Below are 56,490 nucleotides of genomic sequence, written 5' to 3'. Positions count from 1 at the left end.
CCTCGTGACGGGCCGGATGAAGGCCGATCAGCTCGGCGGGCCGATCCGCGTGGCGCAGGCTTCCGGCCAGATGGCGACGCTGGGTGTTGCCGCATTGCTGCAACTTGCCGCGGTCCTGTCTGTTTCCATTGGACTTTTGAACCTGATGCCGGTTCCGGTACTTGATGGCGGGCACTTGATGTTCTATGCGGTGGAAGCTGTCCGAGGCAGGCCTGTCGGCCCCGGGGCGCAGGAGATCGCATTCCGCATCGGCATGGCGCTGGTGCTCATGCTGATGGTCTTTGCGACCTGGAACGACATATCCATGCTTCTCGGCTGAAATGGGCCGGCAAGCCGGCAGGAATTGGAAAAGGGGAGCCGCAGTCACGAGCCAGTTGCGCTAACGCTTTGTTTACCGTGATGAAAAACAGGTAGTGGCCTAAGGGCCACGGTTTGAATTGAAGTAAACAGAAATTAACGCATGACCTTGCTTGTATGGCAAAAGCGGTTAAAACGGCAATCGTGTCCGGAATCGGGCATGCCTGCCGGGCGATAAAACGAAGGTAAGTTGTGAAGATGAAAGCTGGTTCAAACTTCTTGAACGCCGTGTCTGCCGTTGCATTGTCGGCGAGTATGGTTGTCACGGGCGGCTCTTTTGCCACGCTTGTCTCCGCCACCCGCGCCGAGGCTGCGGTCGTCAACCGCATCCAGGTGAGCGGCGCCGATCGCGTCAGCGCCGAGACGGTGAAGGCGAATATCTCCATCCAGCCCGGCAAGACCTTCTCGAATGCCGATATCGACGAGTCGGTGCGCCGCCTCTACGCGACGGGCTATTTCTCCGACGTGAAGGTTTCGGTCTCCGGCGGCACGCTCGTCGTCGTCGTCAACGAGAACCAGCTCATCAATGCCGTCGTCATCAACGGCAACCGCAAGATCAAGGACGACAAGCTCGAGGCGGTTATCCGCTCGCGTGCCCAGGGTCCGTTCAGCGAGACGACCATCGAGGCCGACAAGCAGGCGATCCGCGATGCCTATGCCGCGATCGGCCGCAGCGACGCCACCGTCACCACCCAGACCTATCCGCTCGGCAACGGCCGCGTGAACCTCGCCTTCGTCGTGGACGAGGGTGACCGCACGAAGATCTCGCAGATCAACTTCGTCGGTAACGAGGCATTCAGCAACAGCCGTCTGCGCTCCGTCATCCTGACCAAGAAGTCGAACTTCCTCTCGTTCCTGACCCGCAAGGACGTCTACAGCGAGGACAAGCTGCGCGCCGACGAAGAGGCGCTGCGCCAGTTCTACTTCAACAACGGGTTTGCCGACTTCCGCATCATCTCCGCGGAAGCCGTCCTCGACGAAGCATCGAACGAATATGTCGTGACCTTCACGGTCGAAGAAGGCCAGCGCTACAACTTCGGTGACGTGAATGTCGAATCGACGGTTGAGGGCCTCGACTCCGAGGAACTGAAGGGCCTCATCGAATCGCGTCCGGGCAAGGTTTACCGGGCGAAGGACGTTCAGGAAACGATGTCCGAGATTTCCCAGCGCGTCGCGGCAAAGGGCTATCCCTTCGCCCGCGTAACGCCGCGCGGCAACCGCGACCTCGGCAACGGCACCATCGCCGTGGATTACCTGGTAGACCAGGGCGAGCGCGCCTATGTCGAACGCATCGAGATTCGCGGCAACACCCGCACGCGCGACTTCGTCATCCGCCGTGAGTTCGATATCGGTGAAGGCGACGCCTTCAACCAGGAAGTCATCACGCGCGCCAAGCGCCGCCTCGAAGCCCTCGGCTTCTTCTCGTCGGTCAACATCACGACCGCGCCGGGCAGCCAGTCCGACCGCGTCGTCCTTGTCGTCGACGTTCAGGACCAGTCGACCGGTTCGTTCGGCATCGGTGCCGGCTACGAGACCGGCAGCAATGGCGGCGTCAAGCTGGAAGCCTCCATCGAGGAAAAGAACTTCCTCGGTCGCGGCCAGTACATCCGCATCGCCGCAGGCGGCGGCAAGAACTCGCGCGACTACAGCCTGTCCTTTACGGAGCCGTATTTCCTCGGCTACCGCCTTGCGGCCGGCTTCGATCTCTTCAAGAACGAAGATACGAGCGAGGACTACTACAACGTCGATACGCAGGGCTTCAGCCTGCGGGTGACGGCGCCGATCACGGAAGATCTGTCGACCACGCTCCGCTACAACTATACGGAGCTGGACTACAGCGCGCCGACCACCAATGAACCCTACATCTCCACGCCGTACTGGACGGTCGTCGGGCAAAGCCCGCTGGTCCGCTCGTCCATCTCGCATACCGTGACGTTCGACACGATCGACGACAAGACGCTGCCGCGCGACGGTATCTTCGCGCAGGTCACGCAGGAATTCGCAGGTCTTGGCGGTGATTCCGACTTCTACAAGGTTTCGGGCAAGGCGCGTTACTTCCATATGCTGCTCGAAGATGCCGACGTGATCGGCTCCATCTCTGTTGCCGGCGGCCACATCTGGGGTACGGGCGACGAGACCAAGGTCTACGACCAGTTCAAGCTCTCTGCTGCTGACGTTCGCGGCTTCGAATCCGGCGGCATCGGACCGCGGGCGAAGAAGGGCACGATGGCGGATTACGACTCCATCGGCGGTACGACCTACTTCACCGTATCTGCCGAAGCGTCCTTCCCGCTGCCGCTCGTTCCGCGTGACTCGGGCTTCCGTGGTGCGGTCTTCGCCGATGCGGGCACGCTTTACGGTAATGACGCGTTTACCGGCAGCGACTCGGTAGTCGGCACCAGCTCGAGCCTGCGTGCTTCGGTCGGCGCATCCATCATCTGGGCTTCGCCGTTCGGTCCGCTGCGCTTCGACTATGCCATTCCGCTCAAGAAGGAAGACTTCGACGAAGTCCAGCGCTTCAAGTTCGGCATCGCGACCCAGTTCTGAGTCTGTTGATCCAGAACTACAGGAACACGAGCGTTCTGGAGCACGCCGATGGAGCATAACCGGTTCTTTCCGCCCCATGCCGGGGTTCGCCTGGGTGACCTGGCAGCAAGGCTTGGGGCGGAACTCGTAGACGCTGCACATGCCGATCGTATCGTGCGCAGCGTTTCGCCCGTCGCCCGGGCGAAAGATGGCGATCTCTGCTATATTCTCTCTCGCAAGATGCGCGCCGAGCTGGAAACCAGCGAGGCGACAGCCATCCTGTGCGACCGCGCGCTGGCATCGCTGGTGCCGGCGTCCATCGCCGTACTGATTTCCCCGCGCGCCCATACTGCTTTCGCGCTTGCAGGCGAGTTGCTGCATCCGTCCGCCATGCGGCCGGAAGCGATGACCTCGACCTCTGGCGGGATTGCTCCCGGCGCCTACATCGACCCGACGGCCCGGCTTGAGCCGGATGTGACGGTCGAGCCTATGGCAGTGATCGGCAAGGATGTGGAGATCGGTGAGGGCAGCCATATCGGCCCCGGCGCGGTTATCGGCGCGGGCGTGCGTATCGGCCGCAACTGTACGATTGCCGCCGGCGCCACCGTGCAATGCGCGCTTATCGGCAACAATGTCATCATCCATCCGGGTACCCGTATCGGCCAGGACGGATTCGGTTATGCGCCGGGCCTGAAGCCGGGCATGATCAAGATCGTTCAGATCGGCCGCGTCATCATCCAGGACCATGTCGAGATCGGCGCGAACACGACCATCGACCGCGGCACCATGGATGACACGGTGATCGGCGAGGGCACCAAGATCGATAACCTCGTGCAGATTGGCCACAATGTTCGCATCGGCCGGCATTGCGGCATCGTCAGCAAGGTCGGCATCGCCGGCAGCACGCGTATCGGCGACGGCGTGATGATCGGCGGCGCTTCCGCCATCAACGGTCATATCAGCATCGGCGACGGCGTGATGATCGCCGCGATGAGCGGCGTCGTGGGCGATATTCCCCCCGGGGAGAAATATGGCGGTATCCCCGCACGTCCCATGCGTGATTTCCTGCGTGACGTGGCGGAGATCGCCATGCGCGCCAGTGCTCGTGAGAAGAAAAAGGGTGGCAAGGATGAGTGAAGAGACCAAAGCAACGCTTGGCACTGCCGATCTGCGTGAAATCCTGACGCTTCTTCCCCATCGCTATCCGTTCTTGCTGGTCGACAAGATCATCGAGATCGATAGCGACAACTCCGCGATCGGCATCAAGAACGTGACGGTCAACGAGCCGCATTTCACGGGGCATTTCCCCGACAACCCGATCATGCCGGGCGTCCTGCTCATCGAGGGCATGGCGCAGACGGCCGGCGCGATCTGCGCGCGCAAGTCGGGCGTCGGCTCGAACCTCGTCTATTTCATGACGATCGACAATGCCCGCTTCCGCAAGCCGGTCGTGCCTGGCGACCGCGTGGAGTTCCACGTCACGAAGCAGAAGCAGCGCGGCAATATCTGGAAGTTTCATTGCGATGCAAAAGTTGATGGGCAACTTGTCGCCGAAGCTGATATCGGCGCGATGATCGTCAACAAGGAAGATGCCTGACAATGATTGCCGCCAGTGCGAAGATCCATCCGCTCGCCGTCGTCGAGGACGGGGCGGTCATCGGCGAGAACGTCGTTATCGGCCCGTTTTGTCATGTCGGGCCGAAGGTCGTTCTGCATGAGGAAGTGGAGCTTCTGCCGCATGCGGTCGTGACGGGGCGCACGGTCATCGGCCGCGGCTGCCGCATCTTCCCCAATGCCGTTATCGGCGGCGATCCCCAGAGCCTGCACCACGACGGCGTAGAGACGACCCTGACGGTCGGCGAGATGTGCACGTTCCGCGAAGGCGTGACGGTCAATACCGGCACGACGGGCGGCGGCGGCAAGACCGTCATCGGCAACAACAACCTCTTCCTCGCCAATTCGCACGTCGCGCATGACTGCATTCTGGGCGACCATATCGTGATGTCGAACAGCGTGATGCTTGCCGGCCACGTGATCGTCGAGGACCGCGTCATCATCGGTGGCGGCTCGGCCGTGCATCAGTTCACGCGTATCGGCCGGCAGGCCTTCGTCGGCGGCCTTTCGGGTGCGGCCTATGACGTCATTCCCTACGGCATGCTGAACGGCATTCCCGGCGCCCTCGGCGGCCTCAATGTGGTCGGCATGAGCCGTGCGGGCATGGACAAGGCGACGATCCATCGGGTTCGCCGCGCCTACAAGCAGATTTTCGAGAGCGAGGGTTCGATCCGCGGCAATGCGGCGGCGATCCGCGACGAATATGCCGATTGCGTTCCGGTCATCGAGATTCTCGATTTCATCGCCGCCGACAGCGACCGCGCGCTCTCCTCTCCCAACCGGGGCAAGGGCTGACGGGCATGGCGGAGAGCCGGCCCGAGGTGCGTGACCGGCTGGCCATCATCGCCGGCGGCGGCATGCTGCCGCGCTATGTTGCCGATGCCGCCCGCGCGCGGGGCGAAAATCCCTATATCCTCTCGCTGCGCGACGAATCCGGCGAGGACTGGTCGGGATACGACCACGAAACAGCCTCCATCGGCAATTATTCCGTCATCGCCGAGACCTTCCGCAGGCATGGCGTCGGCCGCGTCGTGCTGTCCGGCTGGGTGCGCCGCCGGCCGGAATGGCGTGATATCCATGCGCCGTTGAGAACGCTCCGAATCATTCCCTCGGTCGTGCGGACGCTGCTGACGGGCGGCGACGACGCCGTGCTGAAAATGGTTATCCGGCTGATCGAGGCGGAGGGAATGCGGGTCGTCGGCGTTCATGAGATCGTGCCAGACCTGCTTGGCAGCAAGGGCCCGCTCGGCAGGATAGCGCCCGATGCTGCCGCCGAGGCCGATATAGCAGCGGCCGCTGCCGCGGCGCTCGCACTCGGCCGACTGGACGTGGGGCAGGGCGCCGTCGCCGTCGGCGGCCGCGTGGTGGCGCTGGAAGGCGCGGAAGGTACGGACGGCATGCTGGAGCGCGTGGCGGCGCTGAGAGCCGCCGGCCGTATTTCGCAGCGCCGCAAGGGCGTTCTGGTGAAACTCTGCAAGCCGGGGCAGGATCTGCGTGCGGACCTGCCGTCCATCGGGCTTCAAACCCTGCAGCGGGCGAAGGCTGCCGGGCTTTCCGGCATCGCGGTCGAGTCAGGCCGCTCGCTGGTTCTCGAGCGCGCGGCGCTGGTCCAGGAGGCGGACGCGCAAGGCCTTTTCGTGACGGGGATCCTGCCGGACAGAACGGAGGCGGCGCGATGACGCAAGAAACGCTCAAGATCGGTGTTATTGCCGGTGAGGTTTCCGGCGACCTGCTCGGGGGCGATCTGATCGCGGCGCTGCGGGTGGCTTATCCGGGGAATATCGAGCTTGTCGGCGTTGGCGGCGAGGCGCTGGAACGGCAGGGGCTGAAATCCCTGTTCGATTTCTCCGAGCTTTCCATCATGGGGCTTTCGCAGGTGCTGAAGCGCCTGCCTTTGCTGCTGCGCCGTATCCGCCAGACGGCGGAGGCGATGATCGCTGCGCGGCCGGATGTGCTTCTCATCATCGACAGCCCCGACTTCACCCATCGGGTGGCCAGGCGCGTGCGCAAGGCTCTGCCGGACCTGCCGGTGGTCAATTATGTCTGCCCCAGCGTCTGGGCCTGGAAAGAGGAGCGCGCGCCGCGTATGCGCGCCTATGTCGACCGGGTCCTTGCCCTCCTGCCGTTCGAGCCGGCGGCCATGGAGCGGCTCGACGGTCCGCAGACCACCTATGTCGGCCATCGCCTGATCGGCGATCCGGATATCCGGCGTATCCGCGCGGCGCGGCTCGTCCGCCCGGATCGGGCACCCGATGATCGTCTCTGCCTGCTGCTGCCCGGCTCGCGCAGCACGGAGATCAGCCGGCTGCTGCCGGTCTTCGCGCAAATGGCGCAGGATCTTGCCGCGCGCAATCCCGGCATTCGCTTCCTGCTGCCCACCGTGCCGCGGCAGGAAGCGCTGGTGCGGCGGCTGACCGCGGACTGGCCGGTCAAGCCGCAGGTCACCACAACGGCCGAGGGAAAATGGCAGGCCTTCGCCGAGGCCGACGCGGCGATTGCCGCCTCCGGCACGATCATCCTCGAGCTGGCGCTTGCCCGCGTGCCGGTGGTTTCCACCTACCGGTTCGACTGGCTGGCCAACACCTTCCTGCTGAAGAAGGTGAAGGTATGGTCGGCAGCCATCCCCAACATCATCGCGGACTATATCGTGGTGCCGGAATTCCTCAACGAGCAGGTGCGACCCGGGACGCTGGTCCGCTGCTTCGAGCGGCTTGCCGTCGATACGGCCGAACGCCGCGCCATGCTGGAGGGCTACGACCTCGTGCATGAACGCATGCAGACCCCGCGCCCCCCGGGCGAGGCCGGTGCGGCGGTGATCCTCGATCTGCTGGCAACAAAAAAGGCCGGGGCGAAAACGCACCGACCTTCCTCATCATCACCTTCTCACTAGTGCCAGTACATCCGTGGTCAAGAGCATCCAGTGATGGTCGGCGATTGCGAGCGGCAGAAACTTTCCAGCGCTCATCAGCAATGCCGATGACGGTGATATAGGGGGCCATTGTGTCCCAAACAAGGGCACTGGTGCACAAGAAGCAATTTCGGCGACAATTGCCCGTTTGACCTGTGACAACGCGTGTTTCGCCGGCCTTGGATAGAGATGATGGCTTATGAAACGGCAGAAGCAAAGGGACCGCCATGTATGATCACATTCTCGTTTCCAGCGACGGATCGGAATTCGCCCGGGCAGGCGTGGAGCATGGCCTGGAGCTCGCGTGTAAACATGGAAGCAAGGTCACGGCGGTGACGGTCACCGAGGCGCTCGGCGGACAGTTCGCCTATGCCTTCGATCTCTGGTCGCCCGGCGAGGCCGAGGTCGAGGCCTTCGACAAGGCGCAGGGGCTAATCGCAGAGAAAATCCTGGAGCCGATCAGGGCAAGGGCGGAGGAACTCGGCGTTCCGATCGAAACGATTCACGTTCCGCGCAAGCTGGTCGCCGGCGCGATCCTGAAGGTCGCCGAGGAGAAGGGCTGCACCCTGATCGTCATGGCATCCCATGGGCGGACCGGAATGTCCCGCGTGATGCTGGGCAGCCAGACCGCCGAGGTTGCGGAGAACGCCAAGGTTCCCGTTCTCATCGTTCGATAGGAAGGCTCCGCAGCCCGCTGCAATCGGCGGGCTGTTGCGTGGTGCGGAGCACGTTGACGTGGCAATCAAAGCTGTTAAAAAGCCAGCCGTCGAGTGATTGGGTAGCAAAGCGGTAGCAAACTCCGTTTTCCAGAAATCAACTGAAAGTGGATTTCTCTACCAAATCAATCGGATGGAAGAGTGGCCGAGCGGTTTAAGGCACCGGTCTTGAAAACCGGCGTAGGCGAGAGTCTACCGTGGGTTCGAATCCCACCTCTTCCGCCACTTCAGTCCCTGAGTGGGCACTGAGTTTACGCCGCTTCCCGCCACAAGCGTGTGTAGCAGCCGGGACTTCGATCCCATGATGCGAACCTCGCCCTCGGCGACCTCGACACGCTGGGCGAGCGCGCGCAGGTGGTCGCGGCGATAGCCGCCGCCTTCCAGCCGGATACGCTCGCGGGCGGTTGCGGCGAACTTGCGCAGCATCTGCGGCGTTACCGCCTTCTGTCCTGTGTTCTGGAGCATGGCCTGCGCCCGGTCGGCGTCGGCCTTGGCCTGATCGCGGATGGCCTTGAGGCCGTCGATGCGGTCTTTCAGCGCCGGGTCGTCCAGATCGGCAATGCCCGCCTCGATAGCGTCATAGAGCCGCTTGAGGCGCAGTTCCGATTCTGTGGCGCGCTTGTTCAACTCGGCGATATGTTCGCGGCGGCGCTCAGCGTGTTCCTCCCTGCGGTCGAGCGCGGCGGCAAGGACGGTTTCCAGCCGCTCGGGCTGGAGTAGTTGCTGCTCAAGGTGGTCGGCAACCAGATCGTCCAGCTTCTCCATCGGCACGGCCATGCCCTCGCAGGCGGTCGGTCCCTGCCGTGCCTTCATGGAGCAGGAATAGTAGCGGTAGCGCCCGCCCTTGCCGGTGCGGATGGTCATGGCTCCACCGCACTTGGCGCAATGGATCAGGCCGGTCAGCATGGTTGGGCCGCTGATGACGCGGGCGGGCATGACCTTGGGATTACGAGCCTTGAGCAGCTTCTGAACCGCGTCGAAGGTTTCGCTGTCGATGATCGGCGGGACCGGAACCGTCACGATCTCACTGACCGGCTTCAATTCCTTGGTCTTGCTGCGCTTGTTGAACTCATGCTCGCCCATATAGGTGCGGCGGGTCAGGATACGGTGAACCTGCCCGATGCCCCAGCGCCCGCCGTCTCGGGTGAAGATGCGGCGGCTGTTGAGATAGGAGACGATATTCTTGACGCCCATCTGGCCGGTGGTGCCGTCGCCTTCCAAGGCGAGACGATAGATCAGCCGCACCGTGTCGGCGTGGAGCGGGTCGATCTCCAGCTTTTTCTTGGTCTTCGCGCCGCGCTGCTCGGCGGCGACGGTGCGATAGCCGATAGGAGGAAGCGAGCCGTTCCAGAAGCCTTGCCGCGCGTTCTCCTTCAAGGCCCGCATGACGTGCTTGGCGTTTTCCTTTGACTGATATTCATCGAACAGCGCCATGATCTGCCGCATCATGACGTGCATGGGGTCATCCCCCATTTCCTGTGTGATCGAAACCAGCTTCACACCATTCTTCGCCAGCTTACGGACGTAGAACTCAAGCTCGAAGTGATCGCGGAAGAAGCGGCTGAACGAATGGACCACGACCACATCGAAGGGCGCGGGCTTGCTGGTCCCGGCCTCGATCATGCGCTGGAACTCGGGGCGGCGGTCGTTGGTGGCCGATGCGCCGGGTTCGATGAAGGTTTCGACCAGTTGCAGGTTGCGGGACTCGCAATAGGCTTCGCCCTGCCGCTTCTGATCGGGAATGGAAACGTCATGCTCGGCCTGCCGCGCCGTCGAGACGCGCAGGTAAAGGGCAGCGCGCAGCGGCACGGTCATGGCAATGTCTCCTTCTCAAACCTTGACTCGGCCCAAACTGGTGGACCGCTGGCCGCGCTCAGGCGGCGTTCTGTAACGGGCGCGCGCGCTCAACCCGCTCGCGCTCCTTGGGCGTGTTCATCACCTCCCAAAGATCGCTGCGCCGCTGCACGTTGAGCCAGAAGTCCGGGCTGGTGCCGAACACGCGGGCGAGGATCAGCGCCGTCGCCGCCGTCACGTTCCTGCGGTTGCCGCATAGTTCGTTGACGTGCTTGCGCTGGACGCCCATCGCCTCGGCGAGCGCGCCCTGTGTCAGCCCCATCGGCTGCATGAATTCTTCGGTCAGTATCTCGCCGACAGTCGCCGGCTTGCGCTTGGTGGTCAGCATGGTTGCCTCGCTTTCATCGGTAGCTGTGATCGTCCAGATAAATCCCGTCCGCCTCGCCGCGTTCACCATCCCAGCGGAAGATCAACCGCCATTGCTGGTTGACGCGGATCGAATGGAAACCTGCGAGATTGCCGCGCAGCTTCTCGAAGTGATTGCTAGGCGGCACGCGCAAGTCCTGATCGGTCACGGCGTCGTCAATCATCTGGAGCTTGCGGAACAAGCGGGCTTCAAGATCGGATGGGATGTTGCGGGAACGAACATCATCCACAAAGAAAGCCCGAAGCCAGCCGTCCCGAAAGCCTACGATCACAAGTTTACTCCGATATTGGGCATATGTACCACCCTATAACCCATATTGCAATGGGGAAATGGCTCAGGAGCCGGAGCCAAACAATTCATCGAACAGGTCGCCGAACCATCGCTCGAACACCTCGATTTCAGCTTCCGTGACCGGAACGGGATCGGGCCAGTCGTCGGTGACGGTCCATGTGCTGAGGTCGTGCTTGGGCGGCCTGCCAGGGAATGGCCACGGATAACCCAGCAATTCCTCAAGCTGCTCCGACGCCGTGGGCGGTCGTTTGGCGTGCCGGGTTGTCTCCGGCTTGTCGTCGTCCCTGCGGTCAATAGTCATCGAGGAAGTCGAACTCGTTACGCGAGCGTTGCCGCCACCCGGCGGGATCGGCAATCCAGCGGTTGATGTCGGATTCTCGCCATCCAGCGCCGTTGGTGCTGATCTTCAGTTGGGCCGGGAACGTGCCTTCGGCGATCTTGCGATAGATGGTGGACCGCGACAGACCCGTGCGAGCGCGGACGGTGTTAAAGCGGATGATACGGTCTGGTTGACGCATGATTGCGCTGCCTCCTGCTGGCTGTTTTTGACGATTGCAGAGACCAGACAGAGCAACGAATTGTCATTGCGCAACAGATATTTACCGTTCGTAGTGCTGTAGCGTAGAAACGGCGGTAAAAAGGAAAACCATACAGGCTGAAACCTCGGCCTCTGCCCAGGTCAATGCCGCGTGTGACGGAGAGTCTGCGGCCAAGACTACGGCCTGATTCGAGACTGATGCCGAGTTCGCACCTACGCGGTCTTTGCAGCTTTGCGCCCAGCAGATACTGGCGCTGTATATGGATGAGTGAGGCGCGTAAAGCAGAGGGCGAGCGGCGCGATGACAACATTATCGGACGATGCGCTGCAAACGATTCAGCGTGAAGTACAGAGATTGCTGGGTCGATGCTTGCTGCGACTGCAACAGTACGAACGCCTTATCAAGGCAATCGTGGCACATCACGAAATCTCGGGACCGCCTCACGCGCTGGAGGCGATTCGAGCGGCGCGCGTAACGGAGACCGCGCGCAAAACACTCGGCACACTGATCGGCGATCTCCTCGGATCGTATGTTGTCGTCAACGGCGATCAGACCGCACCCAAGGACACGATCGATTCATCTGAGGATACGGCTTCGTTCAGTTTTCGGATGCAGTTGGGCCTATCCGACATAGATTTCGCCCGGACAGAAACTGAACTTAGAGAATTGGTGCTGCTGCGGAACAGCTTGGTTCACCACTTCATCGAAGAGCACGACCTCTGGAGCTTGGAGGGATGCCGTGGCGCTCACGGGGCGTTGCTCGCTGCCTACAGCCGCATCGACCAACACTTTGAACAGCTTCGCGGGTGGGCAGAACATATGGAACAAAGTCGGCGTCTGGCCGATGCCTTTGTCCGTTCGACTGAGTTTCGGGATTTGGTCATCAATGGCATTGCTCCGGACGGGAAGGTGGATTGGTTTGCCGCAGGCATCGTGCGCGCCTTGCGTGAAGCTGCTAAGGAATTGGCTGTCGATGGGTGGGCATCTATCACGGAGGCTGGCAAGTGGATTGCCGAGCGGTTCCCAGAACAGCTACCTGCAAAATATGGATGCGGCAGTTGGCGTCAGGTCGTGCATGAATCGCGTGCCTTCGAGATTCGTTACCTTGATATGAATGGTAAGCGCGCTGCGCGGTATCGGGAAAAAGAGAAGCCTGCGACCTCGCGCTGAAATACGTTGGCGCTGCGCGCGAAGGGGACAAGACTGGCAATCGCGCCCTCAGTGTCGAGTGGCACTATTCTTGGCGCACTCTACAATCCGATGCCCCGCCCCCTGCCGAGACCGTGACTGAGGGCGAGTTGTCGGCTGAGCCTCATCCCTGAGTCGAAATCCATGCTGATGCCGAGTTGCTTCTTTCGGCCTTCGAGTAGGGATTCCATCTGCGGATCGCGTTCGAGGCTCATCGCCATGTTGCCCATCTCCGCGCGCGCCGACCTGTAGCCGGAATAGTCGCCCGCCGCATATCGGCGCTCGCCGGACTGTTTGAGTTCCTGAAAGCGTTCCACGAAACGATCCGCACGGCGTTCTGGGCTGGTCCGAATCTCGGTTTCGAGTTGCAGGGCGCGGATGGCGCGATTGACCTTGCCCGATCCCGCCTCATGGGCAAGGCTCTCATCCTTGGCATAGGCCGCTTCCGCGTCCTGCCAGCCATAGGGGCGCACCGCATCGAATGTCCTGCGGGAATCGACCAGTTCTTCCCATTTTGCGGGGCTTGCCTTGCTCCCGGCATCCTCGGCGTTGAAGACCTGGCCAACGGCATGGGCATGGCGAATGAGCGCCATCCTGCGGGCGTGGCGCAAGGCATCCTCCGAATCTATTCCGGCGTCCCGCGCCACCGCCTCGATCTCCTGCTTTATCCCCCTGCCGGTCGTCTCTCTTTCCGGCCCTTCTGCGCCGTCGCGGAGTTCGCGCACGCCGAAGATGATGTCGCCGATCCGGTCGATGGCGGCGCTCGGCGCGCGCGCCTGTTCAACCGAGACATCGCGCTCAGGCAATGTAATGCCGCGCCGTTCGGCGTAGCTCTGCGCGGGCTGATAGTCAGTCGCCATGTCCTTGGCGCGGTCGCGCGACAGGGTGTTGATGAGCTTGTCCTGGCTGGCAAAGTCGTCGCGGCCATAATGCAGGTCCATGCCGTCACGATGCCGCGACAGGGCGACATAGCTGCCGTGGGCATCCATGCCGGGTGTCGCCAGCACATGCGTCCGGTCCACCGTCATGCCCTGTGCCTTGTGGATGGTCGCCGCATAGCCGTGGTCGATGCGGTCATAGTCTTTCAGGTCGAACGCGATAGACCGGCCATCATCTGTCTGCACATTCATGGACTGCGCGCTGACCTGCTCGACGGTGCCGAGCGTGCCGTTCTTTACGCCAAGGCCGCGCTCGTTTTGTAGGAACATGACGCGATCCCCGGCGGCGAAGTTTCGTTCCCCGCGCTCGACCGTGACGCGCACGTCCTCGCCAAGATCGCCAGCTTCTCGCATCCGGTCGCGGGCGGCTTCGTTGAGTTCCCGCACCTCGGCATTGGTGTGGGTGAGGATGATGCGGCTGCTGTCGGGGGATGCCTGCCGATCGCGGTCCCAGCGGTCTATCAGATCGTCCCGCGCCTGCTCGCGGGTCAGCGCCTCATGCACCATGTCGTAACGGTCATAGGCGCTGATCGCATCGCCGGTCCTGCCGGTCGCCAGATCGCGGGTGGCGTCCCGCAGCCAGTCTTCGCGCTGGCGGCGCACTTCGTGGATTTCCACGCCGCCGTGACGGTCATGGATCGAACGGAACGCTGCGCCCGCCTCGATGGATTGCAACTGCTGCGGATCGCCGACCAGCACAACCTTTGCGCCAGCTTCCGCCGCGTGGGACAGGACGCGCTCCAACTGCCGCGTGCCGACCATGCCCGCCTCGTCTATGACAAGTACATCGCGGGAAGTCAGCATATCACGGCCGTTCTCCCAGCCATGTTCCATACTGGCTATGGTTCGGGATGCGATGCCCGATCCGCCTTCCAGATTTTCCGCCGCGATGCCGGACAGGGCAACGCCGCGAACCTCATAGCCCGCTGCCTCCCATGCCTCTCGCGCAACGCCGAGCATGGCGCTCTTTCCCGTTCCGGCATAGCCGACGACAATGCCAAGGTCGCGACCGTCCGTGACGTGCGCCAGCGCGTCGGCCTGTTCGCAGGACAGGACAAGGCCGCGCTGTTCCGCTCGTGCAAGTGCTGCCTCTCTATCCCTGTCGCTGACCTCGTGCAATTCCTTCTCGGCCATCAATTCCGCCGCGCGGTGCAACCGCTGTTCGGCCTCGATCATGTCGCGGGTCGTGAAGCGATCTTCGCCGCGTCCGTCCTGCCCGAGTTCGACCAGATCGGGCGAACCGCGCATCGCGCCCATGACCTCGTTGAACTGGTCGATCCCGTCGCTGTGCCGATGCGCGAACATCGCCATATCCCGGCGCGTGAAGGTCGATTGCTGGTGCGTGATCGCGTCCAGCGCGATGGAAGGATCGGCGATGATCCTGTCGCCATTGTTCCGCGCAATCTCGCAGTGCATGTCGGCGCGATCTGCCGCCTCGATCCCTTTGCCCTCGATGCGCTGCGCCGGTGCTCCGATCTGGCTTTGCGGCTCAAGCCCGATGCCCTGCGCCTCAAGGCTGCGATGGTCGATGCGGGCGTCTATGTCGAGTTCGGAAAGCCGCTCGTTGACATGCTCGGCCCAACGCTCGCGCCAGCGTTCGACCATCTCTGTCCGATTCCAGTCGCGGACCTTCTGCCCGAAACCGTTCTCGTCCACGCTGCGCATGGTGAGCATGACATGGGCATGAGGCTTCGGCATCCCGTCCTCGCCGATGTCCCAATGCACATTCAGATCGGCGATCATGCCCTGATCGACAAATTCGGCCTGCGCGAAGTCGCGGGCAAGCTCGATGCCCTGCGCCTGCGTCATCTCGCGCGGAATGGCGAACTCCACCTCGCGGGCAAGCTGCGCGTCCTTGCGCACCTCGAACGCCTCGACATCGTTCCAGAGCCGTTCGCGGTCGGACCATTGCTCCGGCGCGTTCTCCGGCAACAGCACTTCGGAATGGACAACGCCGCGCTTGTTGGAGAAGTCCTGCACACGGTTGATGCGCTCGTCGCGCATCCGCGAGGCCGAGCGATAGGCGGCGGATGCCACCGCGCTCGACCCAGCCTTGCGGCCAATGACCTTGACGTGAAGATGATAGATCGCCATCGCGATCAAGAATTGGCACGGCCAAGCGCACGTCGGAACGACGTATAAGCGCGCCCTCCCTCGAAAAAATCTCGGGCGGGACCGGGCCGTGCCAGACCGTCCCGGCAACAATACTGCGTTCTGTCGTCCGCGCAACTATCCTTACCGCATCAACCACTTGCGACCGGGAAAGGATACGATCATGCGCAAACTACGGGACTATGACGCGGAGCTGAAGGCGCTGGAAGACAAGGCGCGGGAACTGAAAGCCCGCAAGGTGGAGCAGCTTGGCGAATTGGTGATCGCCACCGGAGCGGACAGCCTCACCGCCGACGAACTGGCCGGGGCGTTGGTCGCGCTGGTGGAAACCACCGATACCGGAAAGCGGGAGACATGGGCCAAGCGTGGCGCGGCGTTCTTTCGCAGCAAATCGCGGCGAACTGCATCAGCGCCTGACCGCGACACTGGCGGCGCTCAAGCGCAATCGGGCGGCGCGCAACCGGCATCAGGCGCAACGGGCGCGGCATGACATGCGAAGCTGGCAGATCGAGCGCCGGAAGCGCACGCGGCACCTGATCGAACTCGGCGGCCTCGTCGTTAAAGCGGGTATCGTGGACCTGACCAGCGACGACCGCGCCATGATCTACGGCGCGATGATCTGGATGGCGAAAAAGCTCAACAGCGAGGACGGCGAACGTGCGCGCGGTACATGGACGAAACTCGGAAAGATGGCCTTCGAGATGGAGCGTCCGGCAAACCCGAACGACAGAGTGCAGCCGCAGCCGGATCGGGCGTGACCGATGGCGGGCGGCGCGGAGACCCCACATATCGCAGCGCCGCCCGCCATCGCGCGGCAACGCCGCGCAAATCCTCTATCGGTAGCCGTAGCCACTATTGGAAGTGGGCACACAATAGCCCGTAGCCATCATTCCCAATCGGCCGATTTCAGGCCAAGGCTGCGGGCGTTCTCCGAAACCGCGCGCCTCACGCCATCGCCGGCCCCGTCGGGAAACTCGGCCGAGATTTCCACCACAAGGCGGACGGTTGCGTTCGGGTCGGATGTCAACACTGACACGATTTCCTCGGCAATCTGCACAAGACGCATCTTTGCGGTAGCGGGCGGAACCTCGGCCGAACCGTAGAAGGTTTTCGGCTTCGCAGCGGCCGGTGTAGGCGCGGTCGTCACTGGCCCCGGCGACATGCCCTCGCCATTGGGAACATAGACACTCGGCCCCTCGGCTACGCCGCTCGCGGTCGGGGTCGTGGCGGCAGCCTGAGCAGCGGGAGACGGTGCTGACCGGTTTGCATCCTCATAGGCTTGAGCTGATTGAGGCTCGATCAGAAGCAAGGTGTCGTCGAAGACGACATTGCCGCCACCAAAGGAGAAGCCCTCGAACTTGCCATCGACCTCGCCGTAGGCTGTGCCGAAAAAGTCCTTGCTGGCAGCGCCAGCACGGATCGCCTGCGCCAGAACATCCTGCGTTTTGAGGCGCGGCAGGTAAAGATAGCGCAGGGTGTCTTCGAAAAAGCCCGCTGCGCTCGCAGCGTTCTGTCCGCCCTTCCAATAAAGCTCCTTGAGCTTGGCCCGGAGGTGGATTGGCGACCAGGTGGTGATGACCAGCTCGTTGTCGGTGCAAACCCGCTCGATCTCGCCGCCGATAGAGCCGCCGGTCGTGTTCAGGGCGAACGCCTCGATGCCGGGCTTCGGATCGGCCGGCGCGTCCTGCATCGGGCAGAGCAGCCATTTGTAGCACTCGCGGACCACGCGCGGCAGCGCGTCCTCGGCGCTCTTCAGCTCCTTCTCGGCCTGATTTTTCTGCAACAGGTCGATGTTCAGGCGACCTTCCTTCACGTCCTCGACAATCGAACCCCATGCGAGCGCGACGCGCGTTGCGTCGTTGAGACGGGAAAGCGCGCCGTGATCGGGAGCAAGGAAGAGCAGTCGGTTGCTGCGATAGCGCGGCTTCGAGCCATTCTTGCCAATGATCTCCAGCACCGCTTCAAAGGCGAGTCGATTTTCCTCGCGGGCATACCAAGTCTCCGGCGGCAGAACGAGCAAGCGCAGGGCGGTATCGTCGGGTACATCGCCATGCGGCGTGAAGATATGTACGCCGTCGAAGGACGTGGCATTGCCGACCGTCTTCTTCAACGCCTCGGCAATCTTGCCGCGTACTTCCGTCCGGTCATCAAACCGGCGCTTCCGATCCTCCATCTCCCGCCGCAGATTGGCGCGGGTGTCGAACCAGAAGCGGGTTGCGTCCTGACTCTTGTCACCGGAAGAATTGAGGTAGTGCAGCCTGTCGGCGAGCCGGCCGAGCGCATCAGCATAGACGGATGCTGCCTGTCCGGGCTGGAGGCATCCGAGAACAATATGCGCGCGGTCGAGGCCGCGCGTAGCCACCTTGGACGCGACCGAAGACGGGGCGCTGCCGAGGAAGACCGTGCGAGCAATACGACGGGCCGCGCCCAACTGACCGAAGCGCGGCTCCTTGTTCTCCAAAGCGGTCGTCTCTGCGCGGTCGCCGTCGATGTCGCGCTCGATCACAGCATCCCAGCCTGCGGGCAGGTAGTAGGTCAGCTCGTTGCGGCTGCTTCCGTCATGGAGCGGCAGGCTGCCGGGCATGATGAGCAGGTCTTTGTTGTCGTCCTTCCATAGCCGGTAGATGACCTTCGCCATGAGTTTCAGGACGCCGCGCGTGCGCTGAAACCCGTCGATGGTCGTCCAGTCCTCATAGAGACGGTCGAACACCTCCGGGTGGATCGGATAGGCGTGCAACAGCCGCTCGTAGTAGCGCCGTTCCTGCGTGTCGGCCGGCAGCTTCACGCCCTCGGCGATATAGGCGTCGGCGAAGGCACGGCATACGGCCTCTCTGGCCTTCTCATCGCGCACTGGCTCGAACAGCCGGCGGCGTACGATCTCGAAGGCTTCCTCGGTCGCCACCGGCTTCCAAAGCGCCTGCACGCGCCCGAAGGTCTTTTCGAGGGCGCGCAACGCCGTGACGCCGCGCTGACTGCCCGCCTCAAGATCGGACTCCGGCAAGGACGCGAGCACGATGGCGCGCGGCACCAGCTTCACGGCTTCGGTGAGGGCCTGCACGAAGGACAGGTTGGAATCGTAGCTGCCGCCGCTGATAGCCTGCGACTCCGGGAATTGCCGTATATAGGCGACCAGCTCGTCGATCAGCACGACGCAAGGCGCATGGCGCTCCAGAAGCTCGCGCAGCACGTCCTTTCCGGGGGATGTGCCGGTCGCATCCGCCTCGGCGACGAGCGCAAAGGCGTCAGCACCGCCGAACTGCCATGCGATCTCGCCCCAAAGGGTCTTGACCGTCTGGCTCCCCCGCTTCCACGGCTGGCCCGGCGCGTGCGCGGTGCCGTCCAGCACCGCGACGCGGGCCTGCGGCACGTCCATCAAGCCCGCCCGATCGACAAGCGCGGGGATGCCGGCGAGGTCGGACAGGGCGCATTTGCGGGTGGCAAGGTGATAAACGGCGAGCATGGTATGCGTCTTGCCGCCACCGAAGGCGGTCTGAAGCTGCACGACCGGCTCACCGCCCCGACCAGCGAGGCGCTGCGCAACCTGCGTCAGCAGGAGCGCCATTCCTTCCGTGATGAAGGTACGGTCGAAGAACGCGCCGGCATCCTGATATTCGCGGCTGGCCTTGCCGGTGTTGACCGCTGTGATGTCGGCCGCAAACTCCGATTGCTGGAACGTGCCTTCAAGCACGTCCTGATGGGGTACAGCCACTTCTCTCCAAGGTTTCATCGCTGGCTCCCCCTTCAGCCAAACAGCTCGCCTTGATGCGCCTTCGGTGCCGCTGCGGCGGCGGACTCGATGGCGCTCCAGCTCGTTATGATCTCGTTATAGGCGCGGGCATCCTCCGCCCAGCCCGCCCGCTCGCAAAGCGTATAGAGGCGATAGGAAAGCTGCCGCGTCGCCTCGGCTTTAGCCGCGACGGCCGCAAGCACCTTGCCCGCGCCGCTCTCACCTTCGGCTTTGAAGATGCGGATCAGGTGATGCAGGGCCTCCCATACCGGCAGGCGCTCGTCGCCGAGCGGATTCCAGTCGGTCGGGTATTCCGCCCATTTCAGCAGCCGGACAACGCCGCCGGCAGCAAAGAGAACGCCCGACTGCTTCACACCGTCAACGCTCGTCCCCTTGGCGCGGGCAAGGGTGTCGGCCTCGCCGAAGCGGCCTTCCTTCCAGCCGTACTGCTCAAACCAGTGCAGGCAGAATTGGGAGTCGTGATCGAAATCATCCTCGGCGAGGAAGCGGTTGATAAGCCGCAACGCGGTTTGCACCGTCATTGGCGTGCCGTCCGCCTCCAGCACGGCGGCGTATTTCGAGAATACCGCCATGCCGGGGCCGATGATGGCCTGTGAAAGATCAACGGGCGCGACGGGTGAACGGTCGTCGCCGGAGCCGCGCGTCATCTCGTCAAGCGCCTCTGGCAGCACCTGATTCAGTTCGCGCAGGAAAGCTCGGCGGGAAACGGTTTCCGCTGCTGCCGGGCGCGCACGACAAACCAAGACAATGCTGGATGCAAGGGCATTTGTTCCCGATCCAATCATCCGATTCTCAAGCTCTGTTCGCATAGGCCATGTGCCGGTGAGGGCAAAGCCGGACCGGATTACGGCATCCAAGAAGGTTTCCCATCCGGTGCTGGAAGTGCCTTCGGCGGTTTCCGTCTCAGATTGTTTGAAAGCATAATAGATGGTGACAGGTGATGAAGGATGCGCCTGCTCGCAAAGCTGCTGCATCGCTTGCGTCATGCCGTTGAGGAAAAACGTCTCAGCCCGCTCTTTGCTGCCATGCCGGTAGGGAGTAGCTACAAGCTCTTCGGCCTTGGGGACCGCAAGCGTGGCAAAAAGTTCGGGGAAAACCTGCCGCAACGACCGACGAAGCCAAATATAGAAGAAATCCGAAAGATCGGCATAGCCAATGTTGTCGTAGTATGGCGGATCGGTGGATATAATCTTTCTCAGACTAATGCTCTGACGTTGGGCATCTGCCTGTGTCGCATGACCATCTGGTTTTGCAGGGAAATTTACTATTGCTTTTTGCGCCCATTCAATGCCGCTCGATACGTTTCCCGTTGAGTCTGAGAAGACGTTCGTTTCGACATAATCCCACGTTATAGGGATAGCTTGTCTGCCAAAGGTGTTGCGGATCAGCTCCTTGCTAGAATGCCATGTGCAGATCGTTGACCAATAGTCAGCAGATTTATCAATCGAGAAAGCCAAATAGACAGCTACGGACTCCGCGTAAGCACGCGCTCCTGCCCCCCCGACATCGAGTCCTACCCCGTCGTCATTCAATCCTGCAGCATGTGCATCCTCTATGATCTTGTTTCTGCTGGCGACAACGAGATCACCGAAGGTCGTCAGCGCGACAAGCTGGCGTGATGTGAAAAGTTCGCCGAAGGTACTAAGGCCATAATTCGGCGTCTTGAAATCGCGGGGGTTGTCGGGAAGAGGCATATCGGGCCTCCATTCCGGCTGAGCTTTTGCGGCCGCGATTTCGTGCTGAGGCGATGGGGAGAGATAGACGCGGCCTCGTGCGCCTTCGGCCACGATAGCCATCAAGCGCGTACCCATGCGACCCGCCTTACCTTCTGAGCGGATGTGGTTGTAGTCCACAGGGACACCGGACATCAGGCAGCGAAATGCTGCTCGTTTTCCAGCGGTGGTGCCTTCCTTTGCGCCGGCCGGCGGCCTACCGACCTTTACGGCAAAATGGTATTTGTCACCGTCAATGATCGGTTGAACGTAGGATTGTTTTCCTTCTTTGCTCGAAAGAACGAAAGTCGAAGCAAGTGGTACATCCACATGCCGGAAGGCGGGATTGGGACTCTTGACCGTTCGCGCCCATATCCACGCAATGACGGTAAGTTTCTGGCCAATCAGCGGCTTCAGGTCGGGTCGCTCCTTTGCCATATCCGATGTGATCTCGACCGGCGGATAGAGATGGCCGATGTGCTTCTGTGCTTGCTCGCGCATCCACTGACCGTAATAGCGCACGTCCTCCGCGAGACCCTGTGCGCCCTCCCATTGCTTGCTCCAAGCATCACGGCTGGCGCGTGCTTCCGGGTTCACCGGCGGCCGTCCGGCGAATTTCGGGGGAATCTCGATCATCGCCTTATTGATGAGGACGGCGACCGGATTGAGGTCGGAAGCATAGGATTCAAGCCCAAGGCGCTGCGCCTCAAGCGGCAGCGCCCCGCCACCTGCGAACGGATCGTGGAAGGCTGGCAGCTTTTCGGGGTCAAACAGCTCCGCCGCTTGCGGATGGGCCTTGTTGAGTTCGCAGGTCTCGCGCCAGGACTTGCGAATCTCCGCCCGCGCCTTTTGCAGCACGGCCTCGTTGGTGGTGTTCTCCCACTTCACCAAATCCTTGATGATGGCGAAGAGCCGATTCCGGCTCGCGGCCCAGCTCGCCTTAATGTTGTTCGGCGGAATCTCGCCCGGGTGCTCAAGCTCCCATTTCCACGACGGATCGTTGACCATCTGCGCGAAGATCACGGCGCGCGCCGCGGCAAGCGGCCGCCGCGCCCACCACAGATGCAGGGTACTCGGATGCCCGTGCCGGATCGACTTCTCGCGTGCGGCAGACTCGTTGATCGCATCCAACGGCAGCGCGACTTCGATCAGCTTCTTCGGGGGTTTCACGGTTACGGTCATTCTTATTGTCTTTCCGTCAGCACATGCCGGATGGCCGTGTAAAATGGCAGGTCATGGGCAGCCTGAAGCTCCTGCGCGAAATAGGCGCGAATATCAGCAGGCGTCAGGCCAGCATCGAAAGCGTCATTGGCGCTATCGACATAGCCAGAGACGGCGGCTTGGCGCATATTCCTCAAGCGGCCCCATTGGGGATTCAATGAAAAGACGCGCAACGTCTCTCGCGCCCGATGTTCGTCCTGCGCCGACAAGCCGTTCCGCACGCTGATCGTGCCGTCGGCCCGGAAGACGAAGAAGGCATCGGGGTCATCAAGGCAAGGGTCGATGAGGTCCACCACATTATAGGGGCCAGCGCCGCGATCCTTGAAATGGCCGCAGGAGTCCGTCTGGTCGCAGGACCAGAAGAGATTGTTCCAATCGAACGTCAGGGCTGGATGGAGACTCTTGCGACGGAAGTGCTCGATATGTTGGCCGAGGCTGTCGATGCTACCCTCGCAATATGCGCAACGACGGCCTTGCATAGCTTCAAGCTGCGTTCTGATTTCTCCCTTTTCGGCGGATGACACGTTGTCCCATTTGTGAACGCCGTGGGTGTAGCTGCCAAGGCAGGCCGGTGCCGGGCAGATCGCGCGATCAAGTTTCCTCATGTCAGGCTCCGTCCGTCCGGTTCTTGGCAAGCCGGAACCGCTGGAAGCGGAGGAGCCGGTCGGACTCCAATATCAACGGATGCGTCGCCCCAAAATGCGCGACCAGGCGTTCCCGCAGAGACGTTGCTTCCGGCGTGTCTGCCTTGCCGTCCTCAATGAGGGCGCGGTAGGCGTTCAAGTCGCTCGACTCTTCCGTCTGCGGGACCGGGTCCACGCCCATGACCGAGGCCAGCACATCGGCGCTCTCAACGCCCCGTGTCTGGATCAGGGGGGTTTCGATGCGCGTATCGTCGCCGTCGATATGGAAGACGCGGATCGACGACTTATCGACGGTCGAAAGGACATGCGGGCTGTGCGTGCTGACGATGATCTGTAGGGCCGGGAACGCGCTTTGCAGCAAGCCGAGCACCTGCTGCTGCCAGCGGGGATGCAGGTGCATGTCCACTTCATCGACGATGAGAACGCCGGGGGTCTTGATGGCGGCCCGATCACTCAGTTGCGGATTGAGGCTGGCGCAGCGACGCGCAACATCGGCGACAAGCGCAAGCATGGTGCGCACGCCGTCGCTCAGCATGGACAGCGGCAGCTCGCCCCGCGTCTCGTGCTTGGCGGTCAGCGTATGAAGCTCGTCATCCCAGCGGAGACTTGACCAGCCGGTCGGCTGAAGAACCGTGTCTGTGGCAGTCTTCACGCCTTCGATCATCGCGAGATTGGCTTGCAGACTCTCCCGGAATGACGGCGATGCCGTCTGCCTGAAACGGTGCTCGAACCATGCCGAAATGCCCTTGAAGGACGAAGACGACGTGAGGCAATCGGCATAGCCAGCGACGCGCTCTCCGACATTGGTGACGGAGGAACGGCGATATTCGGTCTGCCGTTGCTCGTTCCAGAGGCGACCCGTTCCGTAATAGGCAATGAGCGGAAGAACAGCCGTATCGGATAGGAATGGCTGCGCAGCCGCTTTCATTGGGCCAAGGTGCCGGAAGCCAGGACGCACTTTGTCACCGTAGGTTCTAACGGCGCTCTTCCATGTCACGGCCGTACCCTGAACGGTTGCCTGCGCTTCGTATTCGGTCGGAAGGCATGGGGACATCCTGCGCTCCTGACCGGGGATCAGGCGCACGTCGCTCCGCTCGATTCGCCGCAGCTTTTCCGGCGAATAGATCGCGTTGACGAATACCGACAGCGCAGCTCCGGCGGCGTCGAGCACGGCAGTTTTACCGCTGCCGTTCTCCGCGACCAGAACAGTCAGGTTGGGGTGGAACGCGACCTCGCAATGGGCGAAGCAGCGGAAATTCGTCAGCGATAGCGTGTCGAGACGTAGCGCGGTCATCGAGCCTCTGCTTTGGCGAGCAGATCGCCCAAACTGAAATTGATGGACGCGACGCCCCAGCCGGGTTCCCGGTCGAACGGGCTGGGAATATAGTGCGGGCCGTCGATGGCATCGTCCTCGCCGACGATGGCGACCGCCAACACGAACTTGTCACCCTGATTGAAGGCGTAGAGCATTTCGTTGCGGGTGATCGTGATGGTGCTCGCGCCCTTCACCCGGCCCTTCACCTCTATGTGCTTGGGATCGGGCTGCCTGCCGTCCACGGCTGGCGGGTATGAAGTCAAATCCCAGCCGCATTTTGCGGCGGAAACATCGACGACGCGGCAACCGCGCGCTTCCTCGGCCTGCCGGACGGCCGACATGGCAAGATGCTCGATGCGCGAGCGGGCCGCCGCGTCGGCCGCGAAGGTCGCCGCCACCGGGTCGGCCGGCTCGTCGCCGCGCAGCTTGTTCATCAAGCCTGCCGGCACGATCAGCGCCGCGCCCAGCACGACCGGCGTGCCGTTCACGACATGGCGCATGGCCTGAAGCTCTTTCTTCCGATTGTCCAAACGGCCCTGAAGGTCGCCAAGCGTGCGCTCGACATTCTGAAGGTTGAGCCGCACGTCCTTTCCGACTTCGGCGTCGTCCTTCAGTTTCATCCAACGATCCTGCCAGAAGGCGATTTCCTTGCTCAGCCGCTCATGGACGGCGTTCAGGGTCTTTTCCACATGGTCGATGCGCCGCTGCGCGACCTCGCCATAGTGCTCCGGCACCAGCGTCGTCGCGGCAAGGGACAAGGCACGCGCCTCCTGACCGGAGGACAGCCAAGGCGCGTCGAGCACGTCCTTGAGCAAGGGGCGCTCGGCCTCCGGCAAAGGCTCAAGGTCGAGATGAGGCGCCCATCCGGCGAAGCTCGCCTGCCCATCCGGGGCAACCCGCACGAATTGCAGGCGCTTGGATAGCACGGTGTTGTCGCCGGACTTGATCTCATGCGTCAGCAGGATCAGCAGCGCCGGGTCGAGTCCTTCATCGGACGGGTCAACAAGGATCGAACCCTGCCGGAGAAGGTTGGTGTGCTGCTCCAGGATCATATCCGACATGGCGAGCATGAGCGGATGGCCGGGGTGCATGAGAACGGCGCGCTCCAGTCCCGCCTTGTCGAGCGGTTGGATGGCCTGACGTTCAAAGCAAATGCGGCTGTAGCGCCGCAAGACCGGCTCATGGTCGCGGCGGTTCCGGCCGGTCAGGCGGCGGTCACGCTCGCGGATCACCGAAGGAACATGGCTGATCTCATAACGGCCGGCCTCGCGCGGATGCGCTGTGCCGCCGAGCGCGTCGAGGGCCTTGGAGAAGAAGGCACGGACGAAGTAGGGCTGAAGCCGTCGGGCCTCCGCCTTCTCCATTTCCTCCTTCACGGCGAACAGTCGATCCGCGCTCATCGTCTCCTGGGCGAGCGCGTTGCGATTCAAGAGGGATTTTAGGTGATCGTGGTCGAGCGCCTTGTCGATCTTCTGCGTCAGGCGGGCGCGGACTTCGGGCCGGTCGCCGTAGCGGATCGCCTCGACCAGCAAATCCTTTAGGCTGGTCTCCTCGAAGACCTCGCCAAGAATGTCGAATACGCGCCCGTGCAGGGCTTGGCTCTCGACCTCCAGCTTCAGAAGCAGGCGGTGATAGACATCGCCTTCGCGGGTCTCCTTGGCGACCAGATTCCACAGGTGGCAAACCTCGGTCTGCCCGATGCGGTGGATACGGCCAAACCGCTGTTCCAGCCGGTTCGGGTTCCACGGCAGGTCATAGTTGACCATGAGGTTCGCGTTCTGAAGATTGACGCCTTCGCCTGCGGCGTCGGTCGCCACCAGCACCCGGACATCGGGATCGGAGCGAAAGAGCGCCTGAAGGCGACGGCGCTCGTCCCGATGGGTGCCGCCGTGGATGGCCACGATGGCGTCGGGATTGCCAAGCACGCCGGCAATCCGCGCCTGAAGGTAATTCAGCGTGTCGCGGTGTTCGGAGAAGATGATGATCTTGCGCTGCCGACCGGCGGCGTCGCGGGTTTCAGGGTGATTCTGAAGGATTCTTGACAACTCATCCCATTTGCGATCCTGCCCGGAGGCGACGACGGCCTTGGCCTGCTCCTCCAGCCCCTTCAGGATGACGATCTCGGCCTCAAGCTCGACAACGGTCTTGGCCGCCGTGGCGTCGTCGATCAGGTTTTCCTCAAGGGTCTCCTGCTCCTCCGCGCTCAGGTCGTCATCGTCCTCCGGCGCGCCGGCATAGGTCTCGGCGAGGGCGTGCCGCCCCTTGATGCCGAGCTTTTCGTCGCGCAGCCGGTTCTCAAGCCGCTCGCGGCGGCGCTTCAGCGATTGGAAGATCGCTTCGGGACTTGAAGCGAGACGCCGTTGCAGCGCGGTAAGGGCAAAGCCGACCGATCCCTTGCGCGCGCCTTCGAGTTGGTCAGCCTTGCCCATTTCGGTCTGCACATAGTTGGTCACGGCCTCATACAAGGCCGCTTCGATCTGCGAGAGTTCGTAGTTGACGGTGTACGCCTTGCGCTCTGGGAAGAGCGGCGTGCCGTCGAACTTGACCAGTTCCTCCTTGACCATGCGGCGCATGAGGTCGGAGGCGTCGACCTTGTGAACGCCGTCGCGGAACTTGCCGTAGAAGCGGTCGGAATCGAGCAATGAAAGGAAAAGCTGGTAGTCCTCTTCCTTGCCGTTGTGCGGCGTCGCCGTCATCAACAAAAGGTGCCGGACATGCGCGCCCAGCTTCTCGGCGAAGCGGAAACGGCCCGTCTTTTCCAGCTTGGAACCGAAATAGTGCGCGGAGAGTTTGTGCGCTTCGTCGAAGACGGCCAAATCCCAGCCCGGCGCGCAAAGCTTGTCCTGAAGCTCCTCGTTGCGGGAGAGCTGATCGAGCCGGACGATAAGGCGGGGATAGTCGTCGAACGGGTTTCCGCTCGGCGAGGTCTGCTCCAGAAGCGGCGAATAGACGTGAAACTCCAGACCGAATTTCTCGTAAAGCTCGTCTCGCCATTGCTCGACAAGGCTACCGGGCGCGACGATCAGGATACGGTGTGAATCCGCGCGCATGATGAGTTCGCGGATATAGAGGCCCGCCATGATCGTCTTGCCGGCACCGGGATCGTCCGCGAGGACGAACCGCAAGGGCTGCCGGGGCAGAAGCGACTCATAGACGGCGGTGATCTGGTGAGGCAGCGGTTCCACATTCGAGCTGTGGACGGCCATCATCGGATCAAAGAGGAAGGCGAGGTCGATCCGCTTCGCCTCGCAAGCAAGCTGGAAAGCCGCGCCGTCACCGTCGAAGGAGAAGGGACGCTCGGCCGTGGCGACATCGACCGAAGGCTCGTCGCCCCTGTTGAGAAGCCGTTCCTTCATCGCGCCGTCCGGCGTCCGGTAGATGAGCTGGACAGAGCCTTCCCCAAGGGGCACGACAGCAACGACCGTCACGACTTGGGACGGTTCGATCCCGGATAGACTCAGGCCAGACTTGATTTCTTCGAGCTTCATGTGGTGGACGGCTTTCTTTTGGGTGCGCGAGCCTCTGCCCCGAAGTTTGCTGAGATTGAACGGGTCATGACGGGAGATTTCGCTGCGGCGGCTTGCCGGAATAGGGGGCGACGTTGACCGCCTCCGCCTTCTTCCGTGCCTCGGCGATGTCGAAGCTGTTCTGCATCCGCATGAGGGTTTCCATCGAAACGCCGAACGCCTTCTCGATGCGGATCGCCATTTCCGGCGAAAGATCGGCCCGCTCATTGAGCAGGGCTGACAAGGCCGCACGGGTGATGCCCAGAACCCCGGCGGCGGCCGTGACCGACAGGCCGAGAGGTTCGATCACCTCGGTCTTCACGAAGCCGCCGGGATGGGCGGGGGCCTTCATTCGGATGCTGGTCATTGCGCTTGCGCCCACGTTTCAGCCGTTCCCTCATAGTCAAGGTCAGCGATCTCGCCGCCCGGTGCGTCGATTTTGAACGTGAGCGCGCCGACCGGTGCGGCCCGTAGCTCCCATTTTCCCCGTCCGGCACCGGACGGCGGTTGAACCGTCCAGCCGGCGACGCAGCGAAGCTCCGATGCCCCGGCCATGTCCTGAAGGAAAGACAGGATGCGCCGCAACCTCGAAACGTCGATGCTTCGCGGGCCGGCCGGTTCGTCCTCTGCGATGAGAGAGCGCAAGCCCGGATGGACCACGTTCCGAATCTTCATGCCGCACACTATTTGGAAGACTGGATAGCGTCAAGCGACGCTTTACGGCTCGCTCCGAGCGGAGATGATATTGATTTTGAGGGCTATAGCGTAAACGTAGTGATCATCACTATCGGTCGCGGCCCGCCATTCCTTCACCCCGCAACGCCGGCGCTGCTAATTTTCCCGACTTGTTGCTGACGTATTGTCGGCCTAGGGTTTTCGCGCACCCGAAAGCAATGTCGCCGACTGGATGCGGAAAAGGGGAGGCAGTCATGGATGTGCTTCGAGACCCCGCGCATATCGGCATGTTCGAGCCTCAGGACCTGGAGGTCCTGAAGGGCGTTTTCACGCGGTTGAAGGCCACCGGCACGATCGATCTCGATGAGGCCCGGTCGCGCTCGCTCGCCCGCTCGATCATCACGCTCTACCGGCACGGCGTTCGCGATCCCGACCGGCTCGTCGATGTCCTTCAGGTGGCGCGCCCCTGAAACGACGCTTGGGCGCTCGCCTCCAGGGCGGGCGCTTTAACCAACCGGAAACCATAAAACATGGTTGCCGGCCTGCCGGGACACCCCCATTCGCAATTTTGCCATCTTATCGGCATGTTTAACGTACTGTTATTTACTGAGTGGCATTGACGGCCGACTTGCAGGGGCAAGGCAGTTGGCTGGCACACTGTCGGGGACGATAGCGGCGTGGGACATAAAAGCTTGAAGACGAATGCGAGCCGTTTCGGCAAGGGCCTGCGGCTTATCGCGATTCCGCTGATCTGCGCCGGCCTTGCGGCCTGCGCCACGACGACACCGGCGCCCAAGAAAAAGGCCCGCAGCAAGGAATTCTTCGCCGAGTCGGAATATGGCGTCAAGGCCAGCCCGCGCGTCGTCGAGGATGGCCAGCCCGTGCCGAAGGGCGGCGGGCGCTATCAGCTCGGCAAGGCCTATCAGGTCCGCGGCAAGTGGTATCGTCCGAAGGAGGAGATGGGCTACAGCAAGACCGGTCTTGCCTCCTGGTATGGCGCTGCCTTCCACGGCCGCAAGACGGCGAACGGAGAGGTCTACGACCGCTACCACCTTTCCGCGGCGCATCCGACATTCCCGCTGCCGAGCTATGCGCGCGTCACCAATCTGGAAAACGGCACCTCCGTCGTCGTCCGCGTCAACGACCGCGGCCCCTTCCATGAAAACCGCCTGATCGACGTCTCCTCCAAGACAGCCGACCTGCTCGACATGAAGCGTACCGGAACGGCCAAGGTGCGCGTGCAATATGTCGGCAAGGCGCCGCTCGAAGGCAACGACATGCCCTATCTCATGGCATCCTACGTCACCAAGGGCTCGCGCGTTCCGGCGGTTGATCCGGGCGGCCAGATCGCGACCGGCGTCATGGTCGCTTCCGCCGACAGCGACGCGATGCCGGGTGTCGGGCAGGGCGAGGGCTATCTGAAAGTGCCCGAGCAGAGCGCGATGACGGCGCTCGCCAAGACCGCGCCGGTCTCGGACGCCTTCCAGGCCATGGAGCAGTTCGCCCTTCTGCCGGAGATCGGCCCGATGCCGATCGAGCGGCCGAATTTCGTTCCGCTGCCGTCCTCCGGCTCCAGCTATGCCGCAGCCTATGCGGATGAGCGGGTGCGCGACGCTTCGGGTGCCTTCGACGCCATCCTGACGATGGACGGACAACTGACGCCGTTTTCCGCGCTCGCCGACAATGCCGGTTAATTGGGCCGGTTAATTGGGCCGGCTGACTGAACCGGCTCATCGGGCCGACCGATGAGCAAAGCCGTTTGCGCAAAGCGCACGGCTGTGGAAGTGTGACGACGATACCGGAGTCGCCATGCATCGCCGCCTATTCGCTTGCCTAGTCCTTTTCCTGTCGTTCGTCACCGTCGCCGAGGCCCAGACGGCCGCCTCGCAGCAGGGCGGCTTTGACGTCAAGGCGCGGCAGGTCTATCTGATCGAGGCGGAAACCGGCACGGTGCTTTTCGCGCGCGGGGAGGACGATGTCATTCCCGCCGCCTCGCTTGCCAAGCTGATGACGGCGGCGACGGTGTTCAAGGCGCTTTCGGCCGGTGAAATCACGCTCGACACGTCCTACACCGTGACCGAGCATGCCTGGCGAACCGGCGGTGCGCCGTCAGGAACCTCCACCATGTTCGCGGCGCTCAAGTCGAGCCCGCGTGTCGAGGACCTGATCCGAGGCCTCACGGTGCAGTTCGCCAACGACGCCTGCATCATCCTCGGCGAGGGCATGACGGGCTCCGAGACGGCCTTTGCCGAGCGGATGACGAAGGAGGCGAGGGCGCTCGGGCTGGAAAAATCGACCTTCGCCAACGCCACCGGCCTGCCCAACCCGGCAAACAAGGTGACGATGCGCGAGATGGTGACGCTCGCCCGCCACCTCGAGACGACCTATCCGCAATATATGCACTACTATATCGAGCCGGAGTTCGAGTGGAACAAGATCAAGCAGCGCAACCGCAACCCGCTGCTGGCCCTCAATCTCGGAGTGACGGGTTTTGTGACCGGCTTTGCGGAGGAGAGCGGCTATTCCATCGTCGCCGCCGTCAACCGCGACGGCAAGCATCTGGTGCTCGCCATGGCGGGCATGGAGAGCGACAAGGCGCGCATCGAGGAAACCCGCCGGATCATCGAATGGGCGCTCTCCACCTTCGAGCGCCGCACGCTCTTCAAGGCCGGCGAGGTCATCGCGGATGCCAGTGTCTATGGCGGCGATGTCTCGACCGTGCCGCTGGTGGCGGGCGAGCAAGTGGACGTGTTCCTGCCGAAGGACAATTCGCAGCGGCTCGTCGCCCGCGTCGTCTACACCTGGCCGGTGCGCGCGCCGGTGAAGCCGGAGCAGACGGTCGGCACGCTGAGGATATGGAACGACAAGCAGCTCCTGCGCGAGGTGCCGGTGCGCACGGCCGGCAGCGTGGGCGAGGGGACGCTGCGCTCGCGGGCGCTGGACGCCCTGATCGAGCTGTTCTTCTTCTGGATCTGAGTCCTCCGACGGCCCTGAAAAGCGTTTCGCCGGCTGGAAACATGGGTTAGTAGTGGACCGACTCGTCTCCGCATCGCGGATATCGTCGGAAGGCCGCCTTGGCGGCCACGGGAACGGAAGCAGGATTTGTCGGCCGCACAGGGTTTGTTTGTCACGTTCGAAGGCGGCGAGGGCGCCGGGAAGTCGACGCAAATCCGGCTTCTGGCAGACGCCTTGCGCGCGCGCGGGCTGACCGTGCTGATGACGCGGGAGCCCGGCGGCTCGAAGGGCGCGGAGGCCGTGCGCCATGTCCTTCTCTCCGGCGCGGCCGAACCCTATGGCATCCGCATGGAAGCGATCCTCTTCGCCGCCGCGCGCAGCGACCATGTCGAGCAGGTCATCCGCCCGGCGCTCGCCGCCGGCAGCATCGTGCTGTGCGACCGGTTCATGGATTCCTCACGCGTCTACCAGGGCGTGACCGGCAATCTGGAGCAGCCCTTCATCGAGGCGCTGGAGCGCGTGGCGATCAACGGCGTCGTGCCGGATTGCACGATCATCTTCGATCTTCCCGCATCGGTGGGTCTGGAGCGCGCCCGCAAGCGCGCCGGCGGCGGCCCCGGCGAGCAGCCCGACCGCTTCGAGAAGGAAGAGTTGGAAACGCACGAGAAGCGCCGCGAAGCCTTCCTCGACATCGCAGCGCGCGAGCCGCTGCGCTGCCGTGTGATCGATGCCACGAGGACGCAGGAGGCGATTGCCGCCGAGGTGCTGGCCATCGTCGAGCCGCTGCTGCCGATCGTTGCGCAGAGCCACCCGGAGCGCGTCTCGTGAGCGAGGAACGTCCCGGCATTCTCGACGGCGCGGTGCATCCTGCCGAGCAGAGGAAGCTCTTCGGCCATGCCGATGCCGAGGATTTTCTGGCGCGCTCCTACCGTTCCGGCAAGGGCCACCACGCGATCCTGATCGAGGGGCCGGAAGGCATCGGCAAGGCGACGCTCGCCTTCCGCTTCGCCAATCACGTGCTGCACCACCCCGAGCCTGCGGAGGCGCCGGAGGCGATCGGCGATCCGTCGCGTGCATCGCCCATCACCCGCCAGCTTGTCGCCGGGGCCTCGCATAACCTTCTCCACCTGACCCGGCCGGTCGACGAGAAGACCGGCAAGGTGAAGTCCGCGATCACCGTGGATGAAGTACGCAAGGCCGGGAAATTTCTTGCGCAGACGTCCGGCACGGGCAATTGGCGCATCGTCATCATCGATCCGGCGGACGACCTCAACCGCAATGCCGCCAATGCCATCCTCAAGATTCTGGAGGAACCGCCGAGGCGTTCGCTCTTCCTCGTGCTGACCCACGCGCCGGGCAAGCTGCTGCCGACCATCCGCTCGCGCTGCCTGCCGCTTGCGCTGTCGCCCCTGTCCGAAGCCGACCTTTCCGCAGCGCTCGACAGCCTCGGCGCCGCGCCATCCGGCCCGCGGGCAGGGGATGTGCTTTCCGCCGCCCACGGCAGCGTTTCCGAAGCGCTCAAGCTGGTGAACTACGGCGGCTTCGATATCGTGGAGGCTTTTCGGACCATCGTCGAGGCACCGACCGAGCCGCCGCGCCGCGACGTGCACAAGCTGGCCGACGTGCTTTCGGCCAAGGATAGCGACACCGTCTTCTCCTTCTTCTGCCAGCACGCCACCGATTTCGTGACCGACACGGCCCGCAGCGCCGCCCTTTCCGGGAACCTCGCCCGCGCCGACCGGCTCGCCCAGCTTTCCTCGCAGCTCGGTGAGCGCATCGGCATCGCCCAGGGCTACAATCTCGACCGCAAGCAGACGATCATCAGCGTGCTGGACGACATCCGGGCGTCGCTTTAAGCCCGATCCGAAACTTGCTGTTTCCCTTAGCGCCGGCATGGTCTAATACCTTGCGGCATTGCACAACCGAAGACAGAACGCACCCAGATGACCGATACGTCCCGCTTTTACATCACGACCGCCATTTCCTATCCGAACGGCAAGCCGCATATCGGCCATGCCTACGAGCTGATCGCCACGGATGCCATGGCGCGCTTCCAGCGGCTCGATGGGCGCGATGTCTTCTTCCTGACCGGCACGGACGAGCACGGCCAGAAGATGCAGCAGACGGCGCGCAAGGAAGGCATTTCCCCGCGTGAGCTTGCGGACCGGAATTCGCAAGAATTCAGGGATATGGCCGTTCTTCTTAATGCATCGAACGATGATTTCATCCGCACGACCGAAGAGCGTCACTACGAGGCCTGCGCCGAAATCTGGCGCCGCATGGCCGCCAATGGCGATATCTACAAGGGCGGCTATGCCGGCTGGTATTCCGTGCGCGACGAAGCCTACTACCAGGAGAACGAGACGGAGAAGCGCGAGGACGGCGTTCGCTACGGCCCGCAGGGCACGCCCGTCGAGTGGGTGGAGGAGGAGAGCTACTTCTTCAAGCTTTCCGCCTACCAGGACAAGCTGCTGAAGCACTACGAGGAGAACCCGGACTTCATCGGCCCGGCCGAGCGTCGCAACGAGGTGATCTCCTTCGTCAAGTCCGGCCTCAAGGACCTGTCGGTCTCGCGCACCACCTTCGACTGGGGCATTCCGGTTCCCGGCGACCCGGATCACGTCATGTATGTCTGGGTGGATGCGCTGACCAACTACATCACCGCGACCGGCTACATGACCGATCCCGAGGGGCCGCGTGCGAAATACTGGCCGGCGAATATCCATATCATCGGCAAGGACATTATCCGCTTCCATGCCGTTTACTGGCCCGCGTTCCTGATGTCGGCCGGCCTGCCGCTGCCCGGGCGCGTCTTCGCCCACGGCTTCCTGCTCAACAAGGGCGAGAAGATGTCGAAGTCGCTTGGCAACGTGGTCGACCCGGTCAACCTCGTCAGCCATTTCGGCCTCGATCCGATCCGCTATTTCTTCCTGCGCGAAGTCTCCTTCGGCCAGGACGGCAGCTATAGCGAAGAGGGCATTGCGACCCGGATCAATTCCGACCTTGCCAACGGCATCGGCAACCTTGCCAGCCGCTCGCTGTCGATGATCGTCAAGAACTGCGACGGCAAAGTGCCGGAATGCGGCGACCTTTCTGAAGCCGATAGCGCGATGCTCGCCTCCGTCGATGCATTGCATGCGATCACGCGCGAGGAGATGGGCAAGCAGCAGATCCACAAAGCGCTGGCGGCGATCATCGCCGTCGTCTCCGAGGCGGATCGCTATTTCGCCGGCGAAGCGCCCTGGGCGCTGAAGAAGACCGATCCCGTGCGCATGGGCACCGTGCTCTATGTGACGGCGGAAGTGGTGCGGCAGATCGCGATCCTGCTGCAGCCCTTCATGCCGGAATCGGGCTGCAAGCTGCTGAACCTCGTCGCCGCGCCTGCCGACAAGCGCGACTTTGCAGCCCTCGGCGAAGCCGGTCGTCTTGTCAGCGGCACACCGCTGGAAGCCCCGGCGCCGGTCTTTCCGCGCTATGTCGCTCCCGAGGCCTGACGGCATGCTGATCGATACGCATTGCCATCTGGATTTCCCGGATTTCGAGGCGGAGCGCGACGATATCGTCGCGCGCGCACACGCGGCCGGCGTGAAGCAGATGATCACCATCTCGACGCGGGTGCGGAAGTTCCCGGCGATCCTGGCGATTGCGGAAAAATACCCGTCGGTGTTCTGCTCGGTCGGCACGCATCCGCATAATGCGGATGAGGAACTGGATATTCCGGTTTCCGAGCTGATCGAACTCTCGAAACATCCGCGCGTGGTGGCGATAGGCGAGGCGGGTCTCGATTATTACTATGACAATGCGCCGCGCGATGCGCAGGCTATCGGCCTGCGTAACCATATCACCGCCGCCCGCGAAACCGGCCTGCCGCTCGTCATCCACAGCCGCTCGGCGGATGAGGACATGGCGGCGATCCTGACCGAGGAAACGGGGAAGGGGGCCTTTCCCTTCCTGCTGCATTGCTTCTCCTCCGGCGCCGAGCTGGCGCGCGTTGGCGTGGAGCTGGGCGGCTACGTCTCCTTCTCCGGCATCCTGACCTTCCCGAAATCGGAAGAGCTGCGGGAGATCGCGAAGACCGTGCCGCTGGAGCGCATGCTGGTGGAGACCGACGCACCCTACCTTGCGCCAAAACCCTTCCGCGGCAAGCGCAACGAGCCGGCCTATACGGCGCATACGGCGGCGGTGCTCGCCGAAACCGTCGGCGTCAGCGCGGATGAGATCGCCCGCATCACCACTGAAAACGCCTTCCGCATCTTCTCGAAGATGCCGCGGGTGTAGCCGTGGCCTATGTGCGGCGCTTCACCATTCTCGGCTGCGGCTCGTCTCCTGGCGTGCCGCGCATCACCGGTGACTGGGGTGCCTGCGATTCCGCCAATCCGAAGAACCGCCGCACCCGCGCCGCCTTCCTGGTCGAGCAGTTCGGGCCGGACGGCAAGACGACGGTCGTCATCGATACCGGGCCGGATTTCCGCACGCAGATGATCGCTGCTGGCGTGACGAGCATCGACGCCGTGCTCTACACCCACCCGCATGCCGACCATATCCACGGCATCGACGATATTCGCGGATTCGTGCTGCACAACCACCAGCAGGTGCCGATCTGGGCCGACGCGGCGACGATGGAGCGCATCCGCGAGGGCTTCGGCTATTGCCTGAAAACGCCGCCCGGCAGCATGTATCCGCCCATCGTGACGGAGAACCTGATCGACCCGATGGATGCGCCGGTGACCATCGAAGGGGCAGGGGGCGCTATCACGTTCCAGCCCCTCCTCCAGGTGCACGGCTCGATCCATTCGCTCGGCTTCCGCATCGGCGACGTCGCCTATTGTAGCGATATCAGCGATTTTCCGGACGAGACCGTTCCGCGCCTTTCCGGTCTCGACGCGCTGATTATCGACGCGCTGCAGTACCGCTACCATTCGAGCCATCTGTCGCTCAGCCAGGCGCTGGACTGGATCGAGCGGCTGAACCCGGCGCGCGCGATCCTGACCCATATGCATGTGCCGCTCGACTACGACGCCGTGCAAAAGGAAACGCCGGCCCATGTGGAGCCGGCGTATGATGGTCTCAGCTTCGAAACCGTGCTTTCCGCAGATCAGGCGAAGTAAGGTTTCAGATTGGTGCGGATACGGTCGAGAACCGTGTCGCCGGAAAGATCGGGCGTAAACGTCTTTCCTGTAATCTGTTCAAAGGCTTGGATGTAAACCTTCGACGTTTGCTCAATGAGGTCACGCGGGATTTCCGGGATCGGATCCTTGTAGGGATCGCACCGTTCCGTGACCCAGGCACGCACGAAATCCTTGTCGAAACTCGCCGGTCGGCCGCCCTTGGCGAAGCTTTCCTTGTAGCTGTCGGCAATCCAGTAGCGGCTCGAATCCGGCGTGTGGATCTCGTCCGCGAGCACGATGCGACCGTCCTTGTCTGTGCCGAATTCATATTTGGTGTCGACGAGGATCAGTCCGCGCTCGGCCGCCCGGGCCTGACCGCGCGCGAAGAGCGCCAGCGCATAGCGCGAGACTGTTTCCCATTGCTCGGCCGTCAGCAGACCCTGGGCCAGGATTTCCGCGCCGGACAGCGGCTCGTCATGGCCGCCGTCGAAGGCCTTGCTGGTCGGCGTGATGATCGGCTGAGGCAGCTCCTCATTGTCCTTGAGGCCGTCCGGCAGCGTGATGCCGTACATCTCGCGCTCGCCCTTGCGGTATTTCGTCAGGATCGATGTGCTGGTGGTGCCGGCAAGATAGCCGCGCACGACGATCTCGACGGGAAGGATATCGAGCCGCGTGCCGATGACGACATTGGGATCGGGATAGGACAGGACGTGGTTCGGGCAGATATCGGCGGTTTCCTCGAACCAGTAGCGCGCCGTCTGCGTCAGCACCTGGCCCTTGAAGGGAATGGACGTCAGGATGACGTCGAAGGCGCTGAGGCGATCCGTCGCGATGATGATGCGGCTGCCGTCCGGCAGATCGTAATTCTCGCGAACCTTGCCCTTGTAGCGGTTCGGCAGTTCCGGGATATGGGCGTCGGAGAGAATGCGCAAATCGCTCATCGTGGCAGGCTTTCGCTGTTGTTTCCGTCTGCCGTTCCGCTTAAGGCCCCGGGCGGTCCCGGGTCAAGGCGGAATTGTGCGGGAGTGGGCTGCCGGCAGCAAGCTGGCATCGATGATTGTTCCATAATCTATCTTATGCGATCTTTTTAGGGTGCAGGGGTGGGTTCAAGGATGAAGTGCGACTTGCAAATGATACCAATGGGTTGTTCGTCGCAAGGACGCTGCCATGAAACGCACCTACTCTCATATAGACCTGAACGAACGCCGGAGGATTGCGCGCTGGCGTCATGCTGGCGTGAGCATCGACATCATCACCGAAGAGCTTGGGCGCCATCGCTCAACGATCTTCCGCGAGGTCCGTCGAAACGCCTACATCGACAAGGAATGGCCCGATCTCAGTGGCTACCATTGCGTGACGGCGCATGACACGGCCTGCGAGCGTCGGACCAAGCTCAGGAAGCTTGCGCGCTTCTCGCATGTCCGCCAATCCGTCATCGAGCGGATCATGCATGGCTGGTCGCCGCAGCAAATCGCGGGTCGGATGCGGCTGGAGCGCCATCCGATCTCCGTCAGCCATGAAACGATCTACAAGTTCGCCTATTCGGTTGACGGACACGCCATCAAGCTCTGGAAACATCTGCCGGAACATCGTGCACGACGTCGGCCGCGGCATGCCAGACGCCGACACGGCCAGCGCTTCAGCCCGGATCTCAACATCTTGCGCCGCCCGGACGTGGTCGCCGATCGAAGGCAGCTCGGACACTGGGAATGCGACCTCATCCAGTTTCGCCAGAAGTTCGGCAAGGCAAACGTGACGTCGCTGGTCGAACGCGTCAGCCGCTTCGCCGTTCTTCTCCGCAACAACGACCGGCAGTCGCGGCCGATTATGCAACGGCTCATCGGCGTGCTGCAGGCCCTGCCCCATCGCGCCCGCCGTTCGATCACCTTCGACCGCGGGACGGAGTTCACCGACTGGGCCTATCTCCAGGCCGGGATCGGCTCTGCGACCTGGTTCTGCGATCCGCAATCACCCTGGCAGAAAGGCACCGTCGAGAATACGAATGGCCGGGCCAGGAAATGGCTTTCGAGGGATGTCGATCCGCTCTCCATCACCGACCATGACCTCAAAGAAATCTGCGATCGATTGAATACGACGCCCCGCAAATGCCTCGGCTACAAAACGCCCGCCGAAGTCTTCCGCCAGAAGCTGCTCGCGCAGATGCGGTCGCGAGGATAGGATCACCGAGCCCGCAAGTCGCGTCTCGGCTTGAACTCACATGAAGTGCGACTTGCCAGTAATTTCAGCCGCGCCTAGTTACTGCGACGCTGCTATCACGCTGTTCTCGCCAGTCAGGCTGGCAGCAACTGCAGCGTGCCGAGGATATACAACGCCAGGACATAATAGAGCACATGGAGCACATAGGTCTGGCCGTTGCCGGTGTAGACGCGGCGCACCAGTCCGGCCGTACCGATTGTCGCATCGCAGACGCCGTCCCACAGGCGGGTTGCGAGCGGTATGCCGAGAGGCGCGAAGGCGCGTCTGTAGAAGGCGAAGAAATGGGCCGTGCCGTCCGACGTCCCGCGTCCCCTCGCCGTCTTGTAGACCAGCAGGAAAATCGCAAGCAAGACTGCGGCAATGCCAACGCTCACGGCCATGACGGGCAGCGGGTTCCAGTAGCCGTAGATGGTTTCGAGCGACATGCCCTTCCAGACCAGCGTCGAGGCGAAATACGGGTCGATGGCCGCCGAGACCGGGTCCATCACCAGCTTCGGGAAGAACGAGAGCAGGAAAATCGCCGCGGCCAGCAGGACTTGCGGAATCAGGAGCGCCAGGGGTGCTTCCGCGACGACATCGCGCGCGTGCCTCTTCGGTCCGAGGAAAATCGAATAGCCGAAGCGAAACATGTACAGGAAGCCGATGAAGGTGGCGATCGCGCCGGCGACCGCGAGGCCGTACCATCCCTTGTCCATCATGGCGCTCAGCAGCAGCCATTTGCCGCCGAAGCCCGCAAGCGGCGGCAAGCCTGACATCGAGACGAGAGCGACGAGAACGAGGGCGAAGGTGAACGGCATACTGCGCGCCAGCCCGCCGGTTTCGTCGAACTGCCGTGTCCCGGTGCGCAGGATGACGGCTGCCGCCGCGAGGAACAGGATGCCCTTGACCATCAGGTGATTGGCCACAAGGTAGAATGCGGTGACCCAGCCGAGATGGCTCATCAGCGCGATGGCGGTGACGATGTAGCCGATCTGGCTCATGCTGGAATAGCCGAGCATGCGCTTCAGGTCGGTCTGCTGGAGCGCCATGACCGCCCCCGCGATCGTCGTCGCCATGCCGATCCATCCCATGAGATGCGCCATTTCAAGGCCGGCGTCGGAACGGATGGCGAGATAGGTCACCATGAACAGGCCGAAGACCGCGACCTTGCTGATGACGGCCGAAAGCATCGCCGACAGGTCGTCATCGGCTTCGGCATAGGCGCCGGGTAGCCAGACATGGACGCCGGCTGCCCCCGCCTTGATCAGGAACCCGATCGCAAGCAGCATGAAGGCGCGCGTGGCCTCCGGTCCCGCCGTCGCAAGGGCCTGAAGCGACAGGCTGCCGTTCGCGCTGGCGGCGGCTCCGAAGCCCGCGAGCAGGCAGAAGGCCGAAACCAGCGAAAACAACAGGAACTGCAGCACGTAAGGATGCGCGCCGGGCCGCTGGGCAATGAGGAAATAGCTCGAGAGCGTGATGATTTCCCAGTGGAAGAAGAATTCGAGACCGGTATCGGCGCGGAACAGGGCTGCGATGGACAGGAGCAGCACCGCCATCATCGCATGGAAGCCGCGGCGGATATCGGAACGGTAGAGGCTGGCGAAGGCCAGCACGACACCGCCGGCAAGCAGCAGGATGGCGAAGAGCGCGCGCAGGCCCGTGACGTCTCGAACGATCCACGCTCCGCAGAGCGTGACGACTATCAGCATGAGGCCGCATTTGACGCGCCCCGGAAGGGCGTCGAGAAGGAACAGCACGCCGCCGGCATAGAGCGGCGCAAACAGCCACAGCGAGGCCGCGCCTGCAAACGTGGCCGCGACGAAACCGGCGGCGAACAACAGCACGGCCGCGCCGAGCGCCGGAACGAGGTTGGCCAGCGGAAGGTCGATTGCGGCCGAACGGTCTGCCGCAACGTCCGGGCGCGTCGCATGCTTGAACCAACGGAACATATAGGCCGCCTCGAATAGCGAGCCGATCAGGATAACGGCGATCCAGACGGATTTCCCGCCGGCGGCGGCCTGCATGACGAGTTCCCATTTCGCCCAGAAACCCGGGAACGGCGGCAGGCCCGCGATCGCGACCACCAGCACGGCGAGAACGGACAGGACGAGGCGATTGCCGGCGAGGCCCGACCAGCGGTCGACGTCGGGACGCGCGACGACGGCCGCCAGCCAGAACAGGCCCGCCTTCGCCAGAAGATGGTTGACGAAAAGACCGCCGACGACCAGCGGCAGCGATTGTTCTGCGCCGAGCTGGTGGAGGAGCGCGAGGGCCAGCGGCAGAAGCCCCATCTGCGCGATGGAGGAATAGCCGAGCATGCGCTGCACGTTCGTCTGCCGCAGCCCGGCGAGATTGGAGAACAGGAAGGTCACGCCGCCCGAAAGGGCGAGGATGCCGAGATAATCCTCGAACAGCGGCAGCAGCTTGAAGAGCGCGAAGAACACGCCAGCAGAGACGCCGACGGAGATCAGCGCCGCCACGCCGCCGGGCGCCGTCTCGTAGGCGTCCAGCCCCCAGCCGTTGGCGGGAAACGGCTTCAGTTCCAGCACCAGGCAGGCAAGCACGAACAGCACCGCGCTGATGCCGATGGCGCCGGTGATCTCCCCCCTGCCCGCGATCATGGCGTCGATGTTGAGCGTGCCGGTCACGTGGTACAGAAGGCCTGCGCCGAGCAGGAAGAAGGACGAGGCGACCACGGTCGCCATGATGTATTTGAAGCTGGCGGACAAGGCGGCCGGTGTCCGCTCCATGCCGAGGAGGCCGTAGGTGCCGATCGACATGATCTCCAGGAAGACGAACTGGTTGAACAGGTCGCGCGTCATGACCATGCCGTTGATCCCCATGACGAGGATCAGGTAGAGCAGCAGGGCCGCGTAGCTGGTGCGCAGCCGGTTCCGGAGCTGCCAGGCGCCGAGAACCGCGACGACGTTGACGCAGGCCGCGAAAAAGGCCTCCCACGGGCCGAAGCGCAGGTTGATGGAGAACGGCGGGACGCTGCCGGCCGTCAGGATATCGACGGGTGCGCCGGCCTCCAGGACCCGCCACAGGCCGATGCAGGAAATGGTTGTCATGCCGACGAGCGCAACGACGAAGCCGATGGCCGGCAGCGGCTTGCCGATCTTGTAAAGCAGCGGAATAAGGAAGCCGCCACCTAGGCCGAGCAGGAAGATGTTTATCGGATGGACCAGGGCGTCTACCATTTAGACTCCGTCAATGCGTCGACCGACAGGGTTTTCTTCGCGGCATGGAGCCTGATGGCGAAGGCCAGCAGGATGGCGTTGACGGAAAAGCCGATCACGATGGCCGTCACCACGAGCGCCGAGGGAATCGGATCGACGGCGCGCGTGGCCGCATCCGAGGCCGACAGCGCCGCATCGACGATGGGCGCGGTCCCGCCGGTGATGTAGCCGGTCGCCACCAGGACGATATGCATGCCGGTGTCGATGAGCGAGAAGCCGATGATGATGCGCAGGATGTTGCGATGCGTCAGCATCCCCCAGAATCCGATGAGGATGAGGACGAACCCCGTGCAAAGCAATATCTGCGAAATCGGCAATCCCATCGCGCTCCCCGTCCCGTCTAGCTGCGAAACCGATCGATGATGACGCTCAGTTCGGCACCCACCTTGATGCCGAGGAGAGCCGAAATCACCGGAATGGCGCCCGCGCTGATGAATGCCCCGAAATCGCCGCGCGGCAGGATATGGCTGTCGAGGAAGCCGCTGCCGAGCGCAATCCCGAGAATGCCGATCAGGACATAGGCCACGCCCGCCAGCGATTCCGTCACACTGAGGACGGCGTGATTGATCGCCCCGGCGGGATAGGCCAGTATCAGCAGCATGACGCCGGAGGCCACGACCGCGCCGCCTTGGAAACCGCCGCCGGCCGAAAGGTGGCCGTTCAGGATGACATAGGCGCCGAAGAGGAAGATCATGGGAAGGACGATCTCCGCGCCGTTGCGTACCAGTTCGCTCGGGGGCGGCTCCACCACGTCGTCGCCCTCCTCCACAGGCTCGCCGCTCTCCTTTTTGCCCGCGAGCAGCAGCCCGACGCTCGCCGCCACCATGAACAGGACCGCCACCTCCCCCAGTGTATCGAAGCCGCGGAACGTGATGAGGATGCCAGTGACGATGTTGGGGGCGCCGAGATCGGCCGGAACCTCTGTCAGATAGTGCCTGGCGAGCGAGGAGACCGCGCTGCGCTCGTCGTAATCGACGGCAAGACTGGCGAAGAGGCCGGCGAAGGCAAGCACGGCGACCAGGCTGAAGAAGCGTCTCATGACCGCTCCCCGCCGGTGCTGTCGCTATCGTCGCGCAGCGCATCGACGACGGTCGTCGCCGCCATGGGCGTGCGGATGGAGTGCGCGGCCCGCGACAGCGCGTGGGAGCCCAGCGGGTTGGTCAGCAGCACGAAATAGGCGATGATCAGCAACTTCAGCGCCCAATCTGGATGATGGAGACCGAGGCCGGCAAGCACGAGGATATTGCCGAGCGTCGATGCCTTTGTGCCTGCCTGTATACGTGTGAAGACATCCGGCATGCGCAATACGCCGACGCCGGCGGAAAACAGGAAGAACGCCCCGATGAGGATCACGATGCTGCCGGCCAGCTCAATCATCTGCAGCCCCTCCGCCGCCCGTCTTGCGGATCGTGTAGAGGAAGATCAGCGTGGAAAGGCCTGAGCCGATCGCCGCCTCGGCCATGGCGACGTCAGGGGCGGCGAGAAGGACATAGGACGCCGCGGCGAAGAGGCTCGCAAGGCCCGCGCTCACCATGGCCGCCATCAGGTTGCCAAGGACAACGGCCAGCACCCCGCTTGCCAGGATGCCGCCGCACATCAACAGGATCAGCAACTCGACCATCGCGATCAGGGCCTTCGTTCCAGAAACCGGGCAATGGCGAGAACCGCCAGAAAGCTCAGGAGGCCGTAAACCAGCGCGACATCGACATAGACGAAGCGCCCCGAAATATGCGCGTAGAGCACCACGAGCGAGATCGTGACGACCGTCAGAAGGTCGATGGCGACCACGCGGTCGACCGCGGTTTTCCCGATCACCAGCCGCAGCACGCAGAAGACGATGCTGAAGAAGATCAGGACGACGGCGATCTTCAGGATGATATCAGCCAAACACCGCCTCCAGATGCTTGTGGAAGGGGCCGGTGATCGCGCGCGCCGCCTCTTCCGGGTCGGCGGTCTTTACGTCGAGCAAATGAATGAAGAGATCGTCGCCTCGCAGGTCCATGACGAGCGAGCCGGGCGTCAATGCAATGGAATTGGCAAGGGCGAGCCGGCCGAGCGGGGTCTTGAGCGGCATCTTCACCTTGACGATGCCCGGGCGGATGTCGATGCGCGGGGAATAGACATAACGCAGCATCTCGATATTGGCCTTGACCAGCTCGACGAGGAAGACGCCGGTATAGGTTATGAAATGAAGGACCCTCGCCGGTGTGACCGGAATGTTCCAGACAGCGCTGCGGCGGATGAAGACGAAAGACAGCGCCACCGACACGAGCACGCCGATAATGAGGATCGGCACTTCGAACGAGGCGTTGATGACCAGCCAGACGGCGAAGAGAAGGACCGAGAGAAAGATCACGCCCGATGACGGTCCTTGTTCGCGCGGCTTCGGCGCATCGTGGTCCTCTTGCATCGCGCAGGCTTTCGGCGGGTTGGCTGAGGCGCTCGTGAGTATTCCGGCCGGATGGCTCCGGTTGGAATGTGACCGTTCGCGCGCTCTGCGGTTTCCTGTCGTTCTCGGGAAACCTTAGCATCGCCACCCCAGAGTGCAATGATTCGTATCCTCCCTCCACCGCCTGTTGCCTGTGGCTTGAACAAGCGCCCTCGCCCGGGCAAATTCCTGTTCCTTTCGTCTGTTCAACCGCCGACTTGCGTGTGATTCCCGATGTCCGATATCCCTGTCCTTGAAACCGATCGCCTCATCCTGCGCGGCTCCTGCATCGAGGACTTCGATGCCATGGCCGAGATGTGGGCGCTGCCCGAGATGGTGCGCTATGTCGGCGGCGTGCCGCAATCGCGCGAGCAGTCATGGACGCGGCTCATGCGCCATATCGGCATGTGGCAGGCCATGAAGTTCGGGTTCTGGGCGGTCATCGACAAGGCCTCCGACCGGTTCATCGGACAAGCCGGCTTCCACGAGATGCGGCGCGCCCTCACGCCCAGCATAGAGAATACGCTGGAAGCCGGCTGGGGCCTGCATCCGGATTTCCAGGGGCGCGGCTATGCCAGCGAGGCGCTGCGGACGATGCTGCCCTGGGCGGCTACGAACCATCCCGACAAACAGGTCACCTGCATCATCGATCCGGACAATGTCGCGTCCATACGCCTTGCCGAACGGCATGGCTTCCAGGCGTTCGCCCGCTCTCCCTATCAGGACTCCGAGGTGATCATCTTTCGAAAGATATAGACCCTCACCCGGTAGCGAAACATCGAGATTACTTTAATTTTTTTATGTAAATTATTGTTTTGAAGTATTAAATATACTTTATATCCTTTGCAAAGAAGATGCGCACCCCGGCGCGCAGGCATGCTATCCTGATACTTCCGGAGGGAGTGTGCGTCATGAAAATGCCAGCCGCCATGTTCCTTTGCATCTGCCTGCCGCTGTCTGCCGCGATGGCTGAAGAGCCTGTCGACACGGCGCAGGACATCATCCAGAGGCAGATCGCCGCCTTCCTGAAGGATGATGCGAGGACGGCCTATTCCTTTGCCTCACCGACGATTCGTGAAAAATTCCCAACGGAAGGCGCCTTCTTCGACATGGTGAAGAAGGGCTATGCGCCGGTCTATCGCGCGGGCAATTTCGCCTTCGGGCGTTCGAAGGTCGAGGGAGACATGGTGCTGCAGGAAGTGCTGATCTCCGGCCCGGACGGCAAGGACTGGACGGCGCTCTACCAGCTCCTGAAGCAGCCGGACGGCAGCTACAGGATCAACGGCGTGCATATGGTGCGCGCCGCGCCGGGGCCGGAGATATGACCTGTTTCAGAGAGGGGCGAGGTCGCCCCTTGCCCAGTTCTCCTGCGTTTCCGCCATGAAGTCGGCGAAGCGGCCTTCCTCGATCGCCTTGCGGATTCCGGCCATCAAATCCTGGTAGTAGGAGAGATTGTTCCACGTCAGCAGCATGCCGCCGAGGGATTCGTTGGCGCGGATGAGGTGGTGCAGGTAGGCGCGCGAATAGTCGCGGGCGGCCGGGCAGTTCGATTCCTCGTCCAGCGGGCGCATGTCCTCGGCATGGCGGGCGTTGCGCAGGTTGATGCGGCCGCGCCGGGTGAAGGCAAGGCCGTGGCGTCCGGAGCGGGTCGGCATCACGCAGTCGAACATGTCGACGCCGCGGGCGACGGATTTCAGCATGTCGTCCGGCGTGCCGACGCCCATCAGATAGCGCGGCTTCTCGAAAGGCATGTGCGGGATGGTGGTGTCGATCATGTCGAGCATGACCTCCTGCGGCTCGCCGACGGCAAGGCCGCCGATGGCGTAGCCCTTGAGGTTCAGTTCGGCCAGCGCCTGCGCGGACCGCACGCGCAACTGCGGAATGTCGCCACCCTGCACGATGCCGAACATCGCCTTGCCCGGCTGGTCGCCGAAGGCCACCTTGCAGCGCTCGGCCCAGCGCAGCGACATTTCCATGGCGCGCTCGATTTCCTTCGGGGATGCCGGCAGCGCCACGCATTCATCGAGCTGCATCTGGATATCGCTGTCGAGCAGGCCCTGGATCTCGATGGAGCGCTCCGGCGACATGTGATGCAGCGCGCCGTCGACGTGGCTCTTGAAGGTGACGCCCTGCTCGTCGAGCTTGCGCAGCCCCGAGAGCGACATGACCTGGAAGCCGCCCGAATCGGTGAGGATCGGGTGCGGCCAGCGGATCAGCTCGTGCAGGCCGCCGAGGCGCGCGACGCGTTCCGGGCCGGGGCGCAGCATCAGGTGATAGGTGTTGCCGAGGATGATGTCGGCGCCAAGCTCGCGCACCTGGTCGAGATACATCGCCTTGACCGTGCCCACCGTGCCGACGGGCATGAAGGCCGGCGTGCGTATCGTGCCGCGCGGCATGGAGACCTCGCCGCGGCGGGCCTTGCCGTCGGTGGCGAGAAGCTTGAACTGGAAGGTATCGGTCATCGGTGGTCCCGGAAAAGCAGGCTGGAGTCGCCGTAGGAATAGAAGCGGTAGCCGGTCGAAATGGCGTGGGCATAGGCGCCGCGCATCGTCTCGAGGCCGGAGAAAGCCGAGACGAGCATGAAGAGCGTCGACTTCGGCAGGTGGAAGTTGGTCATCAGGATATCGGCCGTGCGAAAGCGGTAGCCGGGGGTGATGAAGATACCCGTCGCGCCGGACCAGGACTTGATTGTGCCATCGGGATCGGCCGCGCTTTCGAGAAGGCGCAACGACGTCGTGCCGACCGAGACGATGCGCCCGCCCCTCGCCTTCACGGCATTGAGCGCGGCGGCCGTCTCCTGTGAGACGTAGCCGATCTCTTCATGCATGACGTGTTCGGTCGTATCGTCCGCCTTGACCGGCAGGAAGGTGCCCGCGCCGACATGCAGCGTCACGAAATGCCGTTCGACGCCGAGCGCGTCGAGCTTTTCGAAGAGCGCATCGGTGAAATGGAGGCCGGCGGTCGGGGCGGCGACGGCCCCTTCCTCGCGGGCGTAGATCGTCTGGTAGTCCTTGCGGTCTGCCTCGTCGTCGGCGCGCTTGGAAGCGATATAGGGTGGAAGCGGGATATGGCCGACCGTCGCAATCGCGCGGTCCAGCGCGGGGCCGGAGGCGTCGAAATGCAGGGTAACTTCACCGCCCTCGCCCTTCTCCTCAATGATGGCCGAAAGCGCCTCGCCCGCGCCGAAGGTGATCCGGTCACCCGGCTTGATGCGTTTTCCCGGCTTGGCGAAAGCCTTCCAGCGGTCTCCGGCAATACGCATGTGCAGCGTAGCGGACACCTTCTGGCCGCCCGCCCCTTCGCGATGGCGGATGCCTTCGAGCTGGGCGGGAATGACGCGCGTATCGTTGAAGACCAGCGCATCGCCGGCGCGCAGCAGCGACGGCAGGTCGCCGACGGTGAAGTCCCGATAGGGTGTCGCGGTCTCCGGTTGGACGACGAGCAGCTTTGCCGCCTCGCGCGGCGTTACCGGGCGCAGCGCGATGTTTTCTTCCGGCAGATCGAAATCGAAGAGGTCGACGCGCATGAAATATCTCAGAGGAAGCGGATCATCAGCGCGCCGGCAACGAGCATTCCGGCGCCGGCGACGCGGCCCACGGAGATTTCACGCACCGCCATGCCGAGGAAACCGATACGGTCGAGCAGGATGCCGGCGAGAAGCTGGCCGGAAACGGCGAAGGCCATGACGGCGGCGGCCCCGATACGCGGGGTCAGGTAGATGGCGGTCGTGACATAGACCGTGCCGAGCGCGCCGCCGGCGATATACAGCCAGAGGTCCGGCCCGCGCCAGTCGGGCGAGCGGCCTTCGAAGGCGGTCGTGGCGGCGACGACGAGAGCAAGCAGCAGCGCACCCGCGAAGAAGGAGATGAAGGCGGCGGCGACCGGCATGCCGAGCCCGCGGCCGAGCATGGCATTGATGGGAGCCTGAATTGCGATGCACGCGCCGGCCGCAATGCCGAGCAGCGCCCAGAGGAATGCAGCCATGGTGCCGGTCCTTGAAAAGCGCAAAGAAAAACCGCGCCCGCCGTGGCGAGCGCGGTCGAAAACGTCGGTTTTCTATCAGGCCGCTACGTCGGCGGCAACCTTCATCGAAACGATGGTGTCGGGATCGCGCACCGGCTCGCCGCGCTTGATCTTGTCGATGTTCTCCATGCCTTCGACGACCTGGCCCCAGACGGAGTACTGCTTGTTGAGCCAGGGCGCGTCGGTGAAGCAGATGAAGAACTGCGAGTTGGCGGAGTTCGGCATCTGGCTGCGGGCCATGGAGCAGGTGCCGCGCACATGGCTCATGTTGGAGAATTCGGCCTTGAGGTCCGGCTTTTCGGAGCCGCCCATGCCGGCGCGGGCCGGGTTGAAGTCCTTGCCGCCGGTCTTGCCGTACTGGACGTCACCGGTCTGGGCCATGAAGTCCTCGATCACGCGGTGGAAGACGACGCCGTCATAGGCGCCTTCGCGCGCCAGTTCCTTGATGCGCGCGACGTGTCCCGGTGCGAGATCCGGAAGAAGCTGGATGACCACCTTCCCCTTCGTGGTTTCCATGATGATGGTGTTTTCCGGATCCTTGATCTCGGCCATGGTCTCTCTCCTTCTAAAGCCTGCCCCGCAAATGGGTCGCGGTTCTGCGATTGCAACAGGCGAAAATCGAAATGTGGGGGCTTACTTGCCGACGGTGACCTTGATCATGCGGTCCGGATCGGTGACCGAGCCGTTGTTGGCGTCGTCGCCGAGCTTGATCTTGTCGACATTCTCCATGCCCGAAACGACCTTGCCGACGACCGTGTACTGGCCGTTCAGGAAGTCGCCGGGGGCGAACATGATGAAGAACTGCGAATTGGCCGAATTCGGATCCTGCGCGCGGGCCATGCCGACCGTGCCGCGTTCGAACGGGATATCGGAGAACTCGGCCGGAAGGTCCGGCTGGCTGGAGCCGCCCGTGCCGGCCGCCTGCGGCTGGAAGCCGTTTTCCATGTCGCCGAACTGCACGTCGCCGGTCTGGGCCATGAAGCCCTTGATGACGCGGTGGAAGGCGACGTTGTCGTATTCGCCGGCGGCGGCCAGCGCCTTGATGCGCTCGGCGTGCTTGGGCGCCTTGTCGTTCAGCTCGATGACGACCGGGCCGTCCTTGAGCTGGATCGTGATGAAATCTGCGGCCTGGGCAACGAAGGCGCTCGTGGCGGTCGCCAGGAACAAGGCTCCTGCAAAGGCGTGACGGAGAATGCGCATGATAGCTCCCTTGAGGGGTTCAGGTTGTGGCTCAGCTCTTCTGGCGGGCCTTGAGGGCCGCAAGCACGGGCGCCGGGACAAAGGCACTGACATCGCCGCCCATCGCCGCGATCTGGCGGACCAATGTGGCGGTAATGGGCCGCGAGGAAACGCCCGCCGGCAGAAATACAGTCTGGACACCCGGCGCCATCTGACGGTTCATGCCCGCCATCTGCATCTCATAATCGAGGTCCGTGCCGTCGCGCAGGCCGCGGATCAGGAGAGGCGCGTCATGCGCGCGGGCGGCGTCGACCACGAGGTTGGAGAAGGAGACGACGCTGACATCCCCTGCCCGCTCCGGCAGGACGCCCGCAATGGACTGGCGGATGAGGCTGGCGCGCTCCTCGAAGGTGAAGAGCGGTGTCTTGCCCGGATGAATGCCGATGGCGACGATAACCTTCGGCGCCACGTTGAGCGCCTGCACCAGAACGTCGATATGACCGTTGGTGATCGGATCGAAAGAGCCAGGATAGAAGGCGACTGTCATCGGCGGGGTCCCGTTTGCCGCCTTGTGTCATGGACCGCCTTTTTCCGCAAGGGCGCGGCCTGTCGCAGCCGCGACTGTCCCCTGTGAAGAACATGAACCCCGCGTGAATGGGCCGTTCAAGACCATTTCAGGCACGTCATGTTTAAGTGCCAGCATAGAGGTCTGGAACAAAGTTCGCATCCGCGCATTACCCTGACCGAACGCAACGGAACAAGTAACGCGTTTCCTTAAGGCTGGAAGGAATACGAAAATGGCACTCGCCCTTCTCTGCATGACCATGTTCATCGCGCTGACCGCGGCAACGATCCATGCGCTGCGCGAAGAAGATCGCCCGGCTGCGCCCAAGGCCGCCGTGCGCGGCAAGTGGCTGCGCTGAGGTGAATGGCATCATGGCAGTGCTCACCATCGTGTCGACGGTCTTCATCAGCGTCGTCTTCACCTTCGACTTCGCGCGCACGATTCTCGACCTGAAACGGGATCGCGCCGAGTTGAAGGCGATGAAGCTGAAAACGAAAGCAGGCGGCTTCGGCGTCTAAAGCAATTCCAGCAAAAGCGCGAAGCGGTTTTGCATCAGGAATTGCGGCCATCAAGGCAACGCCGTCATGCCGCCGTCAAGGCGGGCAGCACCCTCCAGGCTGCCCGCACCAAATGAAAAGCCGGACGGTCGTTCCCTGCCCGTCCGGCTTTTTCATGTCTTGAGGAAGGCTTGCGCCTATTCCTCTGCGCTCGGCGCTGCGTCTCCGGCTTCGATATCGCCTTCGGTTTCCGCCGATTCCGCGTCGTCGTCGCCTTCCGGCTCGCTGATGCGCTCGACCGAAACCACCTTCTCGTCCTTGGCCGTGGAGAAGATCGTCACGCCCTTCGTCGCGCGGCTGGCGATGCGGATGCCGTCGACCGGTACGCGGATGAGCTGGCCGCCGTCGGAGACGAGCATGAGCTGGTCCTTCTCCTCGACCGGGAAGGCGGCGACCAGTTCGCCGATCTCGCCCGTCTTGGATGTGTCGGTGGCGCGGATGCCCTTGCCGCCGCGGCCGGAGGTGCGGAAGTCGTAGGAGGACGACCGCTTGCCGTAGCCCTTCTGCGAGACCGTGAGCACGAACTGCTCCTGCTCCCTCAGAAGCTGGTAGCGCTCATCGGAAAGATCCCCGACTTCGCCGACGTCCTCGCCGACCAGCGCGATATCCTCCTCGTCGACACCGCTGGCGCGGCGTTCGGCGGCGGAGCGCTTCAGGTAGGCGGCGCGTTCCCATGGCTCGGCATCGACATGCTTGACGATGGTCATCGAGATGATGCGGTCGCCGTTGCCCAGCGTGATGCCGCGCACGCCGACCGAATTGCGGCCGGCGAAGACGCGCACGTCATCGACCGGGAAGCGGATGCACTGGCCGAGCGCGGTCGTCATCAGCACGTCGTCGCGCTCCGTGCAGGTCTCGACGTTGAGGATCTCGTCGCCCTCTTCCTCGAGCTTCATCGCGATCTTGCCGTTGCGGTTGACCTGGACGAAGTCGGACAGCTTGTTGCGGCGGACCGTGCCGCGGGTCGTCGAGAACATGACGTCGAGGTTTTCCCACGTCGTCTCGTCCTCGGGCAGCGGCATGATGGTGGTGATGCGCTCGCCGGGCTCGATCGGCAGCATGTTGATGAGGGCCTTGCCCTTCGATTGCGGCGTACCGATCGGCAGGCGCCAGACCTTTTCCTTGTAGACGATGCCGCGCGAGGAGAAGAACAGCACCGGCGTATGCGTGTTGGCGACGAAGAGGCGCGTCGCGAAATCCTCGTCCTTCATGGCCATGCCGGAGCGGCCCTTGCCGCCGCGGCGCTGCGCGCGATAGGTGGCGAGCGGCACACGCTTGACGTAACCGGCATGCGACACGGTGACGACCATGTCCTCGCGGGCGATGAGATCCTCGTCGTCCATGTCCGGGCCGCCCTCGGCGATCTCGGTGCGGCGCGGCGTGCCGAACTCGTCGCGCACGGCGGCAAGCTCTTCCTTGACGATGTTCATCATGCGCAGGCGCGAGGAGAGGATGTCGAGATAGTCCTTGATCTCCTCGCCGATCTTGTTGAGTTCCTCGTCGATCTCGTCACGGCCAAGCGCCGTGAGGCGGGCAAGGCGCAGTTCGAGGATGGCGCGGGCCTGCTCCTCGGAGAGATTGTAGGTGAGGTCCTCGTTGATGCGGTGGCGCGGGTCGTCGATGAGGCGGATCAGCGCGTCGACATCCTTGGCCGGCCAGCGGCGCTCCATCAACTGCTCGCGCGCCGTCTGCGGATCGGGCGCGCGGCGGATGAGGTTGATCACCTCGTCGATATTGGCGACGGCGATGGCGAGACCCACCAAGACGTGGGCGCGGTCGCGCGCCTTGCGCAGCAGGTATTTCGTGCGGCGGCTGACGACTTCCTCGCGGAAGGCGACGAAGGCGCGCAGCATGTCGAGCAGCGTCATCTGCTCCGGCTTGCCGCCGTTCAGCGCCACCATGTTGCAGCCGAAGGAGGTCTGGAGCGGCGTATAGCGGTAGAGCTGGTTCAGGATGACGTCGGCATTGGCATCGCGCTTCAATTCGATGACGACGCGATAGCCGTCGCGGTCGGATTCGTCGCGCAGGTCCGAGATGCCCTCGATGCGCTTGTCGCGCACCAGTTCGGCCATCTTCTCGATCATCGTCGCCTTGTTCACCTGATAGGGGATTTCGGTGACGATGATCTGCTCGCGGTCGCCGCGCATCGGCTCGATATGGGCACGGCCGCGCATGACGACCGAGCCGCGGCCCGTCTCATAGGCCTGGCGGATGCCGGCGCGGCCGAGGATCAGCGCGCCGGTCGGAAAATCGGGGCCGGGAATGTGCTGCATCAGGTCGAGCAGCTCGATCGCCGGATTGTCGATCAGCGCGATACAGCCGTTAATGACCTCGGTGAGGTTGTGCGGCGGGATGTTCGTCGCCATGCCGACGGCGATGCCGCCCGCGCCGTTGACCAGGAGGTTCGGGAACTTGGCGGGAACGACGACCGGCTCGCTCATCGTGCCGTCGTAGTTGTCGCGGAAGTTGACCGTTTCCTTGTCGAGGTCGTCGAGCAGGGAGTGGGCGGCCTTTTCCAGGCGGCATTCCGTGTAGCGCTGGGCGGCCGGCGGGTCGCCGTCGACGGAGCCGAAGTTGCCCTGGCCGTCGATGAGCGGCAGGCGGAGCGACCAGTCCTGCGCCATGCGCGCCAAGGCGTCGTAGATCGCGGCGTCGCCGTGCGGATGGTATTTACCCATCACGTCACCGGTCACGCGGGCCGACTTCACGTATTTCTTGTTCCAGTCGACGCCCATCTCGCTCATCGAGTAGAGGATGCGCCGGTGAACGGGCTTCAGGCCGTCGCGCACATCGGGCAGCGCGCGGGACACGATCACGCTCATGGCGTAATCGAGATAGGACCGCTGCATTTCCTCGATGATGGAGATCGGCTCAATGCCGGGAGGGTTCTTGCCGCCGGGTGTCGATTGTTCTGTCAATTTCGGTCACGATCGTTGTTCAGAATCAGATGCAATTTTATAGCCTACCGAGGCTGGAAGCGCCAATTTTGCCAAGGGTTTTGAACAGGCTTTTCCCAGGAAATCCGCCAATTTGCGCATTTTCATGACCTGAAAGGCGCGACTTTCCGGCCGCCCTTCCCTTCCGCGCCACGCTCGCCTAACAATGCGCCGACAAGGCCGACGAAACGGCCGCTCAATGGCGAGGGGAACGCCCGCATGCTCAATCTCGATCTCGTGGTCAACGCGATCACGACCCTGCTCGTGACCATCGATCCGCCGGGCCTCGCGCCGATCTTCCTTGGCCTCACCGTCGGCATGACGCGGCCGCAGCGCAAGCAGGTGGCGCTGCGCGGCTCGCTCATCGCCTTCTGCATCCTCGCCGTCTTCGCGCTGACGGGCGCGGGCGTGCTGTCGCTCCTCGGCATCTCCATCGGCGCCTTCCGCATCGCTGGCGGCCTCCTGCTCTTCTGGATCGCCTTCGAGATGATCTTCGAGCGCCGCAACGAGCGGAAGGAGAAGACCAGCGAAGTGGCGATCACCCGCGACCATATCCACAACATCGCCGTCTTCCCGCTCGCGTTGCCCCTGATTGCCGGCCCCGGCGCGATCTCCGCGACGATCCTGCTCTCCGGTTCCTTCCCCTCCGCCCTGGAGCGCGGCGCCCTCATCGGCGTGCTCGCGCTCTGTATCGGCATCCTCTTCCTGTCGCTGGTCATCGCCGAGCGCATTGACCGCTTCCTCGGCAATACCGGCCGCGCCATCCTCACGCGCCTGCTCGGCGTCATCCTCGCAGCGCTGGCCGTGCAGTTCGTGGTGGACGGGGTGAAGTCGGTGTTTACCGGCTGACGGGCGGGTTCTCGGCAAACCACGTCGCGATGGCTGGCATATTCTCCTCGAAGCCGCCGGGCAGGAAGACATTCAGCAGGCCGGCCCGCCGATCCGTGCGGTTCTCGAAATCGTGCAGCACGCCTGCCGGAATGCGTATGAAACTGCCCGCCGGCGCTTCCAGCCATTCCGCGCCGGCAAGGATGCTGGCGACACCTTCGATCACGTAGAAAAGCTCGATATTCTCATCATGGGCGTGAGCGCCCGGCCCTGTCGTCTGCGGTTCGAGCCACCATTCGGAGACGCTGTAGGCGCTGTCCGTTTCACCGTGATCCGCCTTGAAGACGGCATTCATCCGCCCGAGCGGATAGGCACGCCCCTCGCCGGGGCGCAGGAAAAGCACGTCCCTTTCCGTCCTTTCATCGCGCATGCCATGCCTCCCTTCGCGCGAGAATGCCGGGCGCCAAAGAAAAAGGCCGGCGCTCAGGCCGGCCTTTCGTTCCCGTTCTCAGAACGGTAATAGAGAGTCCAAATTGCAAACTGAGAGAGAGAGACCCGGTAAAGCAGGGTTTCCAGCGTACTTCTTTGGCACTCACTCCTCAAATTTGTAAACTTCGCTCTCATTGGTGACCCGCATTCGCCTCCTATGTTTACAATTCTCGCGTCAAATTAATAACGTGGCAATGGTCTGATAGGGAGGCGTCACGAATTAATTGTAGGCAGTGTTTCGACCGGACCTTCCAAGGACACGCCGTATCCGCTCAATTCCATGGCCCCTTCCAGTGCGGCCCGGGAACGGTTTCGTCTTCGGGTGACACGAGCATATGCCCGGGAAGTGGAGACTTTGTGCCGTGCTTCCCCACCCGATATGGCGCCATCGTCTCAGTCATCGCCCAAGACTCGTCGCGGCGCGTGGTGTCCTCGGGTATGAAATGATTTGCGTACACCCAACGCAGATGCGAGGTCGTGGGCTGGAATGATCGCGCCTGCGAGCGATTTTGCATATCCCGGAAAAAGTCGACGAACCTACCGGATTTACTTTCGATCCCAACGTGAATAACGCCAGGAATATCGGGAGGCAGCTGGCCCTCCGCATTTGCTAAGACGCGTCGGAAATGTCCTGCTTTGCGACGAGAAGCTTCTGCCGCAACGCCGCCCCAAACGACGACGCTAGCCTGGTAGATCGCGTCCGCGTATTCCGGCTTGTCGGCTCTTGGCCGCCATTTCGCAGCCATGCTGTAGTCCGCATCTTCCTCATATCGTCCTGTGAGAAGCTCGATCATCCGGCTGCCGCCGTAATAGACAAAATCATGGGCCATCACGCCACGTACGAGGCTCCATTCCACCGGCCGGACAATTCCTTTCGAGATTTCGTCGCTCCATGCCTGCGAAATCTTGCGTTTCAAGGCCCTATCGACCATGCGTACGAGATAGTCGTCCGGAATATCCGAAAGCTCGACGTTGTAGATCACCTCGACGACGTGGGATGAGTAGCGTTCGAGCATGAGGGTATGAACCGGCTCCGCGAGTTTCATCCCTGCCGCACGTTCACTCTTCGCATACGTCGATGGAACCATTCGCTTGCATTCAATAGCCCACCTTGTACGAGGCTTCGATGCCAAAAGGTCCGGCGTTCTCGCGATCCCCCTTTTCTCGGGCAGGAACTCCACATTTTTCCAGCCGTTGCGCTTCCACGCCAGACTGACGAGCAATTCGAAAAGCGCTCCGTCAGGCTGACTTTTATCCGAGGTCATCATCCGCGCTGCACGCTCTTCCGCACCTTTTACGGAAAGCATGAGCGGAAGCTCCTTCCCGATGCGGGTAAGATACGGCACGGCACGCATTATGCCCTCGGGGGCGACATACATCCGGTCCGTTGCGAACGATTCCGCCTGAAGAATATACCATGCGATCGTGTCGCTCTCGTCGAACAGAACGGAGCGTTCTCCATCTCTTTGGCGTTGCCTGGCTACTGCGAGGCGCGTTTTCGCAGCTTCGAGCCGCCGCTCTATTTCACGATGCGGTACCAGGCTCTTAAGCCATGCGACTGCCAGCATAAGCTCATCGTCACGCCAGTCGTGTCCGGTTAGCGGAGCGGTCCAATCAAGATTCCTACCGTCAATCTTCATCGCTTCATTTTCAGAGGTCGAGGTATGATCACGGCACAGGTAGTCCCCCCGATCGACTCCAGTCCGGATTTTAGTTCGTGGTGCTGCTCTGTCTGCGCACTGTCGTCCCAGACCAC

At 62.9% G+C, this 56,490-nt stretch carries 56 protein-coding genes and 1 tRNA gene (2 of these 57 running past the window's edge); 26 read left to right on the top strand and 31 right to left on the bottom strand.

The window, feature by feature from the left end:
* The 9 genes from rseP to MOE34_RS09080 form a co-directional block, all read left to right on the top strand.
* On the top strand, positions 1–319 hold the 3' end of the coding sequence (gene rseP, locus MOE34_RS09120) for an RIP metalloprotease RseP (RefSeq protein ID WP_242223042.1). The gene continues 815 nt to the left of window position 1, outside the view; only the last 319 of its 1,134 coding nucleotides appear in the window; its start codon lies beyond the left edge, outside the window; it ends in the stop codon at positions 317–319.
* A gap of 236 nt (positions 320–555) precedes the next feature.
* Entirely contained in the window at positions 556–2,904 is a 2,349-nt protein-coding gene (gene bamA / locus MOE34_RS09115; RefSeq protein ID WP_242223040.1) for an outer membrane protein assembly factor BamA, read from the top strand.
* A 48-nt stretch (positions 2,905–2,952) separates the two neighbouring features.
* Complete coding sequence (lpxD, locus tag MOE34_RS09110; protein ID WP_242223033.1) at positions 2,953–4,020, top strand: UDP-3-O-(3-hydroxymyristoyl)glucosamine N-acyltransferase; 1,068 nt, start codon at positions 2,953–2,955, stop codon at positions 4,018–4,020.
* Positions 4,013–4,480 carry a 3-hydroxyacyl-ACP dehydratase FabZ gene (fabZ, locus tag MOE34_RS09105; RefSeq protein WP_160784265.1) on the top strand — a complete coding sequence of 156 codons (468 nt, stop codon included), beginning with the start codon at positions 4,013–4,015 and terminating at the stop codon, positions 4,478–4,480. Before lpxD ends, fabZ begins: the two co-directional genes overlap by 8 nt.
* On the top strand, positions 4,477–5,292 hold the full coding sequence (lpxA, locus tag MOE34_RS09100; protein WP_242223863.1) for an acyl-ACP--UDP-N-acetylglucosamine O-acyltransferase: 816 nt from the start codon (positions 4,477–4,479) through the stop codon (positions 5,290–5,292). The genes fabZ and lpxA overlap by 4 nt, the downstream gene beginning before the upstream one ends.
* Before the next feature lie 5 nt (positions 5,293–5,297).
* Positions 5,298–6,176, top strand: coding sequence for an LpxI family protein (locus MOE34_RS09095; protein ID WP_242223031.1), 879 nt, complete (start codon positions 5,298–5,300; stop codon positions 6,174–6,176).
* The gene (gene lpxB, locus MOE34_RS09090) at positions 6,173–7,387 is read left to right on the top strand and encodes a lipid-A-disaccharide synthase (protein WP_242223029.1); all 1,215 of its coding nucleotides are present in this window, start codon (positions 6,173–6,175) and stop codon (positions 7,385–7,387) included. The genes MOE34_RS09095 and lpxB overlap by 4 nt, the downstream gene beginning before the upstream one ends.
* A gap of 245 nt (positions 7,388–7,632) precedes the next feature.
* A complete protein-coding gene (locus MOE34_RS09085) occupies positions 7,633–8,082 on the top strand; it encodes a universal stress protein (RefSeq protein ID WP_242223027.1) in 450 nt (149 codons plus the stop codon).
* A gap of 174 nt (positions 8,083–8,256) precedes the next feature.
* Positions 8,257–8,346, top strand: a tRNA-Ser gene (locus MOE34_RS09080).
* Here the strand turns inward: MOE34_RS09080 and MOE34_RS09075 are convergent.
* The 5 genes from MOE34_RS09075 to MOE34_RS09055 form a co-directional block, all read right to left on the bottom strand.
* Positions 8,314–9,936, bottom strand: coding sequence for a recombinase family protein (locus MOE34_RS09075; RefSeq protein WP_242223025.1), 1,623 nt, complete (start codon positions 9,934–9,936; stop codon positions 8,314–8,316). The genes MOE34_RS09080 and MOE34_RS09075 overlap by 33 nt on opposite strands.
* Positions 9,937–9,994: 58 nt before the next feature.
* On the bottom strand, positions 9,995–10,303 hold the full coding sequence (locus tag MOE34_RS09070; RefSeq protein ID WP_072461975.1) for a HigA family addiction module antitoxin: 309 nt from the start codon (positions 10,301–10,303) through the stop codon (positions 9,995–9,997).
* 13 nt (positions 10,304–10,316) lie between these two features.
* Positions 10,317–10,613 (bottom strand): type II toxin-antitoxin system RelE/ParE family toxin, encoded by a 297-nt coding sequence (locus MOE34_RS09065; RefSeq protein WP_072461974.1) that lies wholly within the window; start codon positions 10,611–10,613, stop codon positions 10,317–10,319.
* A 63-nt stretch (positions 10,614–10,676) separates the two neighbouring features.
* Positions 10,677–10,934, bottom strand: coding sequence for a hypothetical protein (locus MOE34_RS09060; protein WP_072461973.1), 258 nt, complete (start codon positions 10,932–10,934; stop codon positions 10,677–10,679).
* On the bottom strand, positions 10,924–11,151 hold the full coding sequence (locus MOE34_RS09055; protein ID WP_072461972.1) for a helix-turn-helix transcriptional regulator: 228 nt from the start codon (positions 11,149–11,151) through the stop codon (positions 10,924–10,926). The genes MOE34_RS09060 and MOE34_RS09055 overlap by 11 nt, the downstream gene beginning before the upstream one ends.
* Positions 11,152–11,472: 321 nt before the next feature.
* Here MOE34_RS09055 and MOE34_RS09050 point away from each other — a divergent pair, with 321 nt between their 5' ends.
* Positions 11,473–12,342: an OST-HTH/LOTUS domain-containing protein gene (locus MOE34_RS09050; protein ID WP_242223024.1), complete on the top strand. Its 870-nt coding sequence runs from the start codon at positions 11,473–11,475 to the stop codon at positions 12,340–12,342.
* Between the two features lie 80 nt (positions 12,343–12,422).
* On the opposite strand, the gene traA is transcribed toward MOE34_RS09050, so the two are convergent.
* Positions 12,423–15,392, bottom strand: a complete 2,970-nt coding sequence (gene traA / locus MOE34_RS09045; protein WP_242223021.1) for a Ti-type conjugative transfer relaxase TraA — start codon at positions 15,390–15,392, stop codon at positions 12,423–12,425.
* Between the two features lie 181 nt (positions 15,393–15,573).
* Between traA and MOE34_RS09040 the strand changes: the two genes are divergently transcribed.
* Complete coding sequence (locus MOE34_RS09040) at positions 15,574–15,900, top strand: conjugal transfer protein TraD (protein ID WP_242223020.1); 327 nt, start codon at positions 15,574–15,576, stop codon at positions 15,898–15,900.
* A gap of 1 nt (position 15,901) precedes the next feature.
* The gene (locus MOE34_RS09035; protein ID WP_242223018.1) at positions 15,902–16,168 is read left to right on the top strand and encodes a conjugal transfer protein TraD; all 267 of its coding nucleotides are present in this window, start codon (positions 15,902–15,904) and stop codon (positions 16,166–16,168) included.
* A 128-nt stretch (positions 16,169–16,296) separates the two neighbouring features.
* On the opposite strand, the gene MOE34_RS09030 is transcribed toward MOE34_RS09035, so the two are convergent.
* The 7 genes from MOE34_RS09030 to MOE34_RS09000 form a co-directional block, all read right to left on the bottom strand.
* Entirely contained in the window at positions 16,297–19,137 is a 2,841-nt protein-coding gene (locus MOE34_RS09030) for an ATP-binding protein (protein WP_242223016.1), read from the bottom strand.
* 14 nt (positions 19,138–19,151) lie between these two features.
* Positions 19,152–22,052: a DUF1156 domain-containing protein gene (locus MOE34_RS09025; RefSeq protein ID WP_242223014.1), complete on the bottom strand. Its 2,901-nt coding sequence runs from the start codon at positions 22,050–22,052 to the stop codon at positions 19,152–19,154.
* 2 nt (positions 22,053–22,054) lie between these two features.
* Positions 22,055–22,696: a retron system putative HNH endonuclease gene (locus MOE34_RS09020; RefSeq protein WP_242223012.1), complete on the bottom strand. Its 642-nt coding sequence runs from the start codon at positions 22,694–22,696 to the stop codon at positions 22,055–22,057.
* Between the two features lies 1 nt (position 22,697).
* Positions 22,698–24,029 (bottom strand): AAA family ATPase, encoded by a 1,332-nt coding sequence (locus MOE34_RS09015; RefSeq protein ID WP_242223010.1) that lies wholly within the window; start codon positions 24,027–24,029, stop codon positions 22,698–22,700.
* Positions 24,026–27,538 (bottom strand): helicase-related protein, encoded by a 3,513-nt coding sequence (locus tag MOE34_RS09010; RefSeq protein WP_242223008.1) that lies wholly within the window; start codon positions 27,536–27,538, stop codon positions 24,026–24,028. The genes MOE34_RS09015 and MOE34_RS09010 overlap by 4 nt, the downstream gene beginning before the upstream one ends.
* A gap of 64 nt (positions 27,539–27,602) precedes the next feature.
* A complete protein-coding gene (locus tag MOE34_RS09005; RefSeq protein WP_242223005.1) occupies positions 27,603–27,923 on the bottom strand; it encodes a HigA family addiction module antitoxin in 321 nt (106 codons plus the stop codon).
* A complete protein-coding gene (locus MOE34_RS09000; protein WP_242223003.1) occupies positions 27,920–28,231 on the bottom strand; it encodes a plasmid maintenance system killer in 312 nt (103 codons plus the stop codon). Before MOE34_RS09000 ends, MOE34_RS09005 begins: the two co-directional genes overlap by 4 nt.
* Positions 28,232–28,485: 254 nt before the next feature.
* Between MOE34_RS09000 and MOE34_RS08995 the strand changes: the two genes are divergently transcribed.
* The 8 genes from MOE34_RS08995 (at position 28,486) to MOE34_RS08960 (ending at position 36,294) form a co-directional block, all read left to right on the top strand.
* Positions 28,486–28,701, top strand: coding sequence for a hypothetical protein (locus tag MOE34_RS08995; protein WP_242223001.1), 216 nt, complete (start codon positions 28,486–28,488; stop codon positions 28,699–28,701).
* Between the two features lie 222 nt (positions 28,702–28,923).
* Positions 28,924–29,925, top strand: coding sequence for a septal ring lytic transglycosylase RlpA family protein (locus MOE34_RS08990; protein WP_242223000.1), 1,002 nt, complete (start codon positions 28,924–28,926; stop codon positions 29,923–29,925).
* A 115-nt stretch (positions 29,926–30,040) separates the two neighbouring features.
* Positions 30,041–31,207, top strand: coding sequence for a D-alanyl-D-alanine carboxypeptidase family protein (locus tag MOE34_RS08985; RefSeq protein WP_242222998.1), 1,167 nt, complete (start codon positions 30,041–30,043; stop codon positions 31,205–31,207).
* A gap of 126 nt (positions 31,208–31,333) precedes the next feature.
* Complete coding sequence (tmk, locus tag MOE34_RS08980) at positions 31,334–32,014, top strand: dTMP kinase (protein WP_242222996.1); 681 nt, start codon at positions 31,334–31,336, stop codon at positions 32,012–32,014.
* Complete coding sequence (locus MOE34_RS08975; RefSeq protein WP_242222993.1) at positions 32,011–33,042, top strand: DNA polymerase III subunit delta'; 1,032 nt, start codon at positions 32,011–32,013, stop codon at positions 33,040–33,042. Before tmk ends, MOE34_RS08975 begins: the two co-directional genes overlap by 4 nt.
* Before the next feature lie 87 nt (positions 33,043–33,129).
* The gene (gene metG, locus MOE34_RS08970) at positions 33,130–34,680 is read left to right on the top strand and encodes a methionine--tRNA ligase (RefSeq protein WP_242222991.1); all 1,551 of its coding nucleotides are present in this window, start codon (positions 33,130–33,132) and stop codon (positions 34,678–34,680) included.
* 4 nt (positions 34,681–34,684) lie between these two features.
* Complete coding sequence (locus tag MOE34_RS08965; RefSeq protein WP_242222989.1) at positions 34,685–35,464, top strand: TatD family hydrolase; 780 nt, start codon at positions 34,685–34,687, stop codon at positions 35,462–35,464.
* A gap of 2 nt (positions 35,465–35,466) precedes the next feature.
* Positions 35,467–36,294: an MBL fold metallo-hydrolase gene (locus MOE34_RS08960; RefSeq protein WP_242222987.1), complete on the top strand. Its 828-nt coding sequence runs from the start codon at positions 35,467–35,469 to the stop codon at positions 36,292–36,294.
* Here MOE34_RS08960 and MOE34_RS08955 read toward each other — a convergent pair.
* The gene (locus MOE34_RS08955) at positions 36,282–37,226 is read right to left on the bottom strand and encodes a phosphoribosylaminoimidazolesuccinocarboxamide synthase (protein WP_242223861.1); all 945 of its coding nucleotides are present in this window, start codon (positions 37,224–37,226) and stop codon (positions 36,282–36,284) included. The two genes, MOE34_RS08960 and MOE34_RS08955, sit on opposite strands and share 13 nt — an antisense overlap.
* Before the next feature lie 235 nt (positions 37,227–37,461).
* Here MOE34_RS08955 and MOE34_RS08950 point away from each other — a divergent pair, with 235 nt between their 5' ends.
* The gene (locus MOE34_RS08950) at positions 37,462–38,472 is read left to right on the top strand and encodes an IS30 family transposase (protein ID WP_242222985.1); all 1,011 of its coding nucleotides are present in this window, start codon (positions 37,462–37,464) and stop codon (positions 38,470–38,472) included.
* A 113-nt stretch (positions 38,473–38,585) separates the two neighbouring features.
* On the opposite strand, the gene MOE34_RS08945 is transcribed toward MOE34_RS08950, so the two are convergent.
* From MOE34_RS08945 to MOE34_RS08915, 7 genes are all read right to left on the bottom strand, one after another.
* Positions 38,586–41,690 (bottom strand): complex I subunit 5 family protein, encoded by a 3,105-nt coding sequence (locus MOE34_RS08945; protein ID WP_242222984.1) that lies wholly within the window; start codon positions 41,688–41,690, stop codon positions 38,586–38,588.
* Positions 41,684–41,983: a sodium:proton antiporter gene (locus tag MOE34_RS08940; protein WP_242222982.1), complete on the bottom strand. Its 300-nt coding sequence runs from the start codon at positions 41,981–41,983 to the stop codon at positions 41,684–41,686. The genes MOE34_RS08945 and MOE34_RS08940 overlap by 7 nt, the downstream gene beginning before the upstream one ends.
* A gap of 86 nt (positions 41,984–42,069) precedes the next feature.
* Complete coding sequence (mbhE, locus tag MOE34_RS08935; RefSeq protein ID WP_242222980.1) at positions 42,070–42,768, bottom strand: hydrogen gas-evolving membrane-bound hydrogenase subunit E; 699 nt, start codon at positions 42,766–42,768, stop codon at positions 42,070–42,072.
* A complete protein-coding gene (mnhG, locus tag MOE34_RS08930) occupies positions 42,765–43,106 on the bottom strand; it encodes a monovalent cation/H(+) antiporter subunit G (RefSeq protein WP_242222977.1) in 342 nt (113 codons plus the stop codon). The genes mbhE and mnhG overlap by 4 nt, the downstream gene beginning before the upstream one ends.
* Positions 43,099–43,350, bottom strand: coding sequence for a hydrogenase subunit MbhD domain-containing protein (locus tag MOE34_RS08925; protein ID WP_242222976.1), 252 nt, complete (start codon positions 43,348–43,350; stop codon positions 43,099–43,101). Before MOE34_RS08925 ends, mnhG begins: the two co-directional genes overlap by 8 nt.
* 5 nt (positions 43,351–43,355) lie before the next feature.
* On the bottom strand, positions 43,356–43,616 hold the full coding sequence (locus tag MOE34_RS08920; RefSeq protein ID WP_242222974.1) for a monovalent cation/H+ antiporter complex subunit F: 261 nt from the start codon (positions 43,614–43,616) through the stop codon (positions 43,356–43,358).
* Entirely contained in the window at positions 43,609–44,085 is a 477-nt protein-coding gene (locus MOE34_RS08915) for a Na+/H+ antiporter subunit E (RefSeq protein ID WP_242222972.1), read from the bottom strand. Before MOE34_RS08915 ends, MOE34_RS08920 begins: the two co-directional genes overlap by 8 nt.
* A 306-nt stretch (positions 44,086–44,391) precedes the next feature.
* Between MOE34_RS08915 and MOE34_RS08910 the strand changes: the two genes are divergently transcribed.
* Together MOE34_RS08910 and MOE34_RS08905 are read left to right on the top strand one after the other, a co-directional pair.
* Entirely contained in the window at positions 44,392–44,913 is a 522-nt protein-coding gene (locus MOE34_RS08910) for a GNAT family N-acetyltransferase (RefSeq protein ID WP_242222970.1), read from the top strand.
* Positions 44,914–45,068: 155 nt separating this feature from the next.
* Complete coding sequence (locus MOE34_RS08905; protein ID WP_242222968.1) at positions 45,069–45,482, top strand: DUF4864 domain-containing protein; 414 nt, start codon at positions 45,069–45,071, stop codon at positions 45,480–45,482.
* A gap of 6 nt (positions 45,483–45,488) precedes the next feature.
* Here the strand turns inward: MOE34_RS08905 and tgt are convergent, their stop codons facing one another.
* From tgt to coaD, 6 genes are all read right to left on the bottom strand, one after another.
* The gene (gene tgt / locus MOE34_RS08900; protein ID WP_242222966.1) at positions 45,489–46,619 is read right to left on the bottom strand and encodes a tRNA guanosine(34) transglycosylase Tgt; all 1,131 of its coding nucleotides are present in this window, start codon (positions 46,617–46,619) and stop codon (positions 45,489–45,491) included.
* Positions 46,616–47,683 (bottom strand): tRNA preQ1(34) S-adenosylmethionine ribosyltransferase-isomerase QueA, encoded by a 1,068-nt coding sequence (queA, locus tag MOE34_RS08895; protein WP_242222964.1) that lies wholly within the window; start codon positions 47,681–47,683, stop codon positions 46,616–46,618. The genes tgt and queA overlap by 4 nt, the downstream gene beginning before the upstream one ends.
* 8 nt (positions 47,684–47,691) lie before the next feature.
* The gene (locus MOE34_RS08890) at positions 47,692–48,141 is read right to left on the bottom strand and encodes a DMT family transporter (protein WP_242222962.1); all 450 of its coding nucleotides are present in this window, start codon (positions 48,139–48,141) and stop codon (positions 47,692–47,694) included.
* Between the two features lie 75 nt (positions 48,142–48,216).
* Positions 48,217–48,732 carry a peptidylprolyl isomerase gene (locus tag MOE34_RS08885; protein WP_242222960.1) on the bottom strand — a complete coding sequence of 172 codons (516 nt, stop codon included), beginning with the start codon at positions 48,730–48,732 and terminating at the stop codon, positions 48,217–48,219.
* An 81-nt stretch (positions 48,733–48,813) separates the two neighbouring features.
* Entirely contained in the window at positions 48,814–49,380 is a 567-nt protein-coding gene (locus MOE34_RS08880; protein WP_242222958.1) for a peptidylprolyl isomerase, read from the bottom strand.
* 31 nt (positions 49,381–49,411) lie between these two features.
* On the bottom strand, positions 49,412–49,906 hold the full coding sequence (gene coaD, locus MOE34_RS08875) for a pantetheine-phosphate adenylyltransferase (RefSeq protein ID WP_242222956.1): 495 nt from the start codon (positions 49,904–49,906) through the stop codon (positions 49,412–49,414).
* Positions 49,907–50,156: 250 nt separating this feature from the next.
* On the opposite strand from coaD, the gene MOE34_RS25430 reads away from it, so the two are divergent.
* Both MOE34_RS25430 and MOE34_RS08870 read left to right on the top strand, forming a co-directional pair.
* Entirely contained in the window at positions 50,157–50,282 is a 126-nt protein-coding gene (locus tag MOE34_RS25430; RefSeq protein ID WP_277955661.1) for a hypothetical protein, read from the top strand.
* A 13-nt stretch (positions 50,283–50,295) separates the two neighbouring features.
* Complete coding sequence (locus MOE34_RS08870) at positions 50,296–50,442, top strand: hypothetical protein (RefSeq protein ID WP_242222954.1); 147 nt, start codon at positions 50,296–50,298, stop codon at positions 50,440–50,442.
* A gap of 176 nt (positions 50,443–50,618) precedes the next feature.
* Here MOE34_RS08870 and gyrA read toward each other — a convergent pair whose 3' ends face one another.
* Complete coding sequence (gene gyrA / locus MOE34_RS08865) at positions 50,619–53,399, bottom strand: DNA gyrase subunit A (RefSeq protein WP_242222952.1); 2,781 nt, start codon at positions 53,397–53,399, stop codon at positions 50,619–50,621.
* A 237-nt stretch (positions 53,400–53,636) separates the two neighbouring features.
* Here gyrA and MOE34_RS08860 point away from each other — a divergent pair, with 237 nt between their 5' ends.
* A complete protein-coding gene (locus tag MOE34_RS08860) occupies positions 53,637–54,266 on the top strand; it encodes a MarC family protein (RefSeq protein ID WP_242222950.1) in 630 nt (209 codons plus the stop codon).
* Here the strand turns inward: MOE34_RS08860 and MOE34_RS08855 are convergent.
* The 3 genes from MOE34_RS08855 to MOE34_RS08845 form a co-directional block, all read right to left on the bottom strand.
* The gene (locus MOE34_RS08855; RefSeq protein WP_242222948.1) at positions 54,256–54,675 is read right to left on the bottom strand and encodes a cupin domain-containing protein; all 420 of its coding nucleotides are present in this window, start codon (positions 54,673–54,675) and stop codon (positions 54,256–54,258) included. The genes MOE34_RS08860 and MOE34_RS08855 overlap by 11 nt on opposite strands.
* A gap of 331 nt (positions 54,676–55,006) precedes the next feature.
* Complete coding sequence (locus tag MOE34_RS08850) at positions 55,007–56,302, bottom strand: hypothetical protein (protein WP_242218804.1); 1,296 nt, start codon at positions 56,300–56,302, stop codon at positions 55,007–55,009.
* Positions 56,303–56,370: 68 nt separating this feature from the next.
* Positions 56,371–56,490, bottom strand: partial view of a hypothetical protein gene (locus tag MOE34_RS08845; RefSeq protein WP_242218806.1) — the final stretch only. It continues 1,050 nt past the right edge of the window; 120 of the gene's 1,170 nt are visible here — the last part of the coding sequence; the start codon falls outside the window, past its right edge; its stop codon occupies positions 56,371–56,373.

The organism is Shinella zoogloeoides (genome assembly GCF_022682305.1).
Taxonomy (GTDB): domain Bacteria; phylum Pseudomonadota; class Alphaproteobacteria; order Rhizobiales; family Rhizobiaceae; genus Shinella; species Shinella zoogloeoides_B.
The sequence above is the reverse complement of the archived record's forward strand: the minus strand, read 5'-3'. Positions and strand labels throughout refer to the sequence as shown.

Excerpts from the sequence above, each read along its gene's own strand:
- bamA (WP_242223040.1), top strand. The coding sequence starts at position 556 with ATGAAAGCTGGTTCAAACTTCTTGAACGCCGTGTCTGCCGTTGCATTG.
- lpxD (WP_242223033.1), top strand. The coding sequence starts at position 2,953 with ATGGAGCATAACCGGTTCTTTCCGCCCCATGCCGGGGTTCGCCTGGGT.
- fabZ (WP_160784265.1), top strand. The coding sequence starts at position 4,013 with ATGAGTGAAGAGACCAAAGCAACGCTTGGCACTGCCGATCTGCGTGAA.
- MOE34_RS09095 (WP_242223031.1), top strand. The coding sequence starts at position 5,298 with ATGGCGGAGAGCCGGCCCGAGGTGCGTGACCGGCTGGCCATCATCGCC.
- lpxB (WP_242223029.1), top strand. The coding sequence starts at position 6,173 with ATGACGCAAGAAACGCTCAAGATCGGTGTTATTGCCGGTGAGGTTTCC.
- MOE34_RS09085 (WP_242223027.1), top strand. The coding sequence starts at position 7,633 with ATGTATGATCACATTCTCGTTTCCAGCGACGGATCGGAATTCGCCCGG.
- MOE34_RS09075 (WP_242223025.1), bottom strand. The coding sequence starts at position 9,936 with ATGACCGTGCCGCTGCGCGCTGCCCTTTACCTGCGCGTCTCGACGGCG.
- MOE34_RS09070 (WP_072461975.1), bottom strand. The coding sequence starts at position 10,303 with ATGCTGACCACCAAGCGCAAGCCGGCGACTGTCGGCGAGATACTGACC.
- MOE34_RS09060 (WP_072461973.1), bottom strand. The coding sequence starts at position 10,934 with ATGACTATTGACCGCAGGGACGACGACAAGCCGGAGACAACCCGGCAC.
- MOE34_RS09055 (WP_072461972.1), bottom strand. The coding sequence starts at position 11,151 with ATGCGTCAACCAGACCGTATCATCCGCTTTAACACCGTCCGCGCTCGC.
- MOE34_RS09050 (WP_242223024.1), top strand. The coding sequence starts at position 11,473 with ATGACAACATTATCGGACGATGCGCTGCAAACGATTCAGCGTGAAGTA.
- traA (WP_242223021.1), bottom strand. The coding sequence starts at position 15,392 with ATGGCGATCTATCATCTTCACGTCAAGGTCATTGGCCGCAAGGCTGGG.
- MOE34_RS09040 (WP_242223020.1), top strand. The coding sequence starts at position 15,574 with ATGCGCAAACTACGGGACTATGACGCGGAGCTGAAGGCGCTGGAAGAC.
- MOE34_RS09035 (WP_242223018.1), top strand. The coding sequence starts at position 15,902 with ATGCGAAGCTGGCAGATCGAGCGCCGGAAGCGCACGCGGCACCTGATC.
- MOE34_RS09030 (WP_242223016.1), bottom strand. The coding sequence starts at position 19,137 with ATGAAACCTTGGAGAGAAGTGGCTGTACCCCATCAGGACGTGCTTGAA.
- MOE34_RS09025 (WP_242223014.1), bottom strand. The coding sequence starts at position 22,052 with ATGACCGTAACCGTGAAACCCCCGAAGAAGCTGATCGAAGTCGCGCTG.
- MOE34_RS09020 (WP_242223012.1), bottom strand. The coding sequence starts at position 22,696 with ATGAGGAAACTTGATCGCGCGATCTGCCCGGCACCGGCCTGCCTTGGC.
- MOE34_RS09015 (WP_242223010.1), bottom strand. The coding sequence starts at position 24,029 with ATGACCGCGCTACGTCTCGACACGCTATCGCTGACGAATTTCCGCTGC.
- MOE34_RS09010 (WP_242223008.1), bottom strand. The coding sequence starts at position 27,538 with ATGAAGCTCGAAGAAATCAAGTCTGGCCTGAGTCTATCCGGGATCGAA.
- MOE34_RS09005 (WP_242223005.1), bottom strand. The coding sequence starts at position 27,923 with ATGACCAGCATCCGAATGAAGGCCCCCGCCCATCCCGGCGGCTTCGTG.
- MOE34_RS09000 (WP_242223003.1), bottom strand. The coding sequence starts at position 28,231 with ATGAAGATTCGGAACGTGGTCCATCCGGGCTTGCGCTCTCTCATCGCA.
- MOE34_RS08995 (WP_242223001.1), top strand. The coding sequence starts at position 28,486 with ATGGATGTGCTTCGAGACCCCGCGCATATCGGCATGTTCGAGCCTCAG.
- MOE34_RS08985 (WP_242222998.1), top strand. The coding sequence starts at position 30,041 with ATGCATCGCCGCCTATTCGCTTGCCTAGTCCTTTTCCTGTCGTTCGTC.
- metG (WP_242222991.1), top strand. The coding sequence starts at position 33,130 with ATGACCGATACGTCCCGCTTTTACATCACGACCGCCATTTCCTATCCG.
- MOE34_RS08965 (WP_242222989.1), top strand. The coding sequence starts at position 34,685 with ATGCTGATCGATACGCATTGCCATCTGGATTTCCCGGATTTCGAGGCG.
- MOE34_RS08950 (WP_242222985.1), top strand. The coding sequence starts at position 37,462 with ATGAAACGCACCTACTCTCATATAGACCTGAACGAACGCCGGAGGATT.
- MOE34_RS08945 (WP_242222984.1), bottom strand. The coding sequence starts at position 41,690 with ATGGTAGACGCCCTGGTCCATCCGATAAACATCTTCCTGCTCGGCCTA.
- MOE34_RS08940 (WP_242222982.1), bottom strand. The coding sequence starts at position 41,983 with ATGCTGACGCATCGCAACATCCTGCGCATCATCATCGGCTTCTCGCTC.
- mbhE (WP_242222980.1), bottom strand. The coding sequence starts at position 42,768 with ATGAGACGCTTCTTCAGCCTGGTCGCCGTGCTTGCCTTCGCCGGCCTC.
- mnhG (WP_242222977.1), bottom strand. The coding sequence starts at position 43,106 with ATGATTGAGCTGGCCGGCAGCATCGTGATCCTCATCGGGGCGTTCTTC.
- MOE34_RS08925 (WP_242222976.1), bottom strand. The coding sequence starts at position 43,350 with ATGGTCGAGTTGCTGATCCTGTTGATGTGCGGCGGCATCCTGGCAAGC.
- MOE34_RS08910 (WP_242222970.1), top strand. The coding sequence starts at position 44,392 with ATGTCCGATATCCCTGTCCTTGAAACCGATCGCCTCATCCTGCGCGGC.
- MOE34_RS08905 (WP_242222968.1), top strand. The coding sequence starts at position 45,069 with ATGAAAATGCCAGCCGCCATGTTCCTTTGCATCTGCCTGCCGCTGTCT.
- tgt (WP_242222966.1), bottom strand. The coding sequence starts at position 46,619 with ATGACCGATACCTTCCAGTTCAAGCTTCTCGCCACCGACGGCAAGGCC.
- queA (WP_242222964.1), bottom strand. The coding sequence starts at position 47,683 with ATGCGCGTCGACCTCTTCGATTTCGATCTGCCGGAAGAAAACATCGCG.
- MOE34_RS08890 (WP_242222962.1), bottom strand. The coding sequence starts at position 48,141 with ATGGCTGCATTCCTCTGGGCGCTGCTCGGCATTGCGGCCGGCGCGTGC.
- MOE34_RS08885 (WP_242222960.1), bottom strand. The coding sequence starts at position 48,732 with ATGGCCGAGATCAAGGATCCGGAAAACACCATCATCATGGAAACCACG.
- MOE34_RS08880 (WP_242222958.1), bottom strand. The coding sequence starts at position 49,380 with ATGCGCATTCTCCGTCACGCCTTTGCAGGAGCCTTGTTCCTGGCGACC.
- coaD (WP_242222956.1), bottom strand. The coding sequence starts at position 49,906 with ATGACAGTCGCCTTCTATCCTGGCTCTTTCGATCCGATCACCAACGGT.
- MOE34_RS25430 (WP_277955661.1), top strand. The coding sequence starts at position 50,157 with ATGGCACTCGCCCTTCTCTGCATGACCATGTTCATCGCGCTGACCGCG.
- MOE34_RS08870 (WP_242222954.1), top strand. The coding sequence starts at position 50,296 with ATGGCAGTGCTCACCATCGTGTCGACGGTCTTCATCAGCGTCGTCTTC.
- MOE34_RS08860 (WP_242222950.1), top strand. The coding sequence starts at position 53,637 with ATGCTCAATCTCGATCTCGTGGTCAACGCGATCACGACCCTGCTCGTG.
- MOE34_RS08855 (WP_242222948.1), bottom strand. The coding sequence starts at position 54,675 with ATGCGCGATGAAAGGACGGAAAGGGACGTGCTTTTCCTGCGCCCCGGC.
- MOE34_RS08850 (WP_242218804.1), bottom strand. The coding sequence starts at position 56,302 with ATGCTGGCAGTCGCATGGCTTAAGAGCCTGGTACCGCATCGTGAAATA.